The organism is Streptosporangium roseum DSM 43021, from assembly GCF_000024865.1.
GTDB classification, from domain to species: Bacteria; Actinomycetota; Actinomycetes; order Streptosporangiales; family Streptosporangiaceae; genus Streptosporangium; species Streptosporangium roseum.
In genome coordinates this window covers 6,400,083-6,456,434 of the sequence record NC_013595.1, presented here as the reverse complement: position 1 = coordinate 6,456,434, position 56,352 = coordinate 6,400,083, and the positions used below count along the sequence as shown (strand labels likewise).

At 71.8% G+C, this 56,352-nt stretch carries 55 protein-coding genes and 1 riboswitch (1 of these 56 cut by a window edge); of the genes, 31 read left to right on the top strand and 24 right to left on the bottom strand.

What is annotated here, in order from left to right:
- The 8 genes from SROS_RS28385 to SROS_RS28350 all read left to right on the top strand — a co-directional run.
- Positions 1–793, top strand: the 3' portion of a protein-coding gene (locus SROS_RS28385; protein ID WP_012892360.1) for an acyltransferase family protein. It extends 362 nt beyond the left edge of the window; only the last 793 of its 1,155 coding nucleotides appear in the window; its start codon lies beyond the left edge, outside the window; the stop codon is at positions 791–793.
- An 86-nt stretch (positions 794–879) separates the two neighbouring features.
- Positions 880–2,394 carry a depupylase/deamidase Dop gene (gene dop, locus SROS_RS28380; protein WP_012892359.1) on the top strand — a complete coding sequence of 505 codons (1,515 nt, stop codon included), beginning with the start codon at positions 880–882 and terminating at the stop codon, positions 2,392–2,394.
- Positions 2,395–2,598: 204 nt separating this feature from the next.
- Positions 2,599–2,717, top strand: a riboswitch (cobalamin riboswitch).
- Positions 2,718–2,747: 30 nt separating this feature from the next.
- On the top strand, positions 2,748–2,942 hold the full coding sequence (locus SROS_RS28375) for a CbtB domain-containing protein (RefSeq protein ID WP_012892358.1): 195 nt from the start codon (positions 2,748–2,750) through the stop codon (positions 2,940–2,942).
- Between the two features lie 7 nt (positions 2,943–2,949).
- Entirely contained in the window at positions 2,950–3,699 is a 750-nt protein-coding gene (locus SROS_RS28370; protein WP_012892357.1) for a CbtA family protein, read from the top strand.
- Positions 3,696–4,259, top strand: coding sequence for a histidine phosphatase family protein (locus SROS_RS28365; protein ID WP_012892356.1), 564 nt, complete (start codon positions 3,696–3,698; stop codon positions 4,257–4,259). Before SROS_RS28370 ends, SROS_RS28365 begins: the two co-directional genes overlap by 4 nt.
- Positions 4,256–6,397: a putative cobaltochelatase gene (locus tag SROS_RS28360; protein WP_012892355.1), complete on the top strand. Its 2,142-nt coding sequence runs from the start codon at positions 4,256–4,258 to the stop codon at positions 6,395–6,397. The genes SROS_RS28365 and SROS_RS28360 overlap by 4 nt, the downstream gene beginning before the upstream one ends.
- 92 nt (positions 6,398–6,489) lie before the next feature.
- Positions 6,490–7,092, top strand: a complete 603-nt coding sequence (cobO, locus tag SROS_RS28355; RefSeq protein WP_012892354.1) for a cob(I)yrinic acid a,c-diamide adenosyltransferase — start codon at positions 6,490–6,492, stop codon at positions 7,090–7,092.
- Positions 7,086–8,522, top strand: a complete 1,437-nt coding sequence (locus tag SROS_RS28350) for a cobyrinic acid a,c-diamide synthase CobB (RefSeq protein WP_012892353.1) — start codon at positions 7,086–7,088, stop codon at positions 8,520–8,522. The genes cobO and SROS_RS28350 overlap by 7 nt, the downstream gene beginning before the upstream one ends.
- Here the strand turns inward: SROS_RS28350 and SROS_RS28345 are convergent.
- The 3 genes from SROS_RS28345 to SROS_RS28335 form a co-directional block, all read right to left on the bottom strand.
- Positions 8,512–9,402 carry a serine/threonine-protein kinase gene (locus SROS_RS28345; RefSeq protein WP_012892352.1) on the bottom strand — a complete coding sequence of 297 codons (891 nt, stop codon included), beginning with the start codon at positions 9,400–9,402 and terminating at the stop codon, positions 8,512–8,514. The genes SROS_RS28350 and SROS_RS28345 overlap by 11 nt on opposite strands.
- A 169-nt stretch (positions 9,403–9,571) precedes the next feature.
- The gene (locus tag SROS_RS28340; protein ID WP_012892351.1) at positions 9,572–10,366 is read right to left on the bottom strand and encodes a serine/threonine-protein kinase; all 795 of its coding nucleotides are present in this window, start codon (positions 10,364–10,366) and stop codon (positions 9,572–9,574) included.
- A 99-nt stretch (positions 10,367–10,465) separates the two neighbouring features.
- On the bottom strand, positions 10,466–10,870 hold the full coding sequence (locus SROS_RS28335) for a hypothetical protein (RefSeq protein ID WP_012892350.1): 405 nt from the start codon (positions 10,868–10,870) through the stop codon (positions 10,466–10,468).
- Between the two features lie 228 nt (positions 10,871–11,098).
- On the opposite strand from SROS_RS28335, the gene SROS_RS28330 reads away from it, so the two are divergent.
- Positions 11,099–11,308, top strand: coding sequence for a ubiquitin-like protein Pup (locus SROS_RS28330; RefSeq protein WP_012892349.1), 210 nt, complete (start codon positions 11,099–11,101; stop codon positions 11,306–11,308).
- A 521-nt stretch (positions 11,309–11,829) separates the two neighbouring features.
- Here the strand turns inward: SROS_RS28330 and SROS_RS28325 are convergent.
- From SROS_RS28325 to SROS_RS28295, 7 genes are all read right to left on the bottom strand, one after another.
- A complete protein-coding gene (locus SROS_RS28325; protein WP_012892348.1) occupies positions 11,830–14,532 on the bottom strand; it encodes a glycoside hydrolase family 38 N-terminal domain-containing protein in 2,703 nt (900 codons plus the stop codon).
- Positions 14,522–15,589 carry a Gfo/Idh/MocA family protein gene (locus SROS_RS28320; RefSeq protein ID WP_012892347.1) on the bottom strand — a complete coding sequence of 356 codons (1,068 nt, stop codon included), beginning with the start codon at positions 15,587–15,589 and terminating at the stop codon, positions 14,522–14,524. The genes SROS_RS28325 and SROS_RS28320 overlap by 11 nt, the downstream gene beginning before the upstream one ends.
- Entirely contained in the window at positions 15,580–16,785 is a 1,206-nt protein-coding gene (locus SROS_RS28315; RefSeq protein ID WP_012892346.1) for a CehA/McbA family metallohydrolase, read from the bottom strand. Before SROS_RS28315 ends, SROS_RS28320 begins: the two co-directional genes overlap by 10 nt.
- The gene (locus SROS_RS28310; RefSeq protein ID WP_012892345.1) at positions 16,782–17,837 is read right to left on the bottom strand and encodes an ABC transporter ATP-binding protein; all 1,056 of its coding nucleotides are present in this window, start codon (positions 17,835–17,837) and stop codon (positions 16,782–16,784) included. The genes SROS_RS28315 and SROS_RS28310 overlap by 4 nt, the downstream gene beginning before the upstream one ends.
- A complete protein-coding gene (locus tag SROS_RS28305; protein ID WP_012892344.1) occupies positions 17,834–18,658 on the bottom strand; it encodes a carbohydrate ABC transporter permease in 825 nt (274 codons plus the stop codon). Before SROS_RS28305 ends, SROS_RS28310 begins: the two co-directional genes overlap by 4 nt.
- Positions 18,655–19,539 carry a carbohydrate ABC transporter permease gene (locus tag SROS_RS28300; RefSeq protein ID WP_012892343.1) on the bottom strand — a complete coding sequence of 295 codons (885 nt, stop codon included), beginning with the start codon at positions 19,537–19,539 and terminating at the stop codon, positions 18,655–18,657. The genes SROS_RS28305 and SROS_RS28300 overlap by 4 nt, the downstream gene beginning before the upstream one ends.
- Positions 19,540–19,920: 381 nt before the next feature.
- Positions 19,921–21,303, bottom strand: a complete 1,383-nt coding sequence (locus SROS_RS28295) for an extracellular solute-binding protein (protein WP_012892342.1) — start codon at positions 21,301–21,303, stop codon at positions 19,921–19,923.
- Between the two features lie 183 nt (positions 21,304–21,486).
- Here SROS_RS28295 and prcB point away from each other — a divergent pair, with 183 nt between their 5' ends.
- The 8 genes from prcB (at position 21,487) to SROS_RS28255 (ending at position 28,807) form a co-directional block, all read left to right on the top strand.
- Positions 21,487–22,335, top strand: a complete 849-nt coding sequence (gene prcB / locus SROS_RS28290; protein ID WP_012892341.1) for a proteasome subunit beta — start codon at positions 21,487–21,489, stop codon at positions 22,333–22,335.
- A 25-nt stretch (positions 22,336–22,360) separates the two neighbouring features.
- The gene (gene prcA / locus SROS_RS28285) at positions 22,361–23,134 is read left to right on the top strand and encodes a proteasome subunit alpha (RefSeq protein WP_012892340.1); all 774 of its coding nucleotides are present in this window, start codon (positions 22,361–22,363) and stop codon (positions 23,132–23,134) included.
- 110 nt (positions 23,135–23,244) lie between these two features.
- A complete protein-coding gene (locus tag SROS_RS28280) occupies positions 23,245–23,751 on the top strand; it encodes a hypothetical protein (RefSeq protein ID WP_043653130.1) in 507 nt (168 codons plus the stop codon).
- 389 nt (positions 23,752–24,140) lie between these two features.
- Positions 24,141–25,499: a Pup--protein ligase gene (gene pafA / locus SROS_RS28275; RefSeq protein ID WP_012892338.1), complete on the top strand. Its 1,359-nt coding sequence runs from the start codon at positions 24,141–24,143 to the stop codon at positions 25,497–25,499.
- Positions 25,500–25,730: 231 nt separating this feature from the next.
- Positions 25,731–26,555 carry an FKBP-type peptidyl-prolyl cis-trans isomerase gene (locus SROS_RS28270; RefSeq protein WP_148269231.1) on the top strand — a complete coding sequence of 275 codons (825 nt, stop codon included), beginning with the start codon at positions 25,731–25,733 and terminating at the stop codon, positions 26,553–26,555.
- Between the two features lie 149 nt (positions 26,556–26,704).
- Positions 26,705–27,610: an FKBP-type peptidyl-prolyl cis-trans isomerase gene (locus SROS_RS28265; RefSeq protein ID WP_012892336.1), complete on the top strand. Its 906-nt coding sequence runs from the start codon at positions 26,705–26,707 to the stop codon at positions 27,608–27,610.
- Positions 27,611–27,645: 35 nt separating this feature from the next.
- The gene (locus SROS_RS28260) at positions 27,646–28,284 is read left to right on the top strand and encodes a helix-turn-helix transcriptional regulator (RefSeq protein ID WP_012892335.1); all 639 of its coding nucleotides are present in this window, start codon (positions 27,646–27,648) and stop codon (positions 28,282–28,284) included.
- A 40-nt stretch (positions 28,285–28,324) separates the two neighbouring features.
- Complete coding sequence (locus SROS_RS28255; protein WP_012892334.1) at positions 28,325–28,807, top strand: DUF3291 domain-containing protein; 483 nt, start codon at positions 28,325–28,327, stop codon at positions 28,805–28,807.
- Here the strand turns inward: SROS_RS28255 and SROS_RS28250 are convergent.
- Complete coding sequence (locus SROS_RS28250) at positions 28,753–29,853, bottom strand: DUF3866 family protein (RefSeq protein WP_012892333.1); 1,101 nt, start codon at positions 29,851–29,853, stop codon at positions 28,753–28,755. The genes SROS_RS28255 and SROS_RS28250 overlap by 55 nt on opposite strands.
- Before the next feature lie 57 nt (positions 29,854–29,910).
- On the opposite strand from SROS_RS28250, the gene SROS_RS51245 reads away from it, so the two are divergent.
- The 8 genes from SROS_RS51245 (at position 29,911) to SROS_RS51235 (ending at position 37,839) form a co-directional block, all read left to right on the top strand.
- The gene (locus SROS_RS51245; RefSeq protein ID WP_012892332.1) at positions 29,911–30,867 is read left to right on the top strand and encodes a helix-turn-helix transcriptional regulator; all 957 of its coding nucleotides are present in this window, start codon (positions 29,911–29,913) and stop codon (positions 30,865–30,867) included.
- 94 nt (positions 30,868–30,961) lie between these two features.
- On the top strand, positions 30,962–31,918 hold the full coding sequence (locus SROS_RS51240) for a helix-turn-helix transcriptional regulator (protein WP_012892331.1): 957 nt from the start codon (positions 30,962–30,964) through the stop codon (positions 31,916–31,918).
- 23 nt (positions 31,919–31,941) lie between these two features.
- Entirely contained in the window at positions 31,942–32,130 is a 189-nt protein-coding gene (locus SROS_RS28235) for a hypothetical protein (RefSeq protein WP_012892330.1), read from the top strand.
- Between the two features lie 66 nt (positions 32,131–32,196).
- Entirely contained in the window at positions 32,197–32,520 is a 324-nt protein-coding gene (gene tatA, locus SROS_RS28230) for a Sec-independent protein translocase subunit TatA (protein ID WP_012892329.1), read from the top strand.
- A gap of 48 nt (positions 32,521–32,568) precedes the next feature.
- Positions 32,569–33,465, top strand: a complete 897-nt coding sequence (gene tatC / locus SROS_RS28225) for a twin-arginine translocase subunit TatC (protein WP_012892328.1) — start codon at positions 32,569–32,571, stop codon at positions 33,463–33,465.
- A gap of 17 nt (positions 33,466–33,482) precedes the next feature.
- The gene (locus SROS_RS28220) at positions 33,483–34,358 is read left to right on the top strand and encodes a diacylglycerol kinase (protein WP_012892327.1); all 876 of its coding nucleotides are present in this window, start codon (positions 33,483–33,485) and stop codon (positions 34,356–34,358) included.
- Positions 34,359–34,500: 142 nt separating this feature from the next.
- Positions 34,501–37,230, top strand: a complete 2,730-nt coding sequence (locus SROS_RS28215) for a DEAD/DEAH box helicase (RefSeq protein ID WP_012892326.1) — start codon at positions 34,501–34,503, stop codon at positions 37,228–37,230.
- 441 nt (positions 37,231–37,671) lie between these two features.
- Entirely contained in the window at positions 37,672–37,839 is a 168-nt protein-coding gene (locus SROS_RS51235; RefSeq protein ID WP_012892325.1) for a hypothetical protein, read from the top strand.
- A 71-nt stretch (positions 37,840–37,910) separates the two neighbouring features.
- Here SROS_RS51235 and SROS_RS28210 read toward each other — a convergent pair whose 3' ends face one another.
- The 3 genes from SROS_RS28210 to SROS_RS28200 all read right to left on the bottom strand — a co-directional run bounded on the left by SROS_RS28210 (position 37,911) and on the right by SROS_RS28200 (position 41,658).
- Positions 37,911–39,344 carry an RNB domain-containing ribonuclease gene (locus SROS_RS28210; RefSeq protein WP_148269229.1) on the bottom strand — a complete coding sequence of 478 codons (1,434 nt, stop codon included), beginning with the start codon at positions 39,342–39,344 and terminating at the stop codon, positions 37,911–37,913.
- Between the two features lie 172 nt (positions 39,345–39,516).
- A complete protein-coding gene (locus tag SROS_RS28205) occupies positions 39,517–40,428 on the bottom strand; it encodes a 5'-3' exonuclease (RefSeq protein WP_148269228.1) in 912 nt (303 codons plus the stop codon).
- A 9-nt stretch (positions 40,429–40,437) separates the two neighbouring features.
- Positions 40,438–41,658, bottom strand: a complete 1,221-nt coding sequence (locus SROS_RS28200; protein ID WP_245564305.1) for a PP2C family protein-serine/threonine phosphatase — start codon at positions 41,656–41,658, stop codon at positions 40,438–40,440.
- 230 nt (positions 41,659–41,888) lie between these two features.
- On the opposite strand from SROS_RS28200, the gene SROS_RS28195 reads away from it, so the two are divergent.
- A complete protein-coding gene (locus tag SROS_RS28195; protein ID WP_012892321.1) occupies positions 41,889–42,998 on the top strand; it encodes a M24 family metallopeptidase in 1,110 nt (369 codons plus the stop codon).
- Between the two features lie 78 nt (positions 42,999–43,076).
- On the top strand, positions 43,077–44,219 hold the full coding sequence (locus tag SROS_RS28190) for an acyl-CoA dehydrogenase family protein (RefSeq protein WP_012892320.1): 1,143 nt from the start codon (positions 43,077–43,079) through the stop codon (positions 44,217–44,219).
- 46 nt (positions 44,220–44,265) lie between these two features.
- Here SROS_RS28190 and SROS_RS28185 read toward each other — a convergent pair whose 3' ends face one another.
- The 4 genes from SROS_RS28185 to SROS_RS28170 all read right to left on the bottom strand — a co-directional run bounded on the left by SROS_RS28185 (position 44,266) and on the right by SROS_RS28170 (position 49,273).
- Complete coding sequence (locus SROS_RS28185; RefSeq protein WP_012892319.1) at positions 44,266–44,775, bottom strand: GNAT family N-acetyltransferase; 510 nt, start codon at positions 44,773–44,775, stop codon at positions 44,266–44,268.
- A gap of 94 nt (positions 44,776–44,869) precedes the next feature.
- Positions 44,870–45,550 carry a hypothetical protein gene (locus SROS_RS28180; protein ID WP_012892318.1) on the bottom strand — a complete coding sequence of 227 codons (681 nt, stop codon included), beginning with the start codon at positions 45,548–45,550 and terminating at the stop codon, positions 44,870–44,872.
- Positions 45,551–45,885: 335 nt separating this feature from the next.
- A complete protein-coding gene (locus tag SROS_RS28175; protein WP_012892317.1) occupies positions 45,886–47,163 on the bottom strand; it encodes an alkene reductase in 1,278 nt (425 codons plus the stop codon).
- 697 nt (positions 47,164–47,860) lie between these two features.
- Entirely contained in the window at positions 47,861–49,273 is a 1,413-nt protein-coding gene (locus tag SROS_RS28170) for a dihydrolipoyl dehydrogenase family protein (protein ID WP_012892316.1), read from the bottom strand.
- Between the two features lie 209 nt (positions 49,274–49,482).
- Here SROS_RS28170 and SROS_RS28165 point away from each other — a divergent pair, with 209 nt between their 5' ends.
- Positions 49,483–51,072 carry a sensor histidine kinase gene (locus SROS_RS28165; RefSeq protein WP_012892315.1) on the top strand — a complete coding sequence of 530 codons (1,590 nt, stop codon included), beginning with the start codon at positions 49,483–49,485 and terminating at the stop codon, positions 51,070–51,072.
- A gap of 89 nt (positions 51,073–51,161) precedes the next feature.
- A complete protein-coding gene (locus tag SROS_RS28160; RefSeq protein ID WP_012892314.1) occupies positions 51,162–51,638 on the top strand; it encodes an Lrp/AsnC family transcriptional regulator in 477 nt (158 codons plus the stop codon).
- A 294-nt stretch (positions 51,639–51,932) separates the two neighbouring features.
- Here the strand turns inward: SROS_RS28160 and SROS_RS51230 are convergent, their stop codons facing one another.
- Genes SROS_RS51230 through SROS_RS28150 form a run of 3 tightly spaced genes read right to left on the bottom strand, consistent with a single transcriptional unit; the run spans position 51,933 to position 52,760 of the window.
- Positions 51,933–52,100, bottom strand: a complete 168-nt coding sequence (locus tag SROS_RS51230) for a hypothetical protein (RefSeq protein ID WP_169369395.1) — start codon at positions 52,098–52,100, stop codon at positions 51,933–51,935.
- A complete protein-coding gene (locus SROS_RS28155) occupies positions 52,066–52,380 on the bottom strand; it encodes a hypothetical protein (protein ID WP_148269227.1) in 315 nt (104 codons plus the stop codon). The genes SROS_RS51230 and SROS_RS28155 overlap by 35 nt, the downstream gene beginning before the upstream one ends.
- Positions 52,377–52,760: a hypothetical protein gene (locus tag SROS_RS28150; RefSeq protein ID WP_245564304.1), complete on the bottom strand. Its 384-nt coding sequence runs from the start codon at positions 52,758–52,760 to the stop codon at positions 52,377–52,379. Before SROS_RS28150 ends, SROS_RS28155 begins: the two co-directional genes overlap by 4 nt.
- Before the next feature lie 15 nt (positions 52,761–52,775).
- Here SROS_RS28150 and SROS_RS28145 point away from each other — a divergent pair, with 15 nt between their 5' ends.
- Positions 52,776–52,997 carry a hypothetical protein gene (locus tag SROS_RS28145; RefSeq protein WP_245564303.1) on the top strand — a complete coding sequence of 74 codons (222 nt, stop codon included), beginning with the start codon at positions 52,776–52,778 and terminating at the stop codon, positions 52,995–52,997.
- Between the two features lie 11 nt (positions 52,998–53,008).
- Here the strand turns inward: SROS_RS28145 and SROS_RS28140 are convergent, their stop codons facing one another.
- From SROS_RS28140 to SROS_RS28130, 3 genes are all read right to left on the bottom strand, one after another.
- A complete protein-coding gene (locus SROS_RS28140) occupies positions 53,009–54,100 on the bottom strand; it encodes an IS630 family transposase (RefSeq protein ID WP_012891233.1) in 1,092 nt (363 codons plus the stop codon).
- A gap of 88 nt (positions 54,101–54,188) precedes the next feature.
- The gene (locus SROS_RS28135; protein WP_245564302.1) at positions 54,189–54,359 is read right to left on the bottom strand and encodes a hypothetical protein; all 171 of its coding nucleotides are present in this window, start codon (positions 54,357–54,359) and stop codon (positions 54,189–54,191) included.
- Between the two features lie 189 nt (positions 54,360–54,548).
- Positions 54,549–54,830 (bottom strand): DedA family protein, encoded by a 282-nt coding sequence (locus SROS_RS28130; protein WP_245564301.1) that lies wholly within the window; start codon positions 54,828–54,830, stop codon positions 54,549–54,551.
- Between the two features lie 810 nt (positions 54,831–55,640).
- Between SROS_RS28130 and SROS_RS28125 the strand changes: the two genes are divergently transcribed.
- A complete protein-coding gene (locus tag SROS_RS28125; RefSeq protein WP_012892313.1) occupies positions 55,641–56,237 on the top strand; it encodes a hypothetical protein in 597 nt (198 codons plus the stop codon).
- Positions 56,238–56,352 lie beyond the last annotated feature (115 nt).

Below are 56,352 nucleotides of genomic sequence, written 5' to 3'. Positions count from 1 at the left end.
CAAGCTCAGCGCCGGGGAGTACGGGGTCAACCTCACGATGCTCCAGCGGGCCTTCGGCGTCTACGACGCCAACGGCGTCTACTGGTCGCTCTGGGTCGAGCTCCGTTTCTACCTGCTGATCTCGGTCCTGGTGCTCGTCGGGGTGACGCTCAACCGCTGCCTGGTCTTCATGGGCGTCTGGCTGCTGGCCGCCGGGTTCTTCGCGGGCAGCGAGGACAAGTGGGTCGACCTCGTGGTGATGCCCAAGTACGCGGCGTACTTCGTCGGCGGCATGGCCTTCTTCCTGATGACCAAGCACGGGCCCAGGCTGATCCTGTGGTGCCTGGCCGGGATCAGCGCCGGCCTGGCGGTCAACTCGGCGATCGACCGGGTCGCCGGGCGCATCGAGAAGGTCGGCTACGCCGCGATGCCCGTGCCCGAATGGGCCGTCGCCGCCACCGTGATCTTCTTCTACGTGCTCATGGCGATGGTGGCGCTCGGCTGGCTGAGCCGGCTGCGCTGGCGCGGCCTGGTCACCCTGGGCGCCCTGACCTACCCGCTCTACCTGTTCCACACCACGGCCGCCGTCGTGATCATCCCTGCCCTGCGGGACACGCTGCCGCCCTGGCTGACCGCCGTGGTCACCACGCTGGCCGCGATGGCCTTCTCCTACCTGGTGTACCGGGTGGCCGAACGGCCGGTTCAGGAATTCGTCAAGGCCAGACGCCGGCGGCGGGCCGCGCCGCCGTCCGCGCCGCCCTCCCCGCCACCATGGGAGCCCTTCGCGACGGGCGAAAAGGCCTCGGTGCCATAACTGTCTGACCACCGGGCATAGTGAAGGGTCTAGGGTCGGGGATATATACGGCGGAGAAGACAGTCCCGGATGAACAGAGGGTGCGCATGACGGTACGGCGGGTGATGGGCATCGAGACGGAGTACGGCATCTCCGTGCCCGGACAGCCGGGGGCCAACGCGATGGTGACCTCCTCTCAGGTCGTCAACGCCTACCTGGCCGCCTCGGCCGCCAGGGCGCGGCGGGCACGATGGGACTTCGAGGAGGAGAACCCGCTCCGCGACGCCCGGGGCTTCGACCTGTCCAGGGAGGTGGCCGATCAGAGCCAGCTCACGGACGAGGATCTGGGCCTGGCCAACGTGATCCTCACCAACGGGGCTCGGCTCTACGTCGACCACGCCCATCCCGAATACTCCACTCCCGAGTGCACCAACCCGCGGGCCGCGGTGATCTGGGACAAGGCGGGGGAGCGGGTCATGCACGACGCCGCGGTCCGCGCCTCGGCCATCCCCACCAACGCCCCGATCCAGCTCTACAAGAACAACACCGACAACAAGGGCGCCTCCTACGGCTGCCATGAGAACTACCTGATGCGGCGGGCCACGCCGTTCGCCGACATCGTCAGGCACCTGACGCCCTTCTTCGTCTCCCGGCAGGTCGTCACCGGCGCCGGCAAGGTCGGCATCGGGCAGGACTCGCGGGGCGAGGGCTTCCAGATCAGCCAGCGGGCCGACTTCTTCGAGGTCGAGGTGGGCCTGGAGACCACGCTCAAGAGGCCGATCATCAACACCCGGGACGAGCCGCACGCCGACCCGGAGAAGTACCGCCGCCTGCACGTCATCATCGGCGACGCCAACATGTCGGAGATCTCGACCTACCTGAAGCTGGGCTCCACCGCGCTGGTCCTGGCCATGATCGAGGACGGCTACTTCACCCGCGACCTCGCCGTGGAGAACCCCGTCCAGGCGCTGCGCGCGGTCTCCCACGACCCGACGCTCAAATACGAGATCGCGATGCGCGACGGCCGCAAGCTCACGGCGGTCCAGCTCCAGATGGAGTATCTGGAGCTGGCGCGCAAGTACGCCGAGGAGCGCAGCGGCAACGGCGTGGACGAGCTCACCAAGGACGTCCTGGACCGCTGGGAGTCGGTCCTGACCCGCCTGGCCGAGGACCCGATGCAGCTGTCCAGGGAGCTGGACTGGGTGGCCAAGCTGGAGCTGCTGGAGGGCTACCGCACCCGCGACGGCCTTCCCTGGTCCCATCCGCGCCTGCAGCTCGTCGACCTTCAGTACTCCGACATCCGTCCCGACCGAGGCCTGTACAACCGGCTGGTCGCCCGGGGCCGGATGCAGCGCCTGGTCACCGAGGAAGAGGTCCAGCGGGCCATCGAGGCCCCGCCCAGCGACACGCGGGCCTATTTCCGGGGACGTTGCCTGAGCCAGTTCAGCGAGTCGGTCGCGGCCGCCTCCTGGGACTCGGTCATCTTCGACATCCCCGGCCGCGAGTCCCTGCAGCGCGTCCCGACCATGGAGCCGCTGCGCGGTACCAGAGCGCACGTGGGCGAGCTGTTCGACCGCTGCCGTACCGCCGCCGATCTGGTGAACGCGCTCACCGGCGAGTAGCGGAGATCCGTTCGCGGGGTGGTGGTCGCCGGGCCGCCGCCCCGCTCTCCGTGTTCCCCGGGCGCCGGGCCGCCGCCCCGCTGTCGGTGTTCCCCGGGCGCCGGGACCGCCGCCCGGCTGTCGGTGTTTCCCGGAACGGCCGTGTGAATCGCATAGCCCGACGGGATCTGTCCGGATTGACGGGCGATAGGTAACCGGGATACGTTCCGGGTGTTTTGTGGCGGTGCGAGGGAAATCCGGTGAGATTCCGGTGCGGTCGCGCCACTGTAACCGGGCCTTCGGGGCCGGGAGCCAGGTCACTCGGCCGCCACCGACCTACGAAAAGGGACGCGTCAATCCCGAAGGAGGTGGCCGTGAGCCAGATCTCGGCTCCGCACGCCCAGCCCATCCCATGGATCTCCCTCACCCGCTGGCTGCTCGCCGTACCGGTGCTGCTGCTCATCGCCTACCTGGTCGCCTTCGACCAGGGAGCGATCTCGCAGACCGGGAACTACCTGCACGAACTCATGCACGACGGGCGTCATCTGCTCGGCGTGCCGTGCCACTGAGCCGCACGTGATCACCAAACTCATCGTCCGGGGCATGCTCGCCGGACTGCTCGCAGGGCTGTTCGCGGCCGTCTTCGCCTACACCGTGGGCGAGCCGCGCATCGACCGGGCCATCGCGCTGGAGGAGGCGGCCGCGGCCGCCGCCCCGGCCGCCGGAACCCACTCCCACGAGGAGGCCGAACCCGCGGGCCACTCCCACGAGGAGGGGGAGGCGCTGGTCAGCAGGGACGGCCAGCGCTTCGGGCTCTTCCTGGCCCTCGGCCTGTACGGCGTGGCCGTCGGCGGCCTGTTCGCCCTCGCCTACGCCGCCGTGCGCGGCCGGGCCGGACCCCGCTCGGAACCGGTGCTCGCGATCACTCTCGCGGCCGCCGCGTTCACCGCGATCGTCCTCGTCCCCTTCCTGAAATATCCCGCCAACCCGCCCGCCGTCGGCGACCCCGAGACGATCAACCAGCGCACCGTGCTCTACCTGGTCGCGGTGGTCATCGGGATCCTGGCCGTCGCCGCGGGCGCCGCCACCCACCGCTATGCCACCCGGAGCGAGCCCTGGCTGCGCTGGTCGGCCACGGGCGCCACGGTGCTCGTCCCGGTGGCGGCGGCCTGGATCCTGCTGCCGGAGATCGACGAGGTGCCCCAGGGGTTCCCCGCCGACCTGCTGTGGGACTTCCGGATCGCCTCCATCGGCACCCAGGCGGTCTTCTGGCTCGGGGTCGGCGTCCTGTTCGCCTTCGCCGCGCGCAGGCGCAGCCCGGTGTGACGGCCCCCTCGGGGGTCACCCGCCTGCTGCTGGTCTGCCACGCCTCGACCTCGGCGACGGCACGGGCCGCGTTCCCGGGCGACGAACCGCTCGACGGACGCGGCCTGCGCCAGGCCGCCGGCCTGGCCGCGCGGTTCGGCCACGGCTCGGCGGCCTGCGCCGCCGAGCTGCGCTGCACCCAGACGGCCGCGGCGCTCGGCCTGCGGATCGACCTCGACCCGCTGCTGGCCGACTGCGACTACGGCAGGTGGACCGGGAAGACGCTGGACGAGGTCGAGGCCGGCGAACCCGAGTCCCTCGCCGCCTGGCTCACCGACCCCGCCGCCGCGCCCCACGGAGGGGAGTCGATCGCCGGCCTGCTCGACCGGGTGGCCGGCTGGCTCTCCCGCCGGGCTCCCGGCCGTACCGTCGCCGTCACCCATCCTCCGTTCATCCGCGCCGCGGTCGTCCACGCCGTCGGCGCGCCCCCCTCCGCCTTCTGGCGTGTCGACGTCGCGCCGCTGGCCCGCGTCGCGCTCACCGGGCGGGGCGGGCGCTGGCGGCTGAGCTACCCCGCATGACGACATCCAAGGAGATCTCGAAGGTGCGTGACCCGCGCTATCCCTTCACCGCGATCGTGGGATCGGAGGACCTGAAACTCGCGCTCATCCTCAACGCCGTCTCCCCCCGCGTCGGCGGGGTGCTGGTCCGGGGCGAGAAGGGCACCGCCAAGTCCACGATCGTGCGGGCGCTGGCGGCGCTGCTGCCCGCCGTCGAGGTGGTGAACGGCTGCCGCTTCTCGTGCGACCCCGCCGCGCCGGACCCTGAGTGTCCGGACGGGCCGCACGAGGTCCGGACCGGGGCCGCCCGGCCCGCGCGCCTGGTCGAGCTGCCCGTCGGCGCCTCCGAGGACCGCCTGGCCGGCTCGCTCGACATCGAACGCGCCCTCACCGAGGGGGTGAAGGCCTTCGAGCCCGGCCTCCTCGCGGCCGCGCACCGGGGCGTCCTGTACGTCGACGAGGTCAACCTGCTCCACGACCACCTGGTCGACCTGCTGCTCGACGCCGCCGCGCTCGGCACCTGCTACGTCGAGCGCGAGGGGGTGTCGGTACGGCACGCCGCCCGGTTCCTGCTGGTGGGCACCATGAACCCCGAGGAGGGGGAGCTGCGGCCGCAGCTCCTCGACCGGTTCGGGCTGACCGTGGAGGTCCGGGCGTCGCGGGAGCCGTCCCAGCGGGCGGAGGTGGTACGGCGCCGCCTGGCGTTCGACGCCGGACCGGAGGGGTTCGCCGCCCGCTGGTCCGAGCAGGAGCGGGCGCTGGCGGCACGCATCGCCGAGGCGCGGGCCCGGGTGGCGGACGTGGTCCTGCCGGACGCCGCGCTGCGGCAGATCGCCACGGTCTGCGCGGCGTTCGAGGTGGACGGCCTCCGCGCCGACCTGGTCACCGCGAACGCCGCGATCGCCCACGCCGCCTGGCAGGGCCGTACCGCCGTCACCGCCGACGACGTGCGCGAGGCGGCCAGGCTCGCCCTCCCGCACCGCCGCCGCCGGGACCCGTTCGACGCCCCCGGCCTGGACGAGTCCAAGCTGGAGGACCTCCTCGGCCAGGTCCCCGACGAGCCCGACGACGACCCGGACGGCCCCGGCCCCGGCGGTGACGGCTCCGGCGGGGACGGCACCTCCGAGGACGGCACCTCCGAGGACGGCTCCGGCGGCGAGGATCCAGGCGGTGACGGCTCCGCGGAGGACGGTCCCGGCGGGAACGGCCCCGGCGGGGAGGGGCCCCGTCCCGCGCCCCCCGGCGCTCCGGACGCGGGCCCCGGCAGCGCCGGCGCTCCGTCGCCCGACGCCCCGTCACCCGAGGCCGGGACGGCCGCGGGCCCGAGGCCGGAGGCCGGCACCACCCGCCGCGACCAGGCCTTCGACGCGGATCCGGCGCGACCGGCCAGGCTGTTCACCGTCCCCGGGATCGGCGCCGGCGCCCCCGGGAGGAGGTCGAGGGCCAGGACCCCCCTGGGCCGGACCACCGGCGCCCGGACCCCCGAGGGCCGTCCCGCCTCCCTGCATCTGAAGGCGACCGTCGGCGCCGCCGCGCCGTACCAGCTCGGCCGCGGCAGGAGCGGCCCCGGCCTGCTGCTGCGGCGCGAGGACCTCAGGGAGGCCGTCCGCGAGGGCCGCGAGGGCAACCTGGTGCTGTTCGTCGTGGACGCGAGCGGATCCATGGCGGCCCGGCAGCGCATGCGCGCCGTCAAGACGGCCGTGCTGGGCCTGCTGCTCGACGCCTACCAGCGCCGTGACAAGGTCGGGCTGGTCACCTTCCGCGGCACCCGCGCCGACCTCGTCCTGCCGCCCACCTCCTCCGTCGAGGCGGGCGCGGCCCGGCTGCGCGACCTGCCCACCGGCGGCCGCACCCCGCTCGCCGCGGGACTGCTCCGGGCCGCCGAGGTGCTGCGGGTGGAGCGCCTGCGCGACCCCGCCAGGCGTCCGCTGGTGGTCCTCGTCACCGATGGGCGGGCCACCTCCGGCACCGTCGAGGACTCCCACCGCGCCGCGGGGCTGCTGGCCGGAGTGACGGGCGTGGTGGTGGACTGTGAGAGCGGGCACGTCCGCCTCGGCCTGGCCCGGTCCCTGGCGGACCGGATGGGCGCCGAGACCGTGCGCCTCGACGAGCTCGCCGACCTCGCCGGGATGATCCGCGAGCGGCGGGCCGCCGCATGACAGCGAGCCGCATGACAGCGAGCCGCAGGACAGTGAACGCATAACAGTGAGCCGCAGGACAGTGAACGCATGACAGTGAAAGGTGATTGACGATGCCTCAGGGCAGACCGGTCAGCGTGCCCGAGGACGGCCTGACCACCCGGCAGCGCCGCACCCGGCCGCTGCTGATCGTGCACACCGGCCCCGGCAAGGGCAAGTCCACCGCGGCCTTCGGCCTGGCCCTGCGCGCATGGAACCAGGGCTGGCCGATCGGGGTGTTCCAGTTCGTCAAGTCCGCCAAGTGGCGCATCGGCGAGGAACGTGCCCTGCGGGTGCTCGGCGACTCCGGCGAGGGGGGAACGGTCTCCTGGCACAAGATGGGGGAGGGCTGGTCCTGGATCCAGCGGCCGGGCACCGAGGAGGACCACGCCGCCGACGCCCGTGAGGGCTGGGAGCAGATCAAACGCGACCTCGCCGCCGAGACCTTCCGCCTGTACGTGCTCGACGAGTTCACCTACCCCATGAAATGGGGCTGGATCGACGTCGACGAGGTGGTCGAGACCCTGGGCGGGCGTCCGGGCGGCCAGCACGTCGTGGTCACCGGCCGCGACGCCGATCCCCGCCTGCTCGCCGCCGCCGACCTGGTGACGGAGATGGGCAAGGTCAAGCACCCCATGGACGCCGGGCAGAAAGGCCAGAAGGGCATCGAATGGTAGCCCGCCTGGTAGTCGCCGCCCCGGCCTCGGGAGCCGGGAAGACCACCGTGGCGACCGGGCTGATGGCCGCCCTCACCCGCCGGGGGATGGCGGTCTCCCCGCACAAGGTGGGCCCCGACTACATCGATCCCGGCTACCACGCCATGGCCACCGGCCGTCCCGGGCGCAACCTCGACCCGTGGCTGGTGGGCGAGGATCTCATCGCCCCGCTGTTCCTGCACGGCGCGGCCGGGGCCGACCTCGCCGTGGTCGAAGGGGTGATGGGCCTGTACGACGGGGCGGGCGCGAGCGAGTTCGCCTCCACCGCCCATGTCGCCAGGCTGCTCGACGCCCCCGTGGTCCTGGTCGTGGATGCGGCGAAGCAGAGCCGGTCGGTGGCCGCGCTCGTGCACGGGTTCGCCTCCTACGACACCCGGCTCAGGTTCGGCGGGGTGATCCTCAACCGGATCGGCTCCGCCCGGCACGAGGACATCTGCCGCGAGGCCCTCGCCGAGAGCGGCGTCCCGGTGCTGGGCGCGATCCGCCGCAGCGACGCCGTCGCCACCCCCTCCCGGCACCTCGGCCTCGTCCCCGCCGCCGAACGCCGGACACGCGCCACCCTGGCCATGGACGCCGCCGCCGCCCTCGTCGAGGACTCCTGCGACCTGGAGGAGCTGGTACGGCTCGCACGCACGGCCCCGCCACTATGCGCCCGCCCGTGGGCGCCCGGCCCGGCCACGGCCCTCACAGGCCCCGCGGCGGCCACGTCCGGCGCGCCGGCCACGCGGGCCGCGCCGGCCCCGGAGAGCGCCCGTGCCCCGGCGAGAATCGCGGTCGCGGGCGGCCAGGCGTTCACCTTCGGCTACACCGAGCAGGCCGAGCTGCTGACGGCCGCCGGAGCGGAGGTCGTCACCTTCGACCCGCTCACCGACGAGGCCCTGCCCGAAGGGACGCGGGGGATCGTCGTCGGCGGCGGCTTTCCCGAGGTCTACGCGGCCGAGCTGTCCGCCAACGAGCCGCTGCGCGAGCAGGTCGCCGCCTTCGGCGGGCCGATCTCCGCCGAGTGCGCGGGCCTGCTGTACCTCGCCAGGGAGCTGGACGGCAGGCCGATGTGCGGGGTCCTGGACATCGAGGCCGGGATGACCGGCTCGCTCACCCTCGGCTACCGGGACGCGGTGGCCGTCCGGGACTCGGCGCTGACCAGGGACGGCGAGCGGTATCGCGGGCACGAGTTCCACCGCACCGCCGTACGGCCCGCGCCGGAGCGGCCCCTGTTCCGCTGGCGGGGCGGTGCCGACGGGTTCGCCGACGACCGGGTGGTCGCCTCCTACCTGCACCTGCACTGGGCCGGCAGCCCCCAGCTGGCCGCCCGGTTCGTGCGGGCGTGCCACCGGTCCCCCGCGGCCCCCGTGCGAGGCTCAGCGCCGGGGAGGAGCCGGCCTACGACGTGAAGGGCCCGGCGGGGAAGCGCGCCGCCGGCAGCTGCGGCGGCGCCACCGCGACCCCCTCCAGCCGGAGGATCTCCGACAGCAGGCGCGCCGCCTGACCGGCGGACACGCGGGCTGCCGGATCGCGCCGGAGCAGCCCTTCGAGGACCGTCCAGAGCGGCCCGGCCTTCGCCGGCGGCTCCGGATTCCTGCTCATCGCCGTGCTCAGCACCGCCAGCGAGCCGGACTCGGGATAGGGCGAGCGCCCCTCCACCGCGAAATACAGGCACGCCCCGAAGGACCACAGGTCGGCCGCCGGGGTGGCCGCCCTGCCCCGCAGCCGCTCCGGCGCCGTGTAGGCGGGCGCGCAGCCGATCGGCACGGTCGTCGACGCGCTCGCCTCCCCGCTCAGCGCCGCGATGCCGAAATCCGACAGCACCACCCGGTCGCCGGTCAGCAGGATGTTGCCCGGATTGATGTCCCGGTGCAGCACGCCGGCCCCGTGCGCGTGCCGTAGCCCCGACAGCAGCTGGAAGCCGATCCAGGCCGCCCAGTGGACCGGCAGATGGCCCAGGTGCCGCACCGTCTCCTTCAGCGTGAGGGCCTCCAGCAGCTCCATCACGATCCAGAGCCGGCCGCCCTCCTCCAGCAGGTCGTGCACGGAGATCACCGCCGGATGGCTCAGCCGCCCGGCCGAGCGCGCCTCGCGCAGCGCCCGGCGGCGTGCCTCCTCCAGGTCTGCCCCGTGATCCCGGAAGTGCGGCTGAATTTCCTTGATCGCCACATTTCGGCGGAGCCGTGAATCGTGGGCACGCCACATGATGCCCACGCCGTCCCGGCCCATCGGCGAAGTCAGCTGATAACGACCGCCCAGCAGGCGCGTCTTTCCCGTTCCCGTTCCCATGAACCACCCGTTGCAGTAGAAGCCGGGCCCCTCAGCTGATTCATATTTTCATCTGGAACGGTGCATGATGTCGCCGCGATACGTGATTACGCATAACGATTGAGTAGCACGGATGTGGTGAGGTATTGATTTGACTTCTTAATCTCCGCCGACAATCGGCCGCGCCGGATCAGGCCGCGCTGAAACAGCGGACATCGGCCAGCATCGCCGAGGTCCGCTCGGCGCTCAGCCGCGCTCTGGGGTCCTTGCGCAGCAGCCCGCGCAGGATCGGCTCCAGGGGGCCCGCCCGGCGAGGCGCGCGCGCCGGCTCCCGCAACGCCTCCACCAGGGCGGCCATCGAGGTGACCGTCCGGAACGGTGTCCGGCCCTCCACCGCCATGTAGAGGGTCGCCCCGAACGACCACATGTCCGCCTCGCGGGTGCCGCCCCGGCCGTGCAGGGCCTCCGGCGCGATGAACGCCGGCGTGCCCCGCATCGAGGTGCTCGCCGTCCCCTCCGGCGCGGCGAAGCCGAAGTCGGCCAGCACCACCCGGTCGCCGGTCAGCATGATGTTGGCCGGCTTGATGTCGCGGTGGATCACCCCGCCGTCGTGCGCGTGCCGCAGGGCCTCCAGCAGACGGCGCCCCATCGCGGCCACCAGGTCCGCCGGGAGCGGCCCCGCCTGCACCAGCGTGTCGTGCAGGGTCAGGGCCTCCAGGAACTCCATGACGATCCAGAGCCGTTCGGCCTCCTCGGCCAGGTTGTGCACCGTGACGATGCCCCGGTGGCTCAGCCGCGCCGCCATCCGCGCCTCGCGCACCACCCGCCGCCGCCGCTCGGCCGCCTCGGGGCCGGGAGGGAGGGCGATCTCCTTGAGCGCCACTTCCCGCTCCAGTAGCAGGTCGTAGGCACGCCAGACGACGCCGGTCGCTCCGCGGCCGACGGGGGAGACGAGTTTGTACCGGCTGGCGACGATGGTGCTCACCCGTCAATGATCGCAGTCTCGCACCCCCGCGGCCTAACTGGAACGGTCCGGGCGTGTCAGAAAAGCTCTGAAATATACGAATCTACGTTGTAAAGACGGTCAGACGAGGCCGATGCCCAACGTCAACGTCCCGGCGCCCAGCGACACTCCACCGAGGGCCACCAGCCAGATCAGCCTGTTCGGCTTGGTGTCCGAGGGGCGCACGACCGACAGGAAGAAGCCGATCGGCATGAGGATCGGCGCCGCCACGATCAGGATGCGGGTCAGGGTCTTCATGCCGTCGGACAGGTCGGCCTGGTCGATGTAGACCATCGCGACCAGCGCGAAGAGCACCAGGATGCCCGCGTGGGCGTGTCCGGCCCGCCACAGGCCCCGCCGTACCGGGTTGTCCAGGTAGCCGGGGATGTTGCGCATGATGTGCGCGAGCAGGGAGAGCCCGCCGAAGGCGATGGTGGGCACGGTGATCAGGAGCACTCCGGCGATGCTCAGCGATGACGGCGACATGGGGGTCCTTCCATTGGATAGTGACGCTAGCCAATTATTGGATAGGGATGCTATCCAGTCAACCGGAAAGAATTTGCCTCAGGGGGCGGGAGGGGGTTCTCTTGCAGGCAGGACCTCGGGGGCGGCCTCGGCGGGCTCCCGCAAAGATCGCGGGACGATCCGCGCGCAATGTCCGCCGGTTCGGGGAAGATATGAGTCACAAGCGTCCCCCAAGCGGAGGTGCCACAGATGGCGAGCAAGGACACCGGCGGCCAGAAGCACACCAGCCGGAGTGACAAGGAGGTGGAGGAGACCACCGCGGTGGACTCCTCCGACGTCCAGGAGCGCAACGAGAAGCTCTCGGACGACGTCGACGCGATCCTCGACGAGATCGACGAGGTGCTCGAGGAGAACGCCGAGGAGTTCGTGAGGAGTTACGTGCAAAAGGGCGGACAGTAGAGGAGAGGTCCGCTTTCAGGGGCAGGGGCGCGAGGGGATTCGCCGCGAGTCCGAAAACCTGTCCCGGCCGCGGGCCGGCCGGCCCGGTCTCCGCACGCGGACGGCGGACGGCCGCGCCCGCCACCGCGGGGAGTGCTTCAAGAGGCGCTCCACCGCGACCCCTCGAAAACGCGCGGCCGGGAAGGCGGGCCGTCCGGAATCGGTCCGCGGTTTCCGGGGGCACGAATACCATCCGAAATACCGAGAGATCAAAACGCGGGCCGAATTCAGCGATAATCGATCCCGATCATATGGACCGGCCGGCGCGGCCCTGTCACGTCCGGGTCGAGAGGGCGGCCGGAGCGGGGAACCCCCGGCCGCGACCGCACGCCGAGCCGCCCCACGGCACCACCGAGACCCGATGCCCGCCGGGCGGGACGGTTCGATCCACCGGACGGGGAGGGGCGGGGCACCGCCGGGCGAGCGGCGAGGCGACCGGGGCTAGGAGGAGACCGCCATGACGGAGGACGGGGGCGGCGCGCTCAGCCCGCTCTCGTCAGGTGAAGGGTCGCGATCTCGAAGGGACGCAGCGGTAGCCGTACGACACCGCCGGTGACCTCCAGCCGCTCGCCCGCCACGCCGAGCACGTCGGCGCGGCGGGCGGCACCGAACGGCCCGCGGACGACGGCCTCGGTGGCCGTGGGGTGCTCGGCCACGACGCGGATCTCCAGCACGTCGCCTCGCTCGCGCAGCGCCGTGAGCACCACGCCCGTGCCCTCGACGGCGAGGGACGCGCCGGCCTGCTCCGGAGACATGCCCGGCCCCCCGGCGCCCGGGGAGGCGGCGGCGCGGCCCGACCCCGGTACGGCCAGCAGCGCGTGCCGATACTCCTCCGCCAGGCGCGGCAGTCCCGCCTCGTGCCAGGTGCCCGGGTGGGGCAGCACGGCCAGGCGGGTGGTGACCGGTCCGGGGCACTGGGCGGCGGGGGTGGGCAGCTGGGGTCCGGCGGGTTCGTCGCGGTAGGCGTTGCGGTTGCTGGACAGCAGGCCCACCGAGCGGATCAGGGTGAGCGCCAGCTCGCCGCCGGTCAGCTCGTACTCGGTCACCTGATCCAGCAGGACCGCCAGGCCGCCCGCGGTGACGAAGCCCTCGGCGGGGAAGGTGGGCAGGGGCTCCTCGCCGCAGCCGCCCTCACCGGTCAGGCCGCGCCGTACGATCGAGAGCTGCCCTTCGGAGAAGGACTCCGCCGCGGGGGAGGGGAGGGGCGCGTGCCAGCGGACCCGGTGGTCGCGGCAGCGGTTGTCGAAGGACATCTCCAGGCGCAGGTAGGGCTCGCCCGCGCGGAGCTCGGCCCTGGTGGTGACGGTGACGTTCTCGGTGACCGGCGAGCGGCCCTCCGGGGTGGCGGCGGACGGCCAGGCGTAGTCGCGGCGGATCTCCAGCACCGACACCAGCGGCCCGGTGCAGACGCTCTCGACCTCGACCCGGCCGGGGGTGTCGACGAGGGTGTCGGCGCGGGGCGGGGCATGGTTGTAGGTGTCGCCGGCGTCGCCGCCGTCGACGACGCGGCCCACGCCGTGGGCCTCGGCGCCGTCCGCGAACAGCGACAGGGTGCCGTCGGGGGCGACGGTGACGCGCAGCAGGCCGTTGTCGAGCGTGCCCTCGGCGGGGCGTGCCCAGCCGGGGCCGTCCGGGACCTGGGCCGGGGCCGGGGCGGGAACGGAGGTGAGGACGGTGCGGCCGAACGGCGCGACGGTGACGTGGGCGGCGACGGTGACGACCGGTTCGGCGCAGGTGCGCACCCGCCAGGGGCCGGGCCGGGCGGCGGCGCCGTCCAGGACCGCCGCGCGGAGGTCGGCGTAGTCGTAGCCGGTGGTGGCGTGGCGGCCGACGACGATGGTGAAGACGTCGCCGTCGGCGGACCAGGAGACGATCTCCTGGCCGAAGAGCTCGCGTTCGTGGATCCGGCCGAGGAGCTGGGTGAGGTCGTCCATGACGGTCTCGTCGAGGAGGGTGGGGGCCAGCTCCAGCCGTTGTGACGGCACCCGGCCGCCGTCCGGGGCGGACAGGGCGGCCCGGCTCTCGGGCAGGTCGGCCAGGACGAGGGCCGTGCGCGGGAAGGGAGAGGGGTTGACGACCACGAGGGCGTCGCGGGAGGCCCGGTCGGAGAGGGAGGCGCTGACCATGTCGACGACGGCCTGGCCGATCTGCTCGGCCTCGGCGATGCGGGCGGCGACCTGCTGGGCGGTCTCGTCGGCGCCGCAGCCGGTGATGGAGTCGTGGCCGCTGCAGGCGATGAGGCGGCGCCAGGCCATGTCGAGCAGTTTCGCGGCGGCCGTGCCGCCGGGCAGCCAGAGTGCCGACAGGGGCTCGGCGTAGCGGGTGACGACGCGCTCGGCGCGGGCCATGGCCTGCTTGGCGGGTATGCGCGCGGAGATGACGCCGGGCAGGATGTTGGCGCGGGCGTGGGAGCGCAGCTCGCCGTGGACGGCCGGCAGGTCCGTGACGGAGGGGTCCTGGGCGGTGACGTAGTCGTGGAGGGTGGCGATGCGCAGCCCGGCGGCGGTGATGTCGGCGGCGGGGGCGCTGTGGTCGGCGCCGTACATGGCGAGCAGGGGGCCGGCGGGGTGCCAGGGGCGCAGCGTCTCGGTGAAGGCGGCGAGGCGGTCGGCGAGGGCCTGCGGGGGACCGCTGAACAGCGCGACGGCGTTGCCGTACCCGCCGGGCAGGTACTGGGTGCGGACGGCGGTGCCGTCGGCGCCGATCCAGGCGAAGGCGTCGCGGTCGACCGAGGCGGGCACGCCGCGCCACAGGCAGGCGTGTTCGAGGCCGGCCTGGCGCAGGATCTGCGGCATCTGGGCGCAGTGGCCGAACTGGTCGGGCAGGTATCCGACCCGCATGACGCCGCCGAGTTCGGCGGCGCCGCGCATGCCGTACTCCAGGTTGCGGATCAGGGTCTCCCCTGAGCAGAGGAACTCGTCGGCGAGGATGAGCCACGGCCCGGCGGCGAAGCGGCCCTCGGCGACGAGCCGTCTGACGGCGGGGAGCCGTTCCGGGCGGATCTCCAGGTAGTCCTCCAGGGCGGCGAGCTGGCCGTCCATGGTGAAGCGGTAGCCGGGGTCGGCGGCCATGGTGTCGAGGACCTCGTCGAGCATGCGGACCAGGCCGAGCCGGAACCGCTGGAAGGGCAGATACCACTCGCGGTCCCAGTGGGTGTGGGGGACGACCACGATGTCAGGCGTCACGCGCCTCGCCTCCGATGGACGGGCCGGCGACCGATTTGATGATCTTCTGGGCCGTCACGATGTCCGCCAGGCCGCCGGCGAGCCCGGTGAGCGGGGGAGTGCCCTCGGTGACGAGGGCGTGGAAGGCCTCAAGCTGGCGTTCGAAGGCCTCGGACATGTCGCGGTGGACCGTCCTGACCTCCGTGGTCCCGTCCAGGGAGCTGGAGGTCAGGACGGTGGGGGCGTTCATCAGGTAGGGGGAGGGGAAGACCAGCTCCAGCGTGCCGTCCTCGTGGTGGACGCTGACGGTCTCCCGGTAGGCGGGGTGGCGGGGCAGGTAGTGCCAGCGCAGGCTGTAGCGGCCCCGCTCCAGTGCCCCGCAGACCTCCAGGGAGGGCCCGTCCCACACGGCGGTGTGCTCGACGCCGGCGGGCGGGCCGCCGAAGGTGCGCATCAGCGCCAGGTCGTGGCTGAGGCTGCCGAGCACGACTCCGGAGTACAGCGACCTGATCGGTGCGGAGGCGGCCCCCAGGGCGGCGTCCAGGGCCTCCTCGTCGGCTCTGAGCCACGGTTCGAGGGCCGCCGGGGAGGGGCGTGAGGGCCGGACGCGGGCGAAGGCGAGCTGGGCCTCGCCGGTGGGGTGGAGCACGGTGACGTCCAGGTGCCGGACGGGGCGTCCTGCCAGGAGCGCGACCGCCCGCCGTACGGCCGGGTCGTACTGCTTCATGTAGCCCACCATCAGCCGCGTTGTGTCGCCCGGCGCGCGGGCCTCGGCCTGGCTGTAGGCGAGGGGTTTCTCGCACAGTACGGCCAGGCCGCGCTCCAGCGCGGCGGCGACGAGGGCCCCGTGGGATCCGGGGGTGAGCACGACGAGCGCGTCGAAGCCGCCGTGGTCGAGCATCGCCGCGGGGTCGGCGAACCACCGCGCCCCGCTCTGCCGCCCGATGGACTCGGCCTGCGCGGGGTCGAGGTCGCACACGGCGGTCACCTCGAACAGCTCCCGGCGCCTGGCCAGCAGCGGCAGGTAGATGACCTGCGCGGCGACCCCCAGCCCCGCGATCGCGACCTTCACGTGCACAGTGCCATCACCTCGTTGCGGTAGGTCTCCAGCCGGTGGGGTCCGGGCCGGGCCGGGACGGTGACCCTGTCGCCGATGACGGCCCGGCGGGTGTCCGGCCCCCACAGCACCAGCCCGTCGCCGCCGACGATGAGGAAGTCGTCGCCGTGGCGGAGCAGCAGCGGCCCGTCGGGGGTGGCGGACACGGCGGTGCCGCCGGCGCGCAGCCCTTCGAGGGGGTCGCCGGCGAGCACCCAGGTGGTGGGGTCGCCGGGCGGGTGGCCCTCCTCGGGCCGGTGGTAGTCGCTGCCGCCGATCATCGTCGCCCCGGCCGACCAGAGCTGCGTCCAGGCCAGCGGCGCGCCCCAGGTCCGGTCCCACCAGCTCCAGTGCCACACCTCGACGGCGGGCGGCCGCGCGGTCATGGGGTGGCGCCACGCGCAGTCGCCGGCGACGGGATGGTTGATCGACAGCACCCCGCCCCTGTCCCGCACGGTCCGCGCCCACAGGTCGGGGCTGTCGCGGAAGTCGATCCAGCCGATGTCGCCGAAGGCGTTGGCGTGGCCGAGGTCGGTGGTGACCTCCTGGCCGGGGATGAGGGTGATGGCGGCGTAGGTGGCGGCGGCGGGCAGCTCCGTGTGGTGGCTGACGGTGTTGTGGTCGGTGACGGCGAGGAAGTCCAGGCCCCGGTCGGCGGCCAGGCAGGCGAGCTCGGAGACGCTGAGCGAGCCGTCGGAGTGGACGGTGTGGGTGTGCAGGTCCCCGGCGAGCCAGCGCAGCCCGCCGAGCGAGGGCAGGCCGCGCCTGGTCGCGGCCGGCTCGCGGGGCGGGGGAGGGGGCCGCAGGCCGGGCCCGGCGGGCGGCGTGACGGGCGGGGACAGGTGCGGGATGACGCTCAGCTCGTACGGCAGGCCGCCCGGCGGGACGCGGTGGAGGCCGAGCAGGATCCGCCAGAGGCCGGGTTCGGGCTCGCCGGACAGGTAGCCGGGGGTGGCCCAGGCGGGGGTGATCGTGTATTCGGAGCGGGCGCCGCCGGACCAGCCGCGGAAGCCCAGCGGCCCGTGGCAGCCGAGGTCCAGCACGCCCGCGGAGCGGTCGTAGGAGAGCCGGACGGTGAAACCGCGGGCGTCGGCGGGCAGCTCGAACGGGACGTCGTGGACGGGGGAGGCCAGGCGGTCCTCCGGGGTCCAGCGGCCGGTGACGCGCAGCGCCCTCATGCCTGGCCCGCCAGCCGGCCGTCGTGGTAGACGAGGGCGCGTCCGCGCCGGGGGACGGCCCAGGCGGCCGTGCCGACGGCGGGCTCGTGGCCCTCGCCGACGACGGCCTGGACGAGGTGGTCCGGGCCTTGCAGGGTGACGAGGCTGGCGGTGCCGAGGTTCTCCAGGACGGCGACCTCGCCGGGGAAGCCGTCCTCGCGCCGGGTGGCCGACAGGTCGGTGTACTCGGGACGCACGCCGTACACGATGGGCTCCCCCTCGGGCAGGTCACCGGGCGCGGGCAGCGCGGCCCCCGCCACGTGGAGCACGCCGTCGCCGACCGTGCCGGGCAGCAGGTTCATCGGGGTCGAGCCGATGAAGGAGGCGACGAAGGTCGTGGCGGGCCGGTGGAAGATCTCGGCAGGGGTGCCGATCTGGGCGATCCGCCCGGCGTCCATGACGGCGATCCGGTGGGCCAGCGCGAGGGCCTCGCCCTGGTCGTGGGTGACGAACACGGTGGTGACGCCGAGCTCGTCCTGCAGGCGTTTGAGGAAGGTGCGGGCCTCCAGGCGGAGCCGGGCGTCGAGGTTGGACAGGGGCTCGTCGAACAGGAACACCCGGGGACGGCAGGCGATGGCCCGCGCGAGGGCGACCCGCTGCTGCTGGCCGCCCGAGAGCTGCCCGGGGCGCCTGCCGAGCAGTCCGGTCAGGCTGAGCCGGTCGGCGACCTCGGCGGCCCTGGCCTCGCGCCGGGCGCGGGGCGTCTTCTTTATCCGCAGCGGGTAGGCGATGTTGGCGGCGACGTCCATGTGGGGGAAGAGGGCGTAGTCCTGGAACACCATGGCGACGTCGCGGCGGCCGGGCGCGAGCGCGGTCACGTCGGTCCCGCCGATGCCGATCCTCCCCGAGGTGGGGGTCTCGAGGCCGGCGATGCTCCGCAGCAGCGTGGTCTTGCCGCAGCCGGAGGGGCCCAGCAGCGCGAAGAACTCGCCCTCTCCGATGTCGAGGTCGAGGGAGTCGAGCGCCCGCACTCCGCCGGGGAACACCTTGGTCAGGCCGTGCACGGAGATCACCGCTTGATCCCTCCATGGAAGCGGAAGCCGTACCTGCTGCTGACGAACAGGTACATCAGTACCACCGGCAGCGAGTAGAGCAGCGAGAACGTCGAGATGAGGGAGAGGTCGGGCTGGCCGCCCTCGGTGTAGAGGGTGTAGAGGACGACCGAGCCGGGGGATTTCCCCGGGTCGCGCAGCAGGATGTACTGGAGCAGGAAGCCGCCCCACACGTTGGCCACGGCCCACACCGCGATCGTGGCCAGGCCCGGCCGCACCGTCGGGACGACGATGTGCCGCAGGATCTGCAGCGGTGAGGCGCCGAAGACCCGCGCTGACTCCTCGTAGGAGGTGGGGGTGGCGTCCATGAAGTCCTTCAGGATGAAGATCGCCGCGGGGAGCAGGCCACCGGAGACGGTGAGGACGACCCCCAGATGGGTGTCGACCAGGTCGAGGCGGGAGGCCAGCTCGAAGATCGGCACCATCGCCGCGGTCCCGGTGACCACCGACGACATCAGCAGCAGCACGTAGAGCAGCGCGTCGCGGCCGGGCACCCTGACCCGGGACAGGGCGTAGGCGGCCAGCGCGGCCAGGACGACCACGAGGGCCGCCGCGCCGCCCGCCTGGATGATCGAGTTGCCGATGGAGCCGAGCGCGTAGGGGTTGTCGAGGATGGCCCGGAAGTTGTCCAGCGTGAACTCCGGGAGCGACACCGTGATCGAGGGGTGTGCGTCGAACGGCGCCGAGGCCAGCCAGAGCATCGGCAGCGCGAAGAAGGCGGCGACGACCGCGAGGAGGACGGCCGAGGCGATCCGGCCGAGCACGTGCCCGACGAGGTTCATCCGGGGACCTCCCGGCGGTCGCGGAGCAGGCGCAGGTAGGCCAGGGCGAAGACGAGGTTGATCGCGAGGATGAGGAGGGAGACGGCCGCGCCGAAGCCGAGCCGCCCGTCGCGCAGGGCCACGTTGTAGACGTAGACGGGCAGGATCTCCGAGCGTCCCTCGGGGCCGCCGGCGGTGATCAGGAAGGGGGTGAAGTCGTTGAACGTCCACAGGCTGGTCAGCAGCACGTTGGTCAGGACGTGTCCCTTGATCCGGGGCAGGACCACGTCGCGCAGCTGCTGGAGGGCGGACGCCCCGGCCAGGCGGGCGGTCTCCAGATGGGACGGCGGCACGTTCTCCAGGGCCGCGGAGTAGAGCATCATCGAGAAGGCGGTGCCCCGCCAGGTGTTGAACACGATGATCGACAACATCGGGTGGTCGAGCAGCCAGGCCGCGCCGGGGGTGCCGAGCAGGGCGTTGAGGGTGCCGCCGTCGCGGTCCAGCAGGGCGATCCACAGGAACGCCACCACCGAGCCCGGCAGGATCCACGACAGCAGCACCAATGCCTCGACGACCCGGCGCACGGGTCCTCGCCGGTCGCGCATGATCCACGCGAGGGCGAACCCCAGTCCCGCCTGCCCGATGATCGCCGATCCCAGCACGAACTGCGCGGTCAGCCAGACCGAGTCCCGGAACCGCTCGTCGCCCAGGGCGGTGGCGTAGTTGCCGGCCCCCACCAGCCGGGGGTCGGCCGCCGCCGCCCCGGTCAGCCGGTAGTCGGTGAGCCCGAGGTAGATGGTCCAGATCGCCGGGAAGATCAGGAATGTCCCGATGAGCACGAGCGCGGGCAGCGCGAACGCGACCGCCCGGCCGCGCCCCAGCCCCGCCGCGTCAGTGCTCATGGCGACGCTCCGCGTCGCGGCTCGGGCGCTGGTGACCGGTGACTTCCCTCGTCGCTCATCCGCTCGTTCCTCGCTCCTTCGCTCCTCAGTCCAGTTCACCGGCGCGCCCTCGCGGGCTCATGGCGACGCTCCGCGTCGCGGCTCGGGCGCTGGTGACCGGTGACTTCCCTCGTCGCTCATCCGCTCGTTCCTCGCTCCTTCGCTCCTCAGTCCAGTTCACCGGCGCGCCCTCGCGGGCTCATGGCGACGCTCCGCGTCGCGGCTCGGGCGCTGGTGACCGGTGACTTCCCTCGTCGCTCATCCGCTCGTTCCTCGCTCCTTCGCTCCTCAGTCCAGTTCACCGGCGCGCCCTCGCGGGCTCACGACGCTCCGCGTCGCAGGTCAGTCGGCGACGTTGCCGGAGCCACCGACCAACCCCTCCACCTTGGCCCGGTAGGCGGCGGCAGCCTCCTGGACGGGCCTGCCGGAGACGATGTCCGCCGTCGCCTCCTGCAGGGCCGCCGACACCTGGGGGTAGACGGCCAGGCCGGGGCGGTAGACGGTGATCGGCAGGATCTCCTCGGAGACGAACCTCAGCATCGGGTCGGCGGCGAGGACCTCGGCGTTGACGTCGGAGCGGGAGGTGACGCGGGCGGCTCCGGCCAGTTCGGCCTTGACCGCCTCGGCGGAGTGCATGAACGACAGCAGCTCCCACGCCTGCCGGGGATGCTTCGAGAAGGGGTTCAGCACCCGTACGGCCCCGCCGGACAGGCTGACGAAGTCCTGGCCGCGGACTCCGGCGCCGGGCCGCCTGGCCGGGATCCTGGCGTAGCCCACCACCCGGTCGCGCTCGGCCATCGGAGCCACGCCCGTCTTGGGGTCGATCACCGACCGCCAGAAGTAGTCGCCCTCCGCCAGGATGCCGATCCTGCCGTCGGCGAACTCGGCGAAGGACTTGTCGCGGCCCTTGGCCTCCTGCTGGAGCTTCGGATCGCCCAGGCCGCCGGAGTAGATCTGCCGGTAGAACTCCAGCACGTCCTTGACCGCCTGCGAGGAGCCGGCCCACCTGCCGCCGGTGTAGATCTCCGTGCCGGTGCCGGCCAGCAGGGGCAGCGCGCCCTGCATCGTGGTCGCCTCGCCCATCGCGGTGCCCGCGTTGATCTGGATCGGCGTCACGCCGGGCAGCCTCTTCAGCGCCGCTCCCGCGTCGAGGATCTCCTGCCAGCTCCTCGGCTGCCAGGGTTCCGGCAGGCCGGCTCTCCCAAACAGCTCCCTGTTGTAGTACAGGACCCGTCCGTCGGTCCCCTGCGGCAGCCCGTACTTCTTGCCCTCGAAGATGCCCAGGCCCTGCACGGCCTGGGGGATCTGCTTCCACCCCTCCCACGTCTCGACGGCCGTCCCGCCCAGCTCGGTGAGGGGTTTGAGGTATCCGGCCTGGGCGAACTCGCCGACCCAGATCCCGTCGAGGTCGATCACGTCGGCGCCGGTCCTCGACTTCAGGTCCAGCGCGACCTTGGTCTTGTACTGCTCGTCGCCCACGCCGTTCGGCTGGAACAGCACGCGGACCTCATGTCCCGCCGCCTTCTGCGCGGCCTCGAACCTGGGGATGACCCACTGTTTGATCCACTCGGCGCCTGCCGCGTTCTTGCCGCCGGAGATGGCGTTGGCGGTGATGGTCAAGGTGATGCCCTCTTCCCCGGCGGGGGCGCCGGAGCCGCAGGCGGGCAGCGCGAGGACGGCGGTCGTCAGTGTCGCAATCAGGACAGGTCGGCGGAAGAGTCTCACGGTGACCTCTGCTGGGTGGAGGCATGTCACGACAACTCGACAATTACACGGGCTTACTCGGGCGTAAAGATTCAATGATCCGGCCGGAGGGGGTTCGCGCTGAGCTGATCCAGGGAAGTGCATGCAGCACGGCAAGATGAGTAAGGTCGGGCCTTAAAGGACCGCACCTTTGGAGGGAGTCGCGTGGGATCGCACAGGGACCTGCCCGCCGGCATGGTGAATCACATCTTCACGAACAGCGGCATTTCCTCGTTCACCGAGTTCGTCGGCTCCTACGCGCCGGACTTGTTGCCCGGCCGAAACGAGACCCTGGCAGCCCCGGTCGGCGACCGGATTCCACACGCCACCACGATCGTCGCGGCGACCTGCGCGGGTGGCGTGGTGATGGCCGGTGACCGCCGGGCGACCTCGGGAAACATCATCTCCCAGCGAGACATGGAGAAGGTGTTCCGCACCGACGACTACTCGTGCATGGGCATCGCCGGGACGGCGAGCACGGGCATCGAGATGGCCCGGCTCTACCGGGTCGAGCTTGAGCACTACGAGAAGATGGAGGGCCGCACGCTCTCCGTGGCGGGCAAGGCCAACCGGCTCGCCACCATGATCCGCGGCAATCTCGGCATGGCGATGCAGGGCCTGGTCGTGGTGCCGCTGTTCGCCGCCTACGACCCCGAGATCGACGGCGGCCGGATCTTCGGCTACGACGTGGGAGGCGGCCCCTACGAGCAGCAGCAGTACCACTCGATCGGCTCCGGCTCGATCTTCGCGCGGGGCTCGCTGAAGAAGCTCTACCGGGAGAACGCCTCGCCCGAGGAGGTCGTGCTGACGCTCATCCACGCCCTGTACGACGCCGCCGACGACGACTCGGCGACCGGCGGCCCCGACGTCACCCGTAAGATCTGGCCCGTCGTAGCGCAGATCACCGCCGACGGCTTCCACCGTCTGTCCGACGAGGAGGTGGGCGGGCACGTCCAGACCGTCCTCCAAGAGCGGATGAGCTCCCCCGACGGCCCCGTCGCCCCGCTGCGCTAACACGAGAGGATCACCCCAGGTGTCCATGCCTTTTGGATATGTCTCGCCCGAGCAGCAGATGCGGGACAAGGCGGACTACGCGCGAAAGGGGATCGCGCGGGGCCGTAGCGTCGTCGTGCTGCAGTACGAGCACGGCATCCTGTTCGTCGCCCCCAACCCCTCCCGGGCCCTGCACAAGATCAGCGAGATCTACGACAGGATCGGGTTCGCCGCGGTCGGCCGCTACAACGAGTTCGAGGCGCTGCGTCTCGGCGGCATCCGCTACGCCGACATCAACGGCTACAACTACGCGCGCGACGACGTCACCGCGCGCGGCCTGGCCAACCTCTACGCGCAGAACCTCGGCCAGATCTTCACCGAGTCGATGAAGCCGTTCGAGGTCGAGATCGTGGTGGCCGAGGTCGGCGACTCCTCCGACGAGGACCACATCTACCGCCTCACCTTCGACGGCTCGGTCTTCGACGAGACCGGTCTGGTGGCGATGGGCGGTCAGGCCGAGGCGGTGGCGGGCCGGCTCAAGGAGCGTTACCGCGACGGGCTGCCGCTGGCCGAGGCGCTGGAGGCGGCGCTGTTCGCGCTGACCGAGCCGGGCGGTGAGCGCTCTCCGGCCAGCCAGCTGGAGGTCGCGGTGCTCGACCGCAACCGTCCGCACCGCAAGTTCCTGCGGCTCGCCGGCCCGCGGCTGGAGCGCCTGCTGGCCGAGGGGTCCGCCACGTCCGCCACGTCCGCGACGCCCGGGGAGGCCGAGGCTCCGGCCACCGCCCCCGAGGGAGACGTCGACACCGGTTCGAACGGCTGATCGCACACCGGCGGCGCGCCGTCCCTCGCGGGGGACGGCGCGCCGCCGGTGTGATGTGGATCACCTGTCCAACGGACAACCGTATTCACGCCGCCGTCGTCGTACCGGGCATGAAGCGTTCCCTGACGGCCGCCGCCGTGCTCTCCGTCGCCCTGGCCGGCGCGGTCCCCGCCGACGCCGCGGCGATCCCCGGCTTCCCCGTGCCGAAGATCTTCGGTACGGCGTTCCAGCCCGACCCGGGCCACGATTTCACCAAGCGCATCAGTTCCCGCAAGGACGGCGTCCTGCGCGGCTGGATCACTCATGTGGCCCCCGGCCAGGTGGAGTACGAGCCGATCAAGTGGGTGAAGGACAAATACAGCGAGGGCCACTTCGTGGGTCCGGCGGATGGGGACGTCGCCGCCTACGCCTCACCCGTCGCCAAGAACGTCGTCTTCCTCAGCGCCCTGGGCTGCTCGGCCACCCTGGCGGGCTTCACGGTGAACAAGCAGGGGCTGGGGAGCAAGCGCTGCTCCCGCACGGCCTTGCTGACCAGGGCCAAGAAGTACCAGCGCCCCTCGCTGATCACGGTCTACCGCGGTGAGATCGTCAAGCTTCAGGAGATCTACACCCCCTGAGCCCTCTGAAGGGCGCCTCGCCGGAAGGCGGGGCCCGCACGTCCCGCGAGCCGTCCTTCCCGTGATTTCGATCACACTTTTCCGGGCAGCCGAATCGGGGCCCCGGCGACCTGACGCGAGGTGAACCGCGCCACGCCCCGGCCCCGTCCCGGCGGCCACGGCCGTTCCCCGGCCCGCGACGGCCGGAGCGCCGGGGTCGCCGAGATCTTCGGGCAGGGCGGCGGCCGACGCGCCCGGGACGACCGGGGATCCGGTACGGCCAGCGTGCCGGGGGACCCGGGTGTGAGCCGTGCTCGCGCTTAGCAGTTCATCGCCGGGGGCATAAGCCGTACGACCGAAAACCCCATTGATCCCTCCCGCAAGAGGGGTTCGGCGAATAGTGTGAGGCAATGGATCGTCGCATCTTCGGGCTTGAGAACGAGTACGGCGTCACCTGCACGTTCAGGGGGCAGCGGCGGCTGTCACCCGACGAGGTCGCGCGTTATCTATTCCGCCGGGTCGTCTCCTGGGGCCGATCGAGCAACGTCTTTCTGCGCAACGGCGCCCGCCTCTACCTGGACGTGGGCAGCCACCCCGAGTACGCCACCCCCGAGTGTGACAACGTCGTGGAACTCGTCACCCACGACAAGGCGGGGGAGCGCATCCTGGAGGGACTCCTCGTCGACGCCGAGAAGAGGCTCCGCGAGGAGGGCATCGCCGGCGACATCTACCTGTTCAAGAACAACACCGACTCGGCCGGAAACTCCTACGGCTGCCACGAGAACTACCTGGTCGGGCGGCACGGCGAGTTCGGCCGCCTGGCGGACGTGCTCATCCCCTTCCTGGTGACCCGGCAGATCGTCTGCGGCGCCGGGAAGGTGCTGCAGACCCCCCGCGGAGCGGTCTACTGCGTCTCCCAGCGGGCCGAGCACATCTGGGAGGGCGTCTCCAGCGCGACCACCCGGTCGCGCCCCATCATCAACACCCGTGACGAGCCGCACGCCGACGCCGAGCGCTTCCGCCGCCTGCACGTCATCGTCGGCGACTCCAACATGAGCGAGACGACCATGCTGCTCAAGGTCGGCGCCACCGACCTGGTGCTGCGCATGATCGAGGCGGGCACGGTGATGCGCGACCTGTCGCTGGAGAACCCGATCCGGGCGATCCGGGAGGTCTCCCACGACATGACCGGGCGGCGGCGCGTGCGGCTGGCCAACGGCCGGGAGGCGTCCTCGCTGGAGATCCAGCAGGAATACCTCTCCAAGGCCCGCGACTTCGTCGACCGCCGCGGCGGCGACGAGATCAGCCACCGGGTGCTGGAGCTGTGGGAGCGGACGCTCAACGCCGTCGAGACCGGCAACCTGGACCTGGTCGCCAGGGAGATCGACTGGGTGACCAAATACCAGCTCATCGAGCGCTACCGCAAGAAGTACGACCTTCCCCTGTCGAGCCCCCGGGTCGCCCAGCTCGACCTGGCCTACCACGACGTGCACCGCCGCCGTGGCCTGTTCTACCTCCTGCAGAAGCGCGGCGCGGTGGAGCGGGTGGCCTCCGACCTGAAGATCTTCGAGGCCAAGTCCGTGCCGCCGCAGACCACCCGGGCGCGGCTGCGCGGGGAGTTCATCCGCAAGGCGCAGGAGAAGCGCCGCGACTTCACCGTCGACTGGGTGCACCTGAAGCTCAACGATCAGGCGCAGCGCACCGTGCTGTGCAAGGACCCCTTCCGCAGCGTGGACGAGAGGGTGGACAAACTTATCGCCGGCATGTGATGGTCACGCTTCGGCAAGATCGGTCTGTGGCTTAACTCATCCGTATGTCCGGCCGGGTAGTGTGGCGCGAACCTGACGTCTGCTAGAGGGATATCTATGCGCCGCCGCAGCCTGGCCGTACTGGCCTCAGTGCCTTTGTTGTTCGCCGCAGCCTGCGGCTCCGGAGGGGGTGCCGGAACCGCCTCCGGTACTGCCTCCAGCAGCCCCGCCGGTGCGGTTCCGGCGCTGAAGGTGACGGGCGCGGCGAACGCGAAGCCCACTGTGGCCTTCCCCGCCAAGGTCGTCGAGACCTCCTCCTACCAGGTCATCACGCCCGGCACCGTCGGTGCCGCCGCCAAGGAGGGCGGCAGCGTGGTGGCCAACTTCACCGTCTACACCTGGGACGGCAAGGAGAACAAGCTGGCCGGCTCGACCTACGACGAGGGCGGCCCGCAGCTCATCACGATGAACGAGCAGGTCCCGGCGATCCTGCGCAAGGGCTTCGCCGAGACCAAGGGGGGCGGCCGGTTCCTGTCCGTCGTCGGCAAGGACGCGTTGCCCGCCGAGCAGCAGGCGCAGGCGCCCGCGGGCCAGTCGCAGGTCTTCGTGGTCGACGTCGTCGGCGTCCCCGAGGGCAAGGCGGCCCAGGGCACGGCGGCCGACCCGGGCGTCAAGGGCGTCAAGGTGGAGAACCCCGGCGGCGACGCCGCGCCCAAGCTGACCACCAAGACCAAGGAGAAGGCGCCCAAGGAGCTCGTCGTCAAGACGGTGATCAAGGGCACCGGGCCGGAGGTCAAGTCCGGCCAGTCGATCCTGGTCCAGTACGCCGGGAAGATCTGGGGCTCGGACCTCGAGTTCGACAGCAGCTGGGCGCGCGGCGCGGAGCCGATCATGTTCCAGATCGGCACCGGCAAGGTCATCAAGGGCTGGGACCAGGGTCTGGTCGGCGTCCCGGTCGGCAGCCGGGTGCTGCTGAGCATCCCGCCGGACCTCGGCTACGGCAAGCAGGGCTCCGGTGACAAGATCAAGGGGACCGACACCCTGGTCTTCCTCGTGGACGTCGTCGCCGCCTACTGACGGGCCCGGACGGACCCCGGGCGACCCCGGGCGGATCCGCGGACCTCACGGAGCCCGGCCACGCGGACGCGTGGCCGGGCTCCGCCTGTTACTGACAACTCTCCCAATAGGGCGTTAGGGTTGGCGCACCCCCCGGCCTAGGGAGTCGCATGCGCATCCCGCCATTGCTCGCCGCGTTCTCGCTTGTGCTGGTCGCCGCCTGCACCTCTCCCGGTGGCCGGGCCGGGCCGGAGATAGAGGTTCTCGGAGACTTCGGCGTGAAGCCGAAGGTCGTCTTCCCGGACGGCGAGCCCGCCGGCGACCTGCGGGTCCGCGAGCAGATGGTCGGCACCGGGAGCGTGATCAAGGGTGACGACCTGGTCGTGGCCCACTACACAGCGCACGTGTGGGACGGCGAGGACAACCGGTTGCTGGCCTCCAGCTTCAACCAGGGCGCTCCCGCCTCCTTCCCGCTGAAGCACTCCATCTCCGGCGTGGGCAAGGCCCTGCGGGGGCACAGGGTCGGCAGCCGTGTCGTCGCGGCCATCCCGCCCGGAGAGGGCTACGGCCCCAACCCGCCCGGCGGGCTGACCGCCGGCGACGAGCTGTTCTACGTGGTCGACGTCCTGGGCGCCTTCCCGCCGGACGCCACCGCCAGGGGCACGGGCGGTGGCGGCACCCTCGCCGGGGTGAAGGTCGCCGGCGGCCCCGGCGAGCGCCCGGCCCTCACCCTGCCGCGTGAGCGGCCTCCCGTGCGGCTGCAGAGCAAGGTCCTCATCCAGGGCGGCGGTCCCAGGACCCGGGCGGGCCAGCTCCTGGTCACCCAGTACGAGAGCAGGATCTGGGGCAGCGGAGCCGCCGCCGACTCCACCTGGGAGGCCGGGCAGCCCAAGGCCTTCCAGATCGGCAACGGCAGCGTCATCCCCGGCTGGGACAAGGCCCTGGTCGGCGTCCCGGTCGGCAGCCGTGTCGCCGTGGTCGTCCCGCCGGGACTCGGCTACGGGAAGGGCCTGCCGCCGCTGATCAAGCCCACCGACACCCTCGTCTTCGTCGTCGACGTCCTCGCCGCCTACTGACCCGCGGACGCCGCCGCTCGCCCTAGACTCCGGCTGTGAGCAGCGATGACCTCGGCACGGTGGCGGCCCTGCATGATCCGGTACGGCGGGCCGTCTACGACTACGTCGTCTCCCGGGGGCACGAGGTGGGGCGCAACGAGGCCGCGGAGGCGGTGGGGGTGCAGCGGACCCTGGCCGCGTTCCACCTGGACAAACTGGTCGAGGTCGGGCTGCTGGAGTCGGGGTTCAAGCGGCTGACGGACAAGACCGGGCCGGGCAGCGGCCGTCCGGCGAAGGTCTACCGCCGGGCGCCGGGGGAGTGGCAGGTCAACGTCCCGGCCAGGGACTACCGGACGCTGGCGATGGCGCTGGCCGAGGTGGTGGACCTGCTCGGCGGGGACGAGCAGGCCGAGCGGGTGGCGCGGCGCGCCGGGGCCGGGCTGGCCGCGCCGGGGGAGGACCTCGGCGAGGTGCTGCGGCGGCGCGGCTACGAGCCGTATGAGGAGGACGGCCGGCTGCGACTGCGCAACTGCCCCTTCCACCTGCTCGCCGAGGAGCATCCGCTGCTGGTCTGCTCGATGAACCTCGCGCTCTGCCAGGGCATGCTCGAAGGGCTCGGGGAGGAGGGCGTGACGGCCCGGCTGGATCCGCGGCCGGGGGAGTGCTGCGTCGCCTTCTCCAGGGAGCATCTCTAAAAACAATAAGAATTGACTTAGAGAGATCCGGAATGGTCTGATGGCCGTCATGCACCTGGCCCAGCTCAACATCGCCCACATGCGCGCGCCCAAGGACTCGCCCGAGCTCGCCGACTTCGTCGCGGCACTCGACCCCGTCAACCGCCTCGCCGACGAGGCCCCCGGCTTCGTGTGGCGGCTCGCGGGCGACGGCCCCGAAGACGTCGTCGAGCACGACTACGGCGACCACCTGGTGATCAACTTCTCGCTCTGGGAGTCGCGCGACGCGCTGTGGGACTTCGTCTACCGCAGCGCGCACCTGGGCGTCATGCAGCGGCGCAGGGAGTGGTTCCTGCGCTCGGCGGAGCCGTACACGGTGATGTGGTGGGTCCCGGAGGGATACATCCCGGCACTGGAGGAGGGGATGGAGCGCCTGGAACTGCTCAAGGCGGAAGGCTCCACCCCGCAGGCCTTCACCTTCAAGGACTTCTACGACAGCAGCGAGGCCGCGTGGCGGCCTGCGGCGGCCGAGGCCAGGAAGTAGGCCAGGTCCTCGTCCAGGGTCCGGCCCATCGTCGACAGCCGCACCGGGGAGCCCCGGAGCGCCTCGTGGAGCCCGTCCACGGCCACCGTCACCAGCTCGTGACGGGCGGCCAGCGGCTCGGACTGCTCGGCCACCCGCCTGCCGAACTCGCCCTGCAGCTCCGGCACGACGACCTGGGCCGGGGCCAGGGCGACCCGGCCGTAGGCGGTCAGTGAGTGGTGGGAGACGCCGATGTGGCGCTCGCGCCGGTCGCCCTCGCTGACCCGCAGCGCCGCGACCGGGCGTCCTCCCAGGACGGCGACGGCGTTGACCGCCTCGCCGGCCGAGACGCCGGAGAAGCCCCACCGGGTGCCGGTGCCCAGGTTGCCCGGCCCCTGGGTGACGATCGCCACGTCGGCGCCGAGGACGTGCCGGGCCGCCAGCAGGCCCGTGTGCGGTGTCACGGCCTCCACGTCGCCGCCGAAGGCCTGGCCCACCGTGACCACCCCGCCCAGCCAGCCGGCCTCCCTGAGCTGGGCGCACGACATGGAGAACCAGGCGGGCAGCGCCCCGCCGTCGAGCATCACGTAGGCGACCCGGGGGATCCCCGCCTCCGCCTCCCCGGCCGGCGGCCCCGGGGGGCGCGAGCCGTACAGGCCGCAGAGGATCGCCGGCAGCGCCGAGTGCAGGTCGGCGACGATCACCGGCATGCCGTCCAGGGAGTCGGCCTCGCGCAGCGCCTCGTGGAAGGGGGAGTCCTGCTCGTCGGCGCCGAGCACGGTGGTCTGCAAGGGGGTGTAGCGTGCCTTCACCAGGTGTCCGGGGCCTTGCGGATCTTCTGGTAAACGGTCGGGGAGCGCCACCACCATGGCGTAACCTCCCGTACCGAGACCCATCGCGAGCGCGGTCGTGTTGAGCAGCACCACGTCACCGGGCTCCGGACGTCCCACCAGGGCGGGATAGGCCAGCGCACGCGCGCTGCCGTCCTCGGTGGTGACGTCGAGTTCCACCGCCCCCGGCCACTCGCGCCGGATCCGTACGACCTCGCCCCTGCGCCATCTGATCACGCGGGGAAGAGTAGCGTCACCTGGACGTAGAGTCACTTGAACAGGGAGGGAGGCCGGATGTCGCGCCGGAAGACCGAGCGGTTGCTGAACCTTGTGATCTGCCTGCTGGCCACGCGGCGGCCGCTCAGCGCCGAGCACATCCGCCAGGCGGTGCCCGGCTACGACGCCGCCAACGACGAGGCCTTCCAGCGGATGTTCGAGCGTGACAAGAACGAGCTGCGGGAGATCGGCATCCCGATCGAGGTCCACAAGGACCCGTGGGAGGAGGATCCGGGCTACCGGATCGTCCCGCAGGCCTACGAGCTGCCCGAGATCACCCTGGAGCCCGACGAGGCGGCCGTGGTGGGCCTGGCGGCCCAGGTGTGGCAGCGGGCCAGCCTGGCCGAGGCCGCCAGCGGGGCGCTGCTGAAGCTGCGCGCCGGGGGAGTGGAGACCGACGAGGCGGGCGGGATGCTCGGCAGCGCGCTGGAGCTGCGGGTCGACACCCAGGACCCGGCCTTCCCCGCGCTCTGGGAGGCCGTGCGCGACCGGCGCGTGGTCCGCTTCGCCTACCGGGCGGCGGCCAGCGAGAGCGTGCTGACCCGCACGGTGGAGCCGTGGGGCGTGGTCAGCCGCCGCGGCCGGTGGTACGTGGTCGGCCACGACCGCGACCGTGACGCGGCCCGGGCGTTCCGGCTCAGCCGGATCAGCGGCCCGGTCACCCCGGTGGGCCGCCCCGGGACGGTGGTGGTGCCCGAGGGCGTCGACATCAAGTCGATGGTCGGCTACCGCGACGAGCCGGTTCAGGAGCGCACCGCCCTCATCCGGGTCCGCGAGGGCACCTGCCAGGGGCTGCGCCAGGTGGCCAGGGCCGTACGGCCCGGAGCCGGCGGGTGGGACGAGCTGGACGTCGACTTCACCGACACCGGGCGGCTGGCCGGATGGGTCGTCGGCTTCGCGGCCGACGCCGAGGTGGTCGGGCCGCCGGACGCCCGCGACGCCGTGATCTGCCGGCTGAAGGGGGTCCTGGCGTGACGGGCGGGGAAACGGAGGCCGGTCGGGGGCCGGGCCTCGCGGGGAAGTGGCGAGTGAGCGAGCGGGGCGTCGCGGACGCGGAGTGGAGCGGAGCATGAGCACGGCTGACCGGTTGCCCAGGCTGCTGGCGCTGGTGCCCTACCTGATGTCGCATCCCGGGGCGCAGGTGCCCGAGGTGGCGAAGATCTTCGGGCTCAGCGAGAAGCAGCTCATCGACGACCTGCAACTGGTGTGGATGTGCGGGCTGCCCGGCCACACCCCCGGCGACCTGATCGACGTGTCGTGGGACGGCGGCGAGATCGTCATCGACAACGCCGACACCATCGCCCGCCCGTTGCGGCTGGGCGTCGACGAGGCCAGCGCGCTGCTGGTGGCCCTGCGGATGCTCGCCGAGATGCCCGAGTTCGGCGAGCGCGACGCGCTGGCCCGGGTCATCGCCAAGTTCGAGCAGGCCTCGGTGGAGGGCGCGGCCGCGGTCAGCAGCCAGGTCGCGGTCGAGGTGGACGCCACGCCCGACGCGCTGCCCACGGTGAACGAGGCGCTGCGGCGCGGCAGGCGGCTGTCGCTGCGCTACTACGTGCCGGGCCGCGACGAGGTGACCCCGCGGGAGGTCGACCCGATGCGCCTGGTCGTGGTGGACGGCCGCTCCTACCTGTCGGGCTGGTGCTACCGGGCCGAGGCGGTGCGGCTGTTCCGGCTGGACCGGATGCTCACCGTCGAGGTGCTCGACGTGGCTGCCGATCCGCCCGCCGGTGCGGTGCCCGACGAGGTCACCTCCGGGGTGTTCCGGCCCTCTCCGACGGACGAGCTGGTGGAGCTGGAGCTGACCCCGGCGGGCCGCTGGGTCGCCGAGTACTACCCGTGCGAGCAGGTGGAGGAGCTCGGCGAGGGCCGCCTTCGGGTGGCGCTGCGGGCACGCGACCAGGGCTGGCTGGTACGGCTGGCGCTGCGCCTGGGCGACACCGGGCGGGTGCTCTCCCCGGACTCGCTGGCGGCGAGCGTGCGGGAGGCCGCGACGTCGGCGCTGAATCGTTACGAGTCGGTTTCCTGACGTCCAGGTTAAGATCTCACGACATGAGCTGGATCTTCGCCGCGGTCGCGCTGGCCACCACCGGACTGGTCGTCCTCGGTTTCCTGGGGGTCCGCGTGCTGCTGGCGGCCCGGGAGCTGGGCAGGGAGGTGGACAGGACCCGGCGGCGGCTGGAGCCGGCACACACCCTGTTCAGGGGGCAGGTCGGGACAATACGGGTTCCGAAGGGATGAGTCTGTGCCCCGGGGAGCGTACGATCGGGATCAGAGATTGCATGTCGCTCGGCTTAAGGATGTGTCATGCCCAACCTGGGACCCACTGAGCTGATCATCATCGGGTTGATCCTGGTGCTGCTGTTCGGTGCCAAGAAACTGCCGGATGCCGCTCGAGGACTGGGCCGGTCGCTGCGCATTTTCAAGGCGGAGACCTCCAAGCTCCGCGATGACGACGATGCCGACGCCCCGACGGCCACGGTCGTCCAGGCGCAGCCCCAGCCCGCGGCTCCGGCCCCGCAGCCGCTCACCACGGCGGCACCCGCGCCGTCGGCGGAGGAGCAGGCCCGTGTCCTGGAGGAGCAGGCCGCCAGGCTGCGCGCTCAGGCAGGCGCTCCGAAGCCTCAGTAGGCTTCAGTCCGCCTCTGATCACTTCACCTCTCGGACCGGGATTCGCGAATGGCGCTGCTGAAATGGCCCAAGCCGGGCCAGAACGGGTCGGTGTCCACCGATTCGGCCGAGGGGCGCATGCCGCTCATGGAGCATCTCCGTGAGCTGCGCAACCGGTTGGTGATCGTCCTGCTCGCCATGGTGGTGGGCATCGTCGTGGGTTTCGTCTTCTTCGACCCCATCTGGACCTTCATCACCGAGCCCTACTGCAGCCTGCCCGTCTCGCACCTGCTGCGGGAGGGCGAGTGCACCTTCGCCATCCGCGGGGTCTTCGAGGCCTTCTTCGTCAACCTGAAGGTCGCGGCGATGTTCGCGATGGTGCTCTCCTCGCCGGTGTGGCTGTACCAGATCTGGGCCTTCGTGACCCCGGGCCTGTACCGCAACGAGAAGCGCTACTCGATCTCGTTCCTCGCCCTGGCGATCCCGCTGTTCCTGGCGGGCGCCGCGCTGGCCTACTTCATCATGGACACCGGCCTGGCGATCCTGCTCGGCTTCGCGCCCAACAACGCGATCCCGCTGCTGGAGATGGACGACTACCTGAGCTACGCGCTGGTGATGCTCATCATCTTCGGTGTCTCCTTCGAGCTGCCGCTGCTGATGGTGTTCCTGAACGTGATCGGCGTCCTGCCGCGCGCGACGGTGGCCAAGCACCGCCGCATGGTCATCTTCATCATGTTCCTCTTCGCCGCGCTCGCCACCCCGAGCACCGACCCCTTCTCGATGATCGCGCTGGCCATCCCCATGGTCGTGCTGTTCGCCCTCGCCGAGGGGTTCATGTATCTACGGGAGCGGCGAGCGCCGAAGGGCGAGGACTTCTCCCATCTGTCGGATGACGAGGCGTCCCCTCTCGCGGAGGATCTTTCTCCTCTCGATTTGAACACGACGGATACTGATCCGATCAAATAGGCGATAAATTCCGGTCTGTGCCCGGAGAGATCGCTGTTCTCGTCAACCCCCTCGCCCGTGGCGGCCGCTCGCGGGGCCTGCTCGCTCCGGTGCTCAACAGGCTCCGGCAGGGGGGTTCCGAAGTCTCGGTCATCGTCGGGGAGTCGGCGGACGACGCCCTGGAACGCGCCTGCACGGCGGTCGCCGAGGGCCCCGAGGCGCTGGTGGCCTTCGGCGGGGACGGCCTGGTCCATCTGGCGGTCCAGGCAGTCGCCGGGACCGACGTCCCGCTGGGCATCATCCCCGCCGGGACCGGCAACGACATCGCCGACGCGCTCGGCCTGCCGAAGAAGGACACCCTCGCCGCCGCCGACGTCGTGCTCAGGGCCGAGGTCCGCACGATCGACGCCGCCAGGGTCGGCAAGGACGAGTGGTTCGCCGGGGTGGTCTCCTGCGGCTTCGACTCCCGCGTCAACGAGCGGGCCAACCGGATGTCCTGGCCGCCCGGCATGGCGAAGTACCTGCTCGCGCTGGCCGAGGAGCTCCGCTCCTTCCGGCCGATCCCGTTCCGGCTGGACCTCGACGGAGAGGTGATCGAGCGCGAGGCCATGCTGGTCGCGGTCGGCAACACCCGCTCCTACGGCGCCGGGATGCGGGTCTGCCCGGACGCCCTGCCCGACGACGGCCTGCTGGACGTGACGATCCTCGGGGCGATGCCCAGGGGAGAGTTCCTGCGCGCCTTCCCCCGCGTCTACAAGGGCTCCCACCAGGGTCACCCGGCCGTCACCATGCGCCGCGCCCGCCGGGTCACCCTGGAGGCCCCCGGCGCGATCGTCTACGCCGACGGTGAGCGGGTCGGGCCCGCCCCGCTCATCTGCGAGATCGTCCCGGGATCGCTGCGCGTGCTCGTCTAGACGGCCCCACGCCGACGCCCGCGGCGCGGACTCCGATCGCCGGCCGCCGGCCTCCCCGGCCCGGATCGCCTCCTCCGCGGTCACCTGACGGGCTGAGCACTCGGGGACGGACCGGAATCCCGATATCGGTAGGGTGGAGAGTATGACGACCCCAGCGGAACGTTACGCTGCTTTCCGTCAGAGCCAGGCTGACAGCGGGCCGGCGCTGACCTCGTTCCGCGGTCTTTACGACTTCGACCTGGATGACTTCCAGCTGGACGCCTGCCGGGCGCTGGAGGCGGGCGACGGAGTCCTCGTAGCCGCCCCGACCGGATCCGGCAAGACCGTCGTGGGTGAGTTCGCGGTCCACCTCGCGCTGGAGCAGGGCCGCAAGTGCTTCTACACCACCCCGATCAAGGCGCTGTCCAACCAGAAGTACAACGACCTGGTCAGACGGTACGGGGCGGCCGGCGTCGGCCTGCTCACCGGCGACAACAGCATCAACGGCGACGCCCCGATCGTCATCATGACGACCGAGGTCCTGCGCAACATGCTCTACGCCGGCTCCGGCACCCTGGCGGGCCTCGGCTTCGTCGTCATGGACGAGGTGCACTACCTGGCCGACCGGTTCCGCGGCGCGGTCTGGGAAGAAGTGATCATCCACCTGCCCGAGTCGGTGCGGCTGGTCGCCCTCTCGGCCACGGTCAGCAACGCCGAGGAGTTCGGCGAGTGGATGGGCGAGGTCCGCGGCGACACCAGCGTCATCGTCGACGAGCACCGCCCGGTCCCGCTCTGGCAGCACATGCTCGCCGGCAACCGCCTGTACGACCTGTTCGTGGCGGACGAGGACGGCCGGCGGCCGCAGGTCAACCCCCACCTGATGCGGATCGCCAAGGACGAGGAACGCCAGTCGTACGGCAGGGGCCGCCGCGGCTACTCCCGCCCGCGCAGGGCCGCCCCGCCCGACCGGGCGTCGGCCATCGAGCGCCTCGACGCCGACGGCCTGCTCCCGGCGATCACCTTCATCTTCTCCCGCGCCGGCTGCGACGCGGCCGTCATACAGTGCCTGCACGCCGGCATCCGGCTCACCACCGACGCCGAACGCCACCAGATCCGGCAGATCGTCGACGAGCGCACCGCGCACCTGCCCGACGAGGACCTGGCCGTGCTGGGCTACCTCGAATGGCGCGACGGCCTTGAGCGCGGCCTCGCCGCCCACCACGCGGGCATGCTCCCGGCCTTCAAGGAGGTCGTCGAGGAACTGTTCACCCGCAACCTGGTCAAGGCCGTGTTCGCCACCGAGACCCTGGCGCTGGGCATCAACATGCCCGCCCGCTCCGTGGTGATCGAGAAGCTCGACAAGTGGAACGGCGAGACCCACGCCGACCTCACGCCCGGCGAATACACCCAGCTCACCGGCCGGGCCGGGCGGCGGGGCATCGACGTGGAGGGCCACGCGGTCGTCCAGTGGCAGCCGGGCATGGACCCGCTGCAGGTCGCGGGACTGGCCAGCACCCGCACCTACCCGCTGCGCTCCAGCTTCCGCCCCTCCTACAACATGGCGGTCAACCTGGTCGGCCAGGTGGGCAGGGAGCGCGCCAGGACCCTCCTGGAGTCCTCTTTCGCTCAGTTCCAGGCCGACCGGGCCGTGGTGGGCATCGCCAAGCAGGTGCGCCGCGCCGAGGAGGCCCTGGAGGGCTACCGCGAGGCGATGACCTGCCACCTGGGCGACTTCGAGGAGTACGCCGCGATGCGCAGGGCGCTGTCCGACCGGGAGGCCGAGCTGTCACGCCAGCGCGGCGCGGCCCGCAGGGCGCAGGCGCTGCGCTCGCTGGAGGCGCTCAAGCCGGGTGACATCATCCGTGTCCCGGGCGGGCGCCGCGCCGGTCTGGCGGTCGTCCTCGACCCCGGTCTCAACTCCCGGGGAGAGGGCCCCGCACCGCTGGTGCTGACCATCGGCAAGCAGGTCAAGAAGCTGTCGCCGGCCGACTTCCCGGTCCCGGTGGAGCCGGTCGAGCATCTGCGCATCCCGAAGAACTTCAACGCGCGCTCGCCGAAGGAGCGGGCCAACCTGGTCGCCTCCGTCCACGCCAAGATCGGCGACCGCGACTTCGGCAAGCCGGCCAGGGCACGCGACCACGCGGCCGAGGACGACGAGATCAACCGCCTGCGCAAGGCGATCCGCCAGCACCCCTGCCACGGCTGTGACGAGCGCGAGGACCACGCCCGCTGGGCCGAGCGCTACTACAAGCTGCTGCGCGAGACCGAGGGACTGCGCCGCCGGGTCGAGGGCCGCTCCCACGTCATCGCCCGCACCTTCGACAAGGTCTGCGGAGTGCTCGACCAGCTCGGCTACCTGGAGGGCGAGAGCGTCACCGCCGAGGGGCGCCGCCTGGCCCAGCTCTACACCGAGCTGGACCTGCTCACCGCCGAGTGCCTGCGCGCCGGGCTCTGGGAGGAGCTGGACCCGGCCGAGCTGGCCGCCGTCGTGTCCTCGCTGGTCTTCGAGTCCAGGCAGGCCGACGACGCCCGCCAGCCGAGGATCCCGGCGGGCGGGGTGCAGAAGGCGCTGGGGGACATGGTCAGGCTCTGGGGGGAGCTGGAGTCGATCGAGGGCGACCACGGACTGTCCTTCATCAGGGAGCCCGACTTCGGGTTCGCCTGGGCGGCCTTCCGCTGGGCCAAGGGCCAGAACCTGGACGCCGTGCTGAGGGACGGGGTCAACGGGGCCGAGCTGGCCGCCGGCGACTTCGTCCGCTGGATCAAGCAGCTGCTCGACCTGCTCGGCCAGATCTCCGACGCCGCTCCCAAGAGCAGCAAGGTCAAGCAGAACACCGGCAAGGCGATGGACGCGCTCCGGCGCGGGGTGGTGGCCTACTCCTCCCTCACCTGAGCGCCCACCGTCCCCACCTCTCTCGTCCGGGGCCGGTGGTCCCGCTCTTTCCGCCTGGGCGTCCGCCGTTCCCGCCGCCCTTGCCTGAGGCTGACGGTCCCGCCCTTTTCCGCCTGAGCGTCCGCCGTTGCCACCTCTCTCGTCCGGGGCCGGTGGTCCCGCCCTTTTCCGCCTGGGCGTCCGCCGTCCCCGCCTCCCTTGCCCGGGGGAGATGGTCCCGCTCTTTCCGCCCGAGGTCCGCCGTCCCGGGCTTTCACGTGGGGACGGCGGCCCCCGGCCGTCTCGGCTCCCGGGCCGTCGGGGCCCGGCGGTTAACTGACCGCCCGGTCAATACCTCGTGACGGCCGGTGCGCGCAACGTAACCTCAAGGGCTGTTTCCCAGGTGATCGCGGTGGAAATCCCTATGGCGAACCCTTTGGACCCCTGCCCAGGGAGGTAGGAATGTTCGCCCTCGCCGCAGCATTACTGTTCGTCCTCGCGCTGATCTTCCAGATCGCAGGCGTGGCCGTCGGCAGCGTCGTGACCGTCACCACGCTCGCCCTCGCGGGTCTGCTCGCCGTCGCGCTGCACCTGGCGGGTGTCGGCGCAGGCTGGAGCCTGAAGAAGTAAGGCCGTTCCCCCCGCGGCTGAGGCCGTGCCCGAGCCCCCCGGGCGCGGCCTCTCCACGTCTCAGGAGCCGCTCAGGCCAGGCTGAAGCGGACCTCTCGGGTGGCGGGGTCGGCGCGCGTCAGCCGTACCTGGACCGCGTCGCCCAGCACGAGCCCCTCGCCGTCGCAGCGGGCCACCACCGCGGGATCGGTGACCTGCACCTGCCCCCACGAGTGGCTCCCGTCCACGTCGATCACCACCGCGTCGAACGCCTGGCCCACCCGCTCGCGCAGCACGAACGCCTCCACCAGGTCCACGCAGGCCCGCTCGACGGCGTTCGCGCGCCGCCCGGTCGTGTGCATGATGCCGGGCAGATCGCCCATCGCCTTCTGGATCTCCTCGGGCACCGGCTCGCCCGCCGCGATCGACAGGCAGATCTCGGTGGCGTAGCGGTCGATGAGCCGGCGCAGCGGCGCGGTCACGTGCGCGTACGGCGCGGCCACCGCGGCGTGGTCCGCCTGGACGGGCGGCTCGCCGTTGAAGGCCACGTATCCGGCCCCGCGCAGCAGCACCGTGGACTCCTCCAGGAACGCGGCCTGCTCGGGGATCTTCGGGTCGAGCCCGTGCACGACGTCACCGTAGGGGGCGCCCTCCGGCCACGGCACGCCGAGCGCGGCGGCCACCCGCCGGACCTGGGCGACCTTCTCGGCGGGGGCGGGCGGCAGCACCCGCAGCAGGCCGATCTCGGCGTCCAGCATCATCGAGGCGGCGGCCATCCCGGTCAGCAGCGAGATCTGCGCGTTCCAGGCCTCGGCCTCAAGCGCGGCGCGCAGCTCCACCCGGTAGCCGTCCCCGTCGGGGACGACCTCCTGCTCGGGGGTGGGCAGGGTGACCCCGCCCCGGGCCCGCTCCAGGGCGAGCCGGAGCCGGCCGATCTCGGCCAGCAGCCGCAATGTGCCATCGGCGGTGCCGGTGTCCACCGCCGCCTGCACGTAGTCGTAGTCGAGGCGCTCCCGGCTCCGCACCAGCGCCCGGGTCACGTCGGCGCCGACGATCTGGCCGCCGGCGTCCAGGTCGACGCACCACAGCGCGGCCGGCCTGGTCACCCCGGGCAGCAGGCTGGCGGCGCCCTCCGACAGGATCGCCGGATGCAGCGGCACCCGGCCGTCGGGCATGTAGACGGTCTCGCCGCGGCTGCGGGCCTCGGCGTCGATCGCACCGCCGGGCCGTACGAACGCCGCGACGTCGGCGATGGCGTACCAGACGCGGTAGCCGCCGGGACGCTCCTCCAGGTGCATGGCCTGGTCCAGGTCCATGGCGCCGGGCGGGTCGACGGTGATCAACGGCAGGTCGGTCCTGTCCAGCGCGGGCAGCGCGGGCACCTCGGCAACCCACTCGGCCTCGTCGGTCACGGCCTGGGGGAACTCCTCCGGCAGCTTCAGCTCCCGGCGGATCCGTTCGAAACCGTCGTCGAGCCGCGGATGGGACTCTCCGGGCACCCGGATGCTCTTGTGAGGCACGGGCATCAACCTACCGTCACCCGTCATGGCGACCTCACCGGATGCCCCGGCGGACCGCCGTGAACAGGCCGCCGGAGCGGTGAGCGTGTTCGGACGCGATCGATCTGTCCATCCCGTCATCCTCCGCGCGCGGGTGCCGAAGTACTACGTCTTCCCCGTATGCGGCCGGACAAGCGGGTCAGGCGGACGAGGCCGGAGAGAGGGCCTCCGACAGGCGGCCCATGGGGCCGCCCAGGCCGTAGCGCTCGACCAGGGCCGCGAGCGCCTGCGGATCGCGCGCCCGGACGGGGAGGGCGGGATCCAGCTCCGGGATCGGCACGTCACGGGCGACCTGGACCACCGCGGGGGCGACCCGGAGGTAGTCGCGGGCCGCGCTCAGCTTGGCGCGCTGGCCCGCGGTCAGGTCGCCGCCCTCGTCCACGGCCCGGAGCAGCGCCTCCAGCGAACCGAACCGGGTGATCAGCGCGGCCGCGGTCTTGTCGCCGACCCCGGGCACGCCCGGCAGGCCGTCGCTCGGGTCGCCGCGCAGGGTGGCGAAGTCGGCGTAGGAGCGGCCGGGGACGCCGTACCGGGCGGCGACGGCGGCCTCGTCGACGAGGTCGAGGTTCTTGACCCCCCTGGCGGTGTAGAGGACGCGGATGGGCTGGGCGTCGTCCACGAGCTGGAACATGTCCCGGTCGCCGGTGACGATGTCCACCTGCCTCTTGGCCCTGACGGCGAGCGTGCCCATCACGTCGTCGGCCTCGTAGCCGGGCACGCCGAGGCGGGCGATGCCCACCGCGTCGAGCACCTGCTCGATCACGGGCACCTGCGGGGCGAGCGTGTCGGGGACCTCCTCGACGTCGCCCGAGGCGACCCGGTGCGCCTTGTAGGTCGGGATCGCCGCCACGCGGAAGGCCGGACGCCAGTCGGCGTCCATACAGGCGACCAGCTCTCCGGGGGAGTGCTGCCGGACCAGCATGGCGATCATGTCGATCAGGCCGCGGACCGCGTTGACCGGCATGCCGTCAGGGGCGGTCATCGACTCCGGCACCCCGTAGAAGGCGCGGAAGTAGAGGGATGGGGTGTCGAGAAGCATCAGGCCGGGCATGGCGACCATTTAACCAAGCACGCCGATCGCCAGCACGCACGTGTCGTCTTCGGGGTTCGGGCCGCCGACCGCCTGGATCAGCCGGTCCAGCCCGGCCTCCAGGTCGTCTCCGGTGAGGTCCGCCGCCGCCGCCAGGGCCAGCGCGAGCCCCTCGTCGATGTCACGGGAGCGCCGCTCGACCAGCCCGTCGGTGAACAGCAGCAGCAGGTCTCCCTCCAGCAGCTTCACGCTGGCCGGTTCGTACGGCACGGTGAGCGTGGCGCCGAGCAGCACTCCGGCGGGCGGATCGAGCTGGACGGCCACCCCGTCACGGATCAGGATCGGCGCGGGGTGGCCGGCCTGACTCCAGGTGAACACGCGGGTGGAGGGGTCGAGATGGCCGATCACCGCGGTCGCGGTGGTCTCCGCCAGCCGGTGCATCACCAGCGTGTTGAGCCAGTTCAGCAGCTTGTCCGCCGGCTCGCCGGTCATCGCCAGCCCGATCAGCGAGTGCCGCAGCCGGGCCATCTGGGCGATCGCGGGCAGGCCGTGCCCGGACACGTCGCCGATGGTCAGCAGCACCCGGCCGTCGGGCAGGGGGCTGGCGTCGTACCAGTCGCCGCCGAGGCCCGCCCGCATGCCCGCCGGGACGTAGCGGACCTCGATCCGCGCGTGGGGCAGCTCGACGGCGGCCCCGAGGTCGGGCATGATCGCGTCCCGCAGGGCCACGCTGAGGTGCCGTTCCTCGGCGGCCTGCTCGCGGACCTCCAGGAGCTGGCGCCGGGACTCCGACATGATCCGCTCGGCCCGGCGCCGGCCGGTGATGTCCTGGATCACCCCGTGCACGGCGGTGCGCCCGCCGGTCGCGACGGGTTCGAGGGCCGCGCGCAGGTTGCGGACCTCTCCTTGGCGGCGGATGCGGAACTCGGCCTGCCCGGACTCGGCGCCGTGCACGACGGCCCGCAGCAGCCGGTCCAGGTCGGCCTGGTCCACGGCCTCGACGTAGGCGACCAGGTCGCGCAGGTGGATGGGCCCCTCGCCGGGATCGCGGCCGAAGATGGCGTAGGCGCGATCGGACCAGACGGACTCTCCGGTATGGAGGTTCCATTCGGCCCAGCCCAGGTTGCCCATCCGCTCGGCGTGCGCCAGCCGTGCGGTGAGGAGTTGTCGTTCCACGGCCATGTGCTCGTCCAGCTCTCCGCGCAACCGCTGCACCATCTCTGCCGCGGTCAGCGGGGCGGAACCGGTCACGAGGTCGTTTCGTGGGGGGAGGGGTGGCTGGTGGCCGCCCACTACGCCGACCATGTAGCTCGCTCTCGGAATGTGGGGCCTTACGGACATCCTGTCGACAAAATGTGATCGTCCTTCAACGGAGTGTAGTGACGTCGTCGCCGTGCCGGTGGTTTTTCCCGGACTTTCTCGCGTCCCCCGGGGCCGGGTGTGATCCGGATCCGTCCACGATTAGATTGGTCGGTGTGACAATGGAGTCCTCTGACCTGTATCCCGTTGCCCGCCTGGCCGCCGCACGGGAGGCGACCGCCGCGGCCGGACTCGGCGCGTTGCTGCTGACGCCGAGCCCCGACCTCCGCTACGTGACCGGCTACGAGGCGTTGCCGCTGGAGCGGCTCACCTGCCTGGTGCTGCCGGCCGAGGGCGAGGCCTTCCTGATGGTGCCCCGCCTGGAGCTGCCCGCCGCCGAGCACTCCCCGGCGTCGAGACTCGGCATCGAATTCGTGCCCTGGGACGAGACCGACGACCCCTATGCGGTCGTCGGCGCGCGGCTGGGCGCGGTGGGCAAGGTCGGTCTGGCCGACCGCATGTGGGCGATGCAGTCGCTGCGCTTCCGTGACGCGATCCCCGGAGCGGAGCAGGTGCTCGCCGGGACCGTCCTGCGCGGGCTGCGCATGCGCAAGAGCGCGGCGGAGGTGGCCGCACTGCGCGAGGCGGGCGCCGCGATCGACGCCGTGCACGCCCAGGTGCCCGGATTCCTGCGGGCGGGCCGGACCGAGCGCGAGGTCGGCAGGGACATCGCCGAGGCGATCATCGCGGCCGGGCATTCGACGGTCGACTTCGTCATCGTCGGCTCCGGGCCCAACGGCGCCAGCCCGCACCACGAGCTGTCCGACCGGGTCATCCAGGCGGGCGAGCCGGTCGTGGTCGACATCGGCGGCCAGATGCCCAGCGGCTACTGCTCCGACTCCACCCGGGTCTACTCCGTCGGGGAGCCCCCCGCCGATTTCGTGAAGTACTACGACGTGCTCCAGCGCGCCCAGGAAGCCGCCTGCGCCGCCGTACGGCCCGGCGCGTCGTGCGAGTCGATCGACGCCGCGGCGCGCGAGGTGATCGCCGCCGAGGGCTACGGCGAGCACTTCATCCACCGCACCGGCCACGGAATCGGCCTGGAGACCCACGAGGAGCCCTACATCGTCGCGGGCAACACCGAGCCGCTGGCGCCGGGCTTCGCCTTCTCCGTCGAGCCGGGCATCTACCTGCGCGGAGCGCACGGAGCCCGTATCGAGGACATCCTCGTCTGCACCGAGGAGGGTGGCGAGCGGGTCAACCACCGGCCTCGCGGACTCGTCATCGTGTAACAAGTGCCACAATCGGGGTGGCCGGTGACCCCGGTCACCCCTTTTGTCGTCCACGTCCATGACCTGGAGTGTGCGGAAATGACCGTTGAGCGTGTGATGCCCACCACCGAGGCCCACGACCTGCTGGAGCTGGTCCGTGAGCTGATCGCCAAGGAGGTGGCGCCCCGGGCGTCGGCCGACGAGTCCGCGGGCCGCTTCCCCCGCGAGGTGTTCACCACCCTGGGCCGGGCCGGGCTGCTCGGACTGCCCTACCCCGAGGAGCACGGTGGCGCCGCGCAGCCGTACGAGGTCTATCTCCAGGTGATCGAGGAGCTCGCGGCTGGCTGGCTGGCGGTCGGTCTCGGCCTGTCGGTGCATACCCTGTCCTGCTTCCCGGTGGCCGCCTACGGCACGGACGCGCAGCGCGCCGCGCTGCTGCCGGAGATGCTCGGCGGCGAGTGGCTGGGCGCCTACTGCCTGTCGGAGCCCCACTCCGGGTCCGACGCCGCCGCCCTGACCACCCGCGCGGTGCCCGACGCCGACGGCTACGTCGTCGACGGGGTCAAGGCCTGGATCACCCACGGCGGCGTCGCCGACTTCTACACCCTGATGGCCCGCACCTCCGACGACGGCGGGCGGGGCATCTCCTGCTTCCACGTTCCCGCCGGGACGGAGGGGCTGTCGTACGGCGTGCCCGAGCGGAAGATGGGGATGAGGTCCTCGCCGACCGCCCAGGTCCGGTTCGACTCGGTACGGCTCGCCTCCGACGCGCTGCTGGGCGCGGAGGGGGAGGGCTTCCGCATCGCCATGGCCGCCCTGGACGGCGGCAGGCTCGGCATCGCCGCCTGCGCCGTCGGCGTGGCCCAGGCGGCCCTCGACGCCGCCACCGGCTACGCCAAGGAGCGCCGCCAGTTCGGCTCCCGCATCGCCGACTTCCAGGGGGTCGGCTTCATGCTCGCCGACATGGCCACCCAGATCGCCGCCGCCCGTGCCCTCTACCTCGACGCCGCCCGCCTGCGCGACGCGGGCCGGCCGTACGGCACCCAGGCCGCCATGGCCAAGCTGTTCGCCACCGACATGTGCATGAAGGTCACCACCGACGCCGTCCAGGTTCTCGGCGGCTACGGCTACGTCGAGGACTTCCCGGTCGAGCGCTACATGCGGGAGGCGAAGGTCCTGCAGATCGTCGAGGGCACCAACCAGGTCCAGCGCGTGGTGATCAGCCGCGCCCTCGCGCGGTAGGCGGTCCCGCTGCCGGGACGGGCCCCGCCCGGGCGGGCCCGTCGGCTCAGACGCCGAACGGCGCCGGGTAGACGATGGTGCCGCCGGGCACCGGGACGGTGTCGTCGAACACGAGCGCCATCATGGCCTCGTCGGGGACCTCGAAGGACGGGTGGATCCCGTACGACGAGGCCCGCGTGAAGCCGAACCGCGGGTAGTACTCGGGGTGTCCGAGGACCAGGACGAGGTTCTCGCCCATGTCCCGGGCGGCTCCGAGTCCGGCGCGGATCGCGGCCGAGCCCGCCCCCTGCCGCTGGTGGCGCGGCAGGACGGCGCAGGGCCCCAGGGCCAGGGCCGGGACGTCGCCGACGTGGCAGCGGGTGAGCAGCGCGTAGCCGGCGACGGTGCCGTCGGCGGACGTGGCGACGACGGACAGCTCCGGCAGCCATGCCGGGTCGGCGCGCAGCGCCTCGACGAGGTCGGCCTCCAAAGGGGTGGGGAAGGCGCCGAGGGTGACCTCGCGGATCGCGGGGATGTCGCGCTCGGTCTCGGGCCGGGTGTTCCAGGTGAGGGACATGACGGTGGATGTTCCTTCGACGGTCGTGGGCATGGCGGCGCCCGGCCGGGGGCCTCGGCGCCCTGGCCAGTCTCGGCGTTCCAGTCTCGGCGTTCTAGAGGAGGGGCGGCAGGAGGAGGGCCGCGCTGGAGGCGGCGACGCAGGTGAGGGCGGTGAGGGTGGTGCGGGCGCGCGCCCCGGTGGTCGGGCGCAGCAGGAACGGCATCGACAGGCCGAGGACCAGCGGGGTGAGGAGCGCCCATGATCCGGCGGCCGGGAGGACGTCCGGGGACGGGCTCGCCGCCCGCTGGGCGACCAGGGTGAACAGCAGCAGGCCGCTGAGCAGCCCCACGGTGATGTCGCCGGTGGTGTCCGGCCGGCGGCTGAGATATCCGGTCAGGCCGAAGGCGATCAGTGTGACGCTCAGCGCGGCCTTCCAGTCGCCGGTGTGGCTGAGCATGCTCTCGGAGTGGTCGAGGGCGTGGGCGGTGAAATGGCCGGCCGCGAGCCCCGCGACGGTCAGGGCGCCGTTGAGGGCCGCCCATCCGGCCTGTGGCGAGCCGCGCGTCATGCCCAGGACCAGCAGCCCGTACAGGTAGGGGTCGTAGGCCGCGACGACGTCGCCGGGCAGCACGCGGGTGAGCGATCCGCCGACCAGGGCGAGGATCATGCCCAGCGCCAGTTCGGCGGGCATCCGGCTCATGAAGAGGCGTTCCCGCCGGTCCAGTGCCCGGAAGTCGACCTGCCCGTGCGTCTCGCGCCGGCCCATGTGCATGGCCCTGTCCGTGGCTGCCATGTCGCCCCCTGACTGTCGCGGAAATCCGCCTGTCCGGCCCCGTGACCTTCAACATTGCCTCTCTGTCGTGTCCGAATTATGACAAATTGGTCAAATAACTGTCTTTTCTCATGGTTAAGTCATGGGCATAGCCGGGGAAAAATCGTTGGTGAGCAGGGGAGCGGCCTGATGGTACGGAACTTTCCGCCCGCGGCGCTGACCGACCTCAAGGTGATCGGGGAGACCATGGAGCTGCCGGCCCCGCGGAGCGAGGAGCGGCGACGGCACCCGGCGCCGGTCCCGGGGTGGGTTGCCGGGGGAGGCGGGCATCGGGCGGCGCCGCTCCGGCCTGATCCTCACCCCCGGCCGCGAGCCTGCTCGCTCAGGGTGGGGTAGTCGGTGTAGCCCTCCGCGCCGCCGCCGTAGACGCCGGTGGAGGCGGGCTGGTTCAGGGGGGCTCCGAGGCGCAGCCGTTCGACCAGGTCGGGATTCGCGACGAAGGCGCCTCCGAAGGCCACCATGTCGGCGCCGCGTTTCAACCACCACGCGGCCGGATGGGCCTTGGCCAGGTCGCAGGGGTTGTTCTGCGGGGTGACGATCAGGGCGGCCGGCCAGAGCGCGCGGACCCGCCCGTCCAGGGCGGCGTCCCCGGTCTCCCTCAGATGCAGGTAGGCGATCGGATCGTCGGCGAGCTCGCGGATCAGCGCGGTGTAGACCTCGCCCGGGTCGTGCTCGGCCATGTCGCCGTAGTGGTTGCCGGGGGAGATCCGCAGCCCCACGCGATCCGGCCCGACGGCCGCGGCGACCGCGCGCACGACCTCGACGACCGTCCGGATCCGCCCGGCGGTGTCGCCGCCCCACCTGTCGGTGCGCAGGTTGCTGCTGTCACCGAGGAACTGGTGCAGAAGGTAGCCGTTGGCGGCGTGGATCTCCACGCCGTCCAGGCCTGCGGCGACCGCGCGCCGGGCCGCCCGGGCGAAGTCGTCGATGATCCGGCGGATCCGCGCGCCGGTCAGTTCCCGGGGCGTGACCGCGTCGAGCCGTCCGTCCGGAGTGTAGACGAGGGCGCGGGCGCGGACCGGCGAGGGCGCGAGCGGGTGCAGGCCGTCGGGCAGGAAGGCGGGGTGGGCCAGGCGGCCCGCGTGCATGAGCTGGACGAAGATGTGCCCGCCCGCCTCGTGCACCGCGTCCGCGACGCGGGCCCAGCCGCGCTGGTGCTCGTCGGTGTGCAGACCCGGCGCGCCAGGGCCGATGCGGCCGGCGGGGCCGGGGTGGGTGCCTTCGGCGATGATGAGGCCGGCGGAGGCGCGCTGGGCGTAGTAGGTGGCCATGAGCGGGGTGGGGGTGCCGTCGGGCTCCGCTCTGGAACGGGTCATCGGCGCCATGGCGACGCGGTTGGGCAGGGACACGGCGCCCAGCCGCACGGGATCGAAAAGGGTGGGGGCCGCTTCCGCGGGCGCCGTTCCCCCGGGCGCGGCCTGCGCGGGCGTGGCCTCCCCGGGCGTTTCCTCCGAGGGCGTGGCCTCCGAGGGCGTGGCCTGCGCGGGCGTTCCCTCAGCGGGCGTGGCCTCCCCGGGCGCGGCCTGCGCCGGGGTGGTCTTCGCGGGCGTGATCTTCGCGGGCGTTGCTTCCATCGTGTGGGTCCTCGCCGCCGGTGCGTGGTCTTCGGATGCCGTCAGGTGCTCCAGAGGTCGGAGAGCAGCTCGTAGGAGTGCGGCCGATCGGCGGAGTCGTGGGTCTCGGTGCCCGCGATGAACTCGTCGGCTCCGGTCGGCTTCACGTACCCCCGCGGTCCCCGGCGTACGGTCTCCGGTGAGTCGGCGTCCGGCCCGTGGGCGGCCGCCGACGGAACGCCTGTGGTGCGTGTATGACGGCCCGTGGAGAGGCGGGAGCGCCGGCCCGCGAGGCGGTGGAGGCCGGCGGCCGCGGCGTGATCACGGCGAAATATGTATAAATATCCAGCTATTGACCACGCTACTCCCCGCGCCGGAGCGGCCGGCCGCCGGGCGGTCACCGTAGAGAGGGGGCAGCCCCAGGAGTCGAAGATCAGTTCCGTCGGGCGGTCACCGTGGAGAGTTGGGCGGTCACCGTGGAGAGGGGAGGGCCCGGGAGTCGAAGATCAGGTCCGTCGGGCGGTCATCGTGGGGACGCGGAGTGCCACGGGAGTCGAAGATCAGGTCCGCCGGGCGGTCACCGTGAGGGCGCGGAGCGCCACGGGAGACGAAGATCAGATCCGAGGGCGGCCTGGAGACGCTGCGGCACGGCGGGGCCGTGCCGCCCCGCCGCCCTCGTCCAGCCATGCAGCCCCCGCCCCGCCGTGCCGTCCGCAGGTCAGAGTCCGTACTCCTCCAGCAGCCGCAGCCAGACCTCGCTCACCGTCGGGAAGGACGGCACGGCGTGCCAGAGCCGGTCCAGCGTCACCTCGCCGGTGACCGCGACCGTCGCGGAGTGCAGCAGCTCGGCCACGCCCGGCCCGGCGAACGTCACGCCGAGCAGGACGCGCCGGTCCTCGTCCACGACGGCCTTGGCCCTGCCCCGGTAGCCGTCGCCGAGCAGGTAGGCCCCCGACACCGCGCCCAGGTCGTACTCGACCACGCGCACGTCGAACCCCTCGGCCCTGGCGGCGGCCTCGGTCCGGCCGACGGCGCAGACCTGCGGGTCGGTGAAGACCACCTGCGGCGCCCCGTACCCGTCCGCCGTGTCCCGCATCGCGGGCAGGTCGTCACGCTCCCCCCGCGCCCGCGCCGCGATGACGTCGCCGCACACCCGGGCCTGGTACTTGCCCATGTGGGTGAGCAGGTTGCGGCCGTTGACGTCGCCCACGGCGTACAGCCAGCCGCCGTCGACCCCGGTCGCGCGCATGCTGTCGTCGACCCGCACCGGATCGGTGTCGGGCAGGCCGACGGTGTCGAGCCCGAGATCACCGGTCGCGGGCCTGCGGCCGGTGGCCACCAGCAGCTCGTCGGCCTCCACCGGCGCGCCCTCGGCGAGGTGGACGGTCACCGGGCCGCCCGGCTCGGGCCGTTCGACCCGGGTCACCTGGGCGCCGGTGCGCACCTGGACGCCGCCGTCGCGGAGCGAGGCCACCAGGAGCTCTCCGGCGAACGGTTCCATCCGGCCGAGCAGCGTGCGCCCGCGCACCAGCATCGTCGTCTCCTCGGCGCCGAGCCCGTGCAGGGCCTGCGCCATCTCGCAGGCCACCACGCCTCCGCCCAGCACGGCCAGCCGTTTCGGGACGGCGCGGACGCCGGTCGCCTCGCGGCTCGTCCACGGTGAGGCCTCCGCCAGCCCGGGGGTCGGCGGGATCACCGGGCGGCTGCCGGTGGCCAGCACCACGGCGTGCCGGGCGCGCAGCAGGCGCGTGGAGCCGTCGGGGGCGGTCACCTCGACCTGCCTGGGGCCCCGCAGCCGCCCGCGTCCCCGGAAGAACTCCGCCGGGACGCTCTTGATCCACTGCACCTGCTTGCCGTCGTCCAGGTGCGACACGGCCTCGTCGCGCCGGGCGAGCACGGCGTCGACGTCGATCGGCCGCAGCGCCAGGCCGGGCACCCGGCCGACGTCCGCCGCCAGCTCCACCGGGCGGAGCAGGGCCTTGCTGGGGATGCATGCCCAGTAGGCGCACTCCCCGCCCGCCAGCTCCTCCTCCACCACCGCGACGCTCAGCCCGCCGCGGGCCGCGCGGGCCGCGGCGTTCTCGCCCGCCGGGCCGGCGCCTACCACGATCACGTCGAATTCGTCGGACACGACTACCTCCCAGAGCGTATGAGCCGATCACCGTGGTCAGTGTGACGGCACCGGCCGCACCAGCTTCGCAGCCTCGCCGTGGGAGGAACGCGGCCGAGGGGCCGGAGGGCGCGATCGCTTGCTGGAGAAGCGCCCCGTTCCGGTATCTTTCGTCAGCTGCCGGGTTTCCATGGCTTCGGGCAGACGAAGGTTCGTGAGATGGGAATTCGATGACCACCGACCACGCGCGCCCGGCCGAGTCCGGGCGGAGCCGCTGGAGCGCGCAGACGTGGTTCAACGTCGTGTTGCTGGCCATGGCGGTGCTCCTCGCCCTGTCGGCGGTGATCGGCGCCGTCGTCCTGCGGAACGCCGCCCAGGCGTCCAACCGCCTCATCGACGAGATCTCGGTGGGCAGGATCCAGGCGGAGCGCATGCAGACGGCCCTGGTGAACCAGGAGACCGGGCTGCGGGGGTTCGTCCTCACCGGCAAGGAGGAGTTCCTCCAGCCGTACGAGGACGGACAGCGTAACCAGGCCGCCGCGTCGTCGCAGATCCGGACCGTGGCGCCGATGGCGCGAGCGCTACGGGAGCTGGAGGCCGTGGACGGGCTGAGCGCCCGGTGGCGCTCCGGTTACGCGGCACCGATGATCGAGCACGTGCGCGCCTCCGGGCCGGAGACCGTCAGCGCCGCGCAGGCCGAGGCCGGCAAGCAGGCCTTCGACGCCATCCGAGGCGCGCTCGACGACCAGAACGCCGCCTGGAGCCGGGCCAGGGACACCGCGCGCGCCGAGCTGGCCGCCGCCCGCACCCTCCGGGACGTGACCTTCTTCGCCATCCTGGTCGCCTTCCTGGTCACCGTCATCACGGTGGCGGTGCTGTTGCGGATCGCGGTGTTCCGCCCCCTCGCCCGCCTGCGCGACGCCTCGCGCCGCGTCACCGGCGGTGACTTCGAGCACCACATCGACACCGGCGGGCCCGCGGACCTCGCCGCGCTGGCCGGTGACATGGAGGCGATGCGCACGCGGATCGTCAGCGAGCTGGAGGAGGCCCGCGCCTCCCGGCAGCAGATCGCCGCGCAGACGGAGGAGCTGAAGCGCTCCAACGCCGAGCTTGAGCAGTTCGCCTACGTGGCCTCCCACGACCTCCAGGAACCGCTGCGCAAGATCGCCTCCTTCTGCCAGATGCTCCAGCAGCGCTACGCCTCCCAGCTCGACGAGAGGGCCAACACCTACATCGACTTCGCCGTCGACGGCGCCAAGCGGATGCAGGTGCTCATCAACGAGCTGCTCACCTTCTCCCGGGTGGGCCGCGTCCACCAGGAGCCCGTCGAGATGGACCTCAACGACGTGGTCGACAGGGCGCTGGTCAACCTCTCCGCCGCCGTCGAGGAGTCCGAGGCCGAGATCGACGTCGGCGACCTGCCGGTGATCGTCGGCGACCGGACCCAGTTCGTGATGCTCTGGCAGAACCTGATCGGCAACTCCCTGAAGTTCCGCGGGGCGGACCGCAGGCCGCACATCCGGATCGAGGCCGAGGAGCAGGACGGGCAGTGGCGGATGACCCTGACCGACAACGGCATCGGCATCGCCCCCAACTTCGCCGAGAAGATCTTCGTCATCTTCCAACGGCTCCACCACCGCGACGCCTACGGGGGCACCGGGATCGGCCTGGCGCTCTGCCGGAAGATCGTCGAGCAGCATCAGGGGAGGATCCGGCTCGACACCGACTACTCCGACGGGGCCCGCTTCGTCATCACCCTGCCCGTCACGGTGGCGTCGCCGCAGGGGACGGCGCCGGCGACCGCCGGAGAGGACGGCTGAGCCCGGCGGCGGGAGACGGTCGTGGTTGGGACCATGCCGTGACCATGGAGCGGCGCGGGCGGCCGCCGGGTGCCGTTACCGTTGATCGGGTGGAGGAGATCGACCGCCGGATCGTGACATTGCTGGCCAGGGATGGCCGGATGAGCTTCACCGACCTCGCCAGGGAGACCGGGCTGTCGGTGTCGGCGGTGCACCAGAGGGTGCGTCGGCTGGAGAAGCGCGGGGTGGTGCGGGGATACACCGCGCTGGTGGACCACGACGCGATCGGCCTGTCGCTGACCGCGTTCGTGTCCATCAAGCCGATCGACCCGGCCGCCGCCGACGACGCCCCCGAACGGCTGGCCCACCTGAGCGCCATCGAGGCCTGCCACAGCGTGGCCGGGGACGAGAGCTACATCCTCAAGGTGCGGGTGGCGTCGCCGCTCGCCCTGGAGGAGCTGCTCAACCAGATCCGCAGCGCGGCCAACGTCTCGACCCGGACGACGGTGGTGCTCAGCACGCCGTACGAACACCGTGCCCCCGAGCTGGTCGACCCGGACACCGGCAAGCCCGACGAGCCCGCCTGACCCCTCCGGAGGGCCTGTCACACCGCTCAGGGTTCGGTGGCACAGACCAGGGAGGGGCCATTCCAGCCGCCACATTTTCACCTAGTGATCAACAAGCGGGTCCAGGCCGTCGGCTGCGACCGGCTGAGGCGTAATCGCCTGCCGGCGTCGTCGGGCCCTCCCACGCCGACCCCCGGGATCCGACGACGATCGGTCTCACCGCCAATGGCTGTTCTCGGAGGGCGGTTCGCGAGTCGATGTCTCTTTGATCGCTTGCGCTGCAGGAGGAGAGCTGGTCACGGGCTCGTTGCCGGGCTACGGACGCGGCTGAGCGAGCGATCCCGGCTCGGTCTCCACGAGAATGCCGAGGCTGACCAGGCATTTGAGCTTGGCGCGGGTGTTCTCGATGTTCTTCCGCTCCAGGGGCAGGTCCAGGGCCAGGCAGAGGTCACGTGCTCGTGTGGGCCGGCCGGTGCCGGTCATGCATGAGGGTGAGAATCTGCTGGTAGGCGGGGTGATCAGGGACCACGGGAACTGGTGGCGGCGCCAGTGCCGGATTGGGCTCGGCGGCCGGGACGAGCAGAGTCTGGCGGGTGATCCGGAGGTGATCGAGGTCCTGATCGAGTTCCCGCAGGTGACCGGTCAACACCTCGACCTGGGCTTGGGCCTGTTCGATCTGGCTGGTCAGGGCCTTCTCGCGGGCGTCGATTCGGTCCAGCAGCCACGTGCCGGGGGCCGGGGCGCTCATGTTGTCGATACTCATGCCGAGCGCCAGGTGGGGGTGGAGGTGCCGGTCAGCCGGCGGGTCATCACGTCGGTCATCGCCCGATGCACGCGCGATTCGGAGCTGGCCAGATCGTGTTCGTAGTCGCGCACCAGGCGACGGTGCGGGGACATCGTGCCGTAGGTCTGCTCCACCACCCACCGCTTGGGCTGGGGGACGAACCCGGCCTCGGCGGGGTTACGCTCGACCCCGCCCGGACGCCTGGCCCGCGACGAGACCGGCGACCTGATCGCGGCCGATGAAGGCGCCCCGCCGCAGTGGACGCTGGACAGCCTGACCGCCGCCGTCCGCGCGGCGGGCATCCTCATCGCCCGCAGCCAGGTCCGCCGGACCCTGCGGGGCAATGGCTGGCCCGTCATCCGCGGATCCGCCAGGTGTTCATCCCGGTCAAGGCCTGCCGGCTCAATCTGGCCGAAGGCTGGCGACTGCTGCGCCGGGCCGCGTTCGCCGGACAGACCTTCGCCGACGCCACCGAGATCGCCCACGCGGTCGCCGTCGCCACCACACAGCTCAACACCCACGCCCAGCCCTGGATCTGGGGACGACCACCACCACGGCCCCGGACCCTACGCCTTACGTTCGTCCACCTGCTTTGAGGAACGCAGCACTAGTGTGGCGCGCCTGAAATTCGTCGGCAATATCGGGTGAGGGATTCGAGGATCTCCTCCGCAGTCTTCTTCCACACGAACGGCTTGGGATCCTCGTTCCACTGGCTGATCCAGTCGCGGATGTCGGCCTCCAGCGTCTGCACACTCTTGTGGACTCCACGCCTGATCAACTGGTCGGTCAGGAAGCCGAACCACCGCTCGACCTGGTTGATCCACGACGAACCGGTGGGGGTGAAGTGCATATGGAAGCGGGGATGCCGCGCCAGCCACGCCTTGATCGCCGGAGTCTTGTGCGTGCCGTAGTTGTCGCAGATCAAATGGACGTCCAGTTCGGCGGGCACCGTCTTGTCGATCGTGATCAGGAACTTCTTGAACTCCGCGGCGCGGTGCTGGCGGTGCAACTCGCCGATGACGGTTCCGTCTTCGACGTTGAAGGCGGCCAACAGGCTGGTGATCCCGTTGCGCACGTAGTCGGGGGTGCGGCGCTCGGGCATGCCGGGCATCATCGGCAGCACCGGCTGGGAGCGGTCCAGTGCCTGGATCTGGGACTTTTCATCCACGCACAACACCACCGCCCGTTCCGGCGGGTTGTGATACAGCCCCACCACATCGACGACCTTCTCCACGAACAACGGGTCGGTGGACAGTTTGAAGGTGTCGGCCTGGTGCGGTTTGAGCCCGAAGTCCCGCCAGATCCGCCCGATCGTCGACTTCGACAGTCCGCTGCGCTGGGCCATCGAGGCCCTCGACCAGTGCGTGGCGCCTTTGGGTGTCTGTTCCAAGGTCGCTACTACGACCTGTTCGACCTGGTCCAGGCCGATCGACGGTGGCCGGCCTGGACGCTGTTCGTCCATCAGACCCTCCAGTCGCAGCTTGACGAATCGGTTACGCCACTTGGAGACCGTGTCACGATGCACCCGCAGATCCGCGGCGATCTCGATGTTGTCCCTGCCGTCCGCACACGCCAGCACGATTTTGGATCGCATCGCCAGCACCTGCGACGACTTCGCCCGCCGTGCCCAGCGCTCCAGCGTCGCCCGCTCCTGGTCGGTCAGCGTCACCTCGGCCTTCGGCCTTCCTGTCCGTGCCATAACGACAGTCTAGACTTAGCCGAAGAATTTCAGACGCGCCACACTAGGTGGGCGCCGATGATGAGCGCGGTCAGCGCGATGATCGAGATCAGCGGAGCCGGGATCGCCTTGTCAGGCGGGGTAGGAACACCATGAGCGCGAGCGCGCCGGCGACCAGCGGGTAGACGATCCAGGGCACGTCGATAAGTTCGGGGACCTGGGCCATGACGACCAAGTTGGCCAGGGCGTTGACGAAACCGACCATGACACTGCGCGGCACGAAGCGCATCAGCTTGGCTCCCCGACGTGGCCCAGCATCTGCGGGCCACCCCGGAGGAGTGGGACAGCCGCGCCGCAGGAAAGGCGCATAACCCGATTCCGGTGATGATCACGCCGATACGGTGGCCGTCGTGGGCACTGCGAGCACCGTTCACCAGATCAAGGTCACCCTGCGCGAGGTTCACCCTGGTTACGGCGATGTCTTCGCTTTCGCGCGCCTGCGCCGTATCAGGGTCACCACCACGACGAGCACGGCCAGGGCGCCGAGCAGGATCCAAGACGCGCGTCCCAGCAGCCGCTCCAGGTGGGCGGCGGAGGCGCCCGCGAACGCGCCCAGGCTCACGTATAACGCCGACCAGAGCAGCGATCCCGCCAGCGAGGCGGGCAGGAAGCGCCCGTACCGCGCCTGGGCGGCACCGGCCGCGGCCGGCGTGAGTGTGCGCACGACGGGGATCAGCCGGGTGACGAACACGGCCGCCGCGACGATGCGCCAGAGGCAGTGAGAGCCGCCTGCATGTTCTCGATGGCTTTCGCTGCTTGGCCCGCGTAGTCCCCAATCGCTGCCGTCGAGCCGTCCTCGTTCAGGGGACACGCTCCGGCGAGGAAGATGAGTCGTGACTCGGCAGGCACCGTGGCCGCGTAAGCGTACTGGGCGACGTCGGACAGAGAAGCGGAACGGATCAAAGTGATGGCGCTAGGCATGGTCCCTCCTTTCCTTCACATCGGATGCAAAGCGACCATCCTGACATGGGCATTCTGACTGCCGCCTCCTGTTTTCGCAGGTCAAGTCGCCCGACCTCGCGGACAGCAGCACGCTCGCGTCCACCGCCTTCGTGGTGGGTCGCAGCACGTGAGTCGGTCGCACGCGCGCCACACCGTCTCGATCGCTGGCTGACGGCCACCGGCCCGCCATCCCCGCGCCTGAACCAGTGCAGGCCGTGTTCGATGGCCCGAAAGGCTCCGCCCGTGGCTATGCGTCAAGGTGTAGAGGCTCACGCATGTCACTCCTAGGCAGACTGCCCCTCATCAGCAGAGATGGCAGCTTGAAGATCATCCGAGGATCGGCAACGGCCTTTCAGGGGCCGCACGGCGCTGAGGCTGTGGCCCGCTTCTGGTCAGCCGTCGTGGAGCGCCTGCGTCCAGGGCCCCCGGCGATCGGTCGGCGGGCCGTCAGGTGGGTTTCGCACGGTGCAGCCCGCGCCGGAGCCGGCGTTCCCGCAAGGTCAGAGCATCGCCCCTGATAAGGCAGATTGGAAGAAAGGAAACAAAGAGGGGTGTTCGCGTGCGAGATATTCAGGGGGACCTCGTTCTGCGGCCGGATGCCCGGAAGGGGGCGGCCTTCCTGATCGCCGCGTTGGTGGCCACCGTGGCCATCGTCGCCGCCATCCTGGTTGGCGACGCCCCGACGGTGTTCGCCCCGATCATGGGTGCCGTCTTCGCCGTGCTGATCGCCCTGGGGAGCTGTGCCTTCTTCCGGGCCCGGATCGTCCTGACGGCGCACGAGATCGTTCTGCGAGGGATATTCTTCCAGCAGCGCCGGTCACGCTCGCACGCCGCGGAAGTGGTGCGCGCGACCCTCGTCGCGCCGCGGGCATCGCCCGGCGACACCCTGTTCGTGCTTGACGCACAGCGCAATCTGCTCATCAGGGTGCCCGGTAGCGGCTACGCGCGCGAGGACATCGACCGGCTGGTGAGCGCTCTCGGCGTGCCGTGCAGTGGCCCCGATCACGCCGTTGACGCCAACGAACTGGCCAAAACGTACCCGGGCCTGGTGCCATGGGTCGAGCGACATCCCTACCGGTTCGCGTTCGCGTTCGCGGTCGCCGGCGTCGTGGTCGCGGCCGTCATGACGCTGGTGCTCGTCTCGATCTCGGAGTGACCGAGCCACTCACCTTGTGACGCTCAAGACCAGCTAACGGGCGGCGCGCCGATCGTGTGGCGCGCCGCCCGCTCTGGTGATCGAGTCACGTTGGCCCGCGGCTTCGGGAGTCGTC

Coding starts and splice junctions, on each gene's coding strand:
- tatA (WP_012892329.1), top strand. CDS start 32,197: ATGCCCAACCTGGGACCCACTGAGCTGATCATCATCGGGTTGATCCTG.
- SROS_RS51245 (WP_012892332.1), top strand. CDS start 29,911: ATGTCGCGCCGGAAGACCGAGCGGTTGCTGAACCTTGTGATCTGCCTG.
- SROS_RS28305 (WP_012892344.1), bottom strand. CDS start 18,658: ATGAACCTCGTCGGGCACGTGCTCGGCCGGATCGCCTCGGCCGTCCTC.
- SROS_RS28280 (WP_043653130.1), top strand. CDS start 23,245: ATGAAGCGTTCCCTGACGGCCGCCGCCGTGCTCTCCGTCGCCCTGGCC.
- SROS_RS28180 (WP_012892318.1), bottom strand. CDS start 45,550: ATGGCAGCCACGGACAGGGCCATGCACATGGGCCGGCGCGAGACGCAC.
- SROS_RS51240 (WP_012892331.1), top strand. CDS start 30,962: ATGAGCACGGCTGACCGGTTGCCCAGGCTGCTGGCGCTGGTGCCCTAC.
- SROS_RS28195 (WP_012892321.1), top strand. CDS start 41,889: ATGGAGTCCTCTGACCTGTATCCCGTTGCCCGCCTGGCCGCCGCACGG.
- SROS_RS28165 (WP_012892315.1), top strand. CDS start 49,483: ATGACCACCGACCACGCGCGCCCGGCCGAGTCCGGGCGGAGCCGCTGG.
- SROS_RS28215 (WP_012892326.1), top strand. CDS start 34,501: ATGACGACCCCAGCGGAACGTTACGCTGCTTTCCGTCAGAGCCAGGCT.
- SROS_RS28210 (WP_148269229.1), bottom strand. CDS start 39,344: ATGCCCGTGCCTCACAAGAGCATCCGGGTGCCCGGAGAGTCCCATCCG.
- SROS_RS28140 (WP_012891233.1), bottom strand. CDS start 54,100: ATGGCACGGACAGGAAGGCCGAAGGCCGAGGTGACGCTGACCGACCAG.
- cobO (WP_012892354.1), top strand. CDS start 6,490: ATGCCTCAGGGCAGACCGGTCAGCGTGCCCGAGGACGGCCTGACCACC.
- SROS_RS28190 (WP_012892320.1), top strand. CDS start 43,077: ATGACCGTTGAGCGTGTGATGCCCACCACCGAGGCCCACGACCTGCTG.
- SROS_RS28360 (WP_012892355.1), top strand. CDS start 4,256: ATGACGACATCCAAGGAGATCTCGAAGGTGCGTGACCCGCGCTATCCC.
- SROS_RS28175 (WP_012892317.1), bottom strand. CDS start 47,163: ATGGAAGCAACGCCCGCGAAGATCACGCCCGCGAAGACCACCCCGGCG.
- tatC (WP_012892328.1), top strand. CDS start 32,569: ATGGCGCTGCTGAAATGGCCCAAGCCGGGCCAGAACGGGTCGGTGTCC.
- SROS_RS28150 (WP_245564304.1), bottom strand. CDS start 52,760: ATGACGGGCCAGCCATTGCCCCGCAGGGTCCGGCGGACCTGGCTGCGG.
- dop (WP_012892359.1), top strand. CDS start 880: ATGACGGTACGGCGGGTGATGGGCATCGAGACGGAGTACGGCATCTCC.
- SROS_RS28265 (WP_012892336.1), top strand. CDS start 26,705: ATGCGCATCCCGCCATTGCTCGCCGCGTTCTCGCTTGTGCTGGTCGCC.
- SROS_RS28205 (WP_148269228.1), bottom strand. CDS start 40,428: ATGCCCGGCCTGATGCTTCTCGACACCCCATCCCTCTACTTCCGCGCC.
- SROS_RS28185 (WP_012892319.1), bottom strand. CDS start 44,775: ATGTCCCTCACCTGGAACACCCGGCCCGAGACCGAGCGCGACATCCCC.
- SROS_RS28330 (WP_012892349.1), top strand. CDS start 11,099: ATGGCGAGCAAGGACACCGGCGGCCAGAAGCACACCAGCCGGAGTGAC.
- SROS_RS51230 (WP_169369395.1), bottom strand. CDS start 52,100: ATGACCGGCACCGGCCGGCCCACACGAGCACGTGACCTCTGCCTGGCC.
- SROS_RS28300 (WP_012892343.1), bottom strand. CDS start 19,539: ATGAGCACTGACGCGGCGGGGCTGGGGCGCGGCCGGGCGGTCGCGTTC.
- SROS_RS28255 (WP_012892334.1), top strand. CDS start 28,325: ATGGCCGTCATGCACCTGGCCCAGCTCAACATCGCCCACATGCGCGCG.
- SROS_RS28235 (WP_012892330.1), top strand. CDS start 31,942: ATGAGCTGGATCTTCGCCGCGGTCGCGCTGGCCACCACCGGACTGGTC.
- SROS_RS28335 (WP_012892350.1), bottom strand. CDS start 10,870: ATGTCGCCGTCATCGCTGAGCATCGCCGGAGTGCTCCTGATCACCGTG.
- SROS_RS51235 (WP_012892325.1), top strand. CDS start 37,672: ATGTTCGCCCTCGCCGCAGCATTACTGTTCGTCCTCGCGCTGATCTTC.
- SROS_RS28155 (WP_148269227.1), bottom strand. CDS start 52,380: ATGAGTATCGACAACATGAGCGCCCCGGCCCCCGGCACGTGGCTGCTG.
- SROS_RS28345 (WP_012892352.1), bottom strand. CDS start 9,402: ATGGGAACGGGAACGGGAAAGACGCGCCTGCTGGGCGGTCGTTATCAG.
- prcA (WP_012892340.1), top strand. CDS start 22,361: ATGCCTTTTGGATATGTCTCGCCCGAGCAGCAGATGCGGGACAAGGCG.
- SROS_RS28350 (WP_012892353.1), top strand. CDS start 7,086: ATGGTAGCCCGCCTGGTAGTCGCCGCCCCGGCCTCGGGAGCCGGGAAG.
- SROS_RS28315 (WP_012892346.1), bottom strand. CDS start 16,785: ATGAGGGCGCTGCGCGTCACCGGCCGCTGGACCCCGGAGGACCGCCTG.
- pafA (WP_012892338.1), top strand. CDS start 24,141: ATGGATCGTCGCATCTTCGGGCTTGAGAACGAGTACGGCGTCACCTGC.